Source organism: Mesoflavibacter sp. CH_XMU1404-2 (genome assembly GCF_037029465.1).
In the GTDB taxonomy this organism is placed as follows: domain Bacteria; phylum Bacteroidota; class Bacteroidia; order Flavobacteriales; family Flavobacteriaceae; genus Mesoflavibacter.
Genome location: NZ_JAYMEM010000030.1, coordinates 1 through 57,671, shown reverse-complemented (window position 1 = coordinate 57,671; position 57,671 = coordinate 1). Strand labels below are relative to the sequence as shown.

Here is a 57,671-nt window from a genome sequence, read left to right as displayed (position 1 = left end):
CTAAACGCGGTAAAATACACAGAGGTACTTTTGGTGTTAGACGACCAAGAATAAAAAAACGTGTAAGACCAGAAACTAAAATTAATATAGACAAAAAAGCAAAAGCTTAAACTTTAAATTTTTCGCCTAATTTTTTACCTATGATATAAGCTCCAAAAACTGCTAGCAATAGTATTGTGATATTAAAAAAGACGTACAAGCCGTATAAAAATATATTGTCTTGAGAGTTAAAACAGAAAGAATCTGTTAGGCAAACTTCTACTTTGTCTTCATATAAAAATGGTAATAAATAACTAATTGCTAGTAATATAATAACCGCCCAAAATAAGTATGTTACATTCTTACTTTTTGCTGGTTTGCCTGTTGGTTTAAAAACGTTTCGTTCCTGTTCTGTACGCTTGTTATCTTGTAAAGACCAAGTGATTTTCTTCTGAGAGTTTTCCATCAAATTGATAGTTATCGTAATTAAACTTCTTTAAATCATCTATAGTTTTTGCATTTGTATCTATGATATATCTTGCCATTAAACCACGTGCTTCTTTGGCATAAAATGAAATTATTTTAAGCTTACCATTCTTAAATTCTTTAAACGTAATATCTATAACTGGCACTTTTAATGCCTTTTTATCTATTGCTTTAAAATACTCGTTTGAAGCTAGGTTGATAAACAACTCGTCATCTTCTAACTCTTCATTTAAAGCGTTTACGATATCTTTTTTCCAGAATTCGTATAAATCATTTTTGCTTCCTACTTTTAATTTAGTCCCCATTTCTAAACGATAAGGTTGCATTAAATCTAAAGGTTTTAAAACTCCGTAAAGTCCAGATAAGATTCTAATGGTATTTTGTGCTAAATCTATCTTGTCTTTTGATATTGTATAAGCATCTAATCCTTTATACACATCTCCATTAAAGGCATACATTGCTGGTCTAGCGTTATCTTCTGTAAATGGTACTGTAAACTCTTGATTACGTTGGTAATTTAAATCTGCTAGCTTATCACTAATGCTCATTAGTTTTGATAATGACTTTGGGCTTTTTGTTTTTAGTGCTTTATTTAACTTTAAAGATTGCTCTAAAAATTGTGGCTGAGTGGTTTTATTTGTTGGCAATTGGGTTTCAAAATCTAATGACTTTGCTGGTGATAATACTAGTTTCATAAATCTATCTTTTTCTGATACTAAATTACAAATTGTTACTGCGTTATAAAAGCTGAATAGATAGTAATTTTAAATAGGTCTATTCGGTTTTATTATTGGGTTTGAGTAAGCGCGTTAGCGATAGTAACGACATCCTTTTTTTGCTGCTTTTACTTTGAGGTTAAGCTTTAATCATTTGCAAAAAAAGATATAGTGAATAGCGCGACCCTTGTGGTAACGCCCTAATTATTATCTATGTGTTTAGAGTAACCTTTCCATTTTTCTATACAATCTTGCATGTCTTGTGGTATTGGCGTGTCAAAACTCATAAATTCGTTTTTTGTTGGATGCATAAATCCTAAGGTTTTGGCATGTAAGGCTTGACGTGGTAATACTTTAAAACAGTTCTCTACAAATTGTTTGTATTTGGTAAAGGTTGTGCCTTTTAAGATTAGGTTTCCGCCGTAACGCTCGTCATTAAATAATGTGTGACCTATGTGCTTCATATGCACACGTATTTGGTGTGTACGTCCTGTTTCTAACTTGCAACTTACCAATGTTACATAACCTAAACGTTCTATTACTTTGTAATGCGTTACTGCTGGTTTTCCTTTATCGGCTTCGTCATCTAAGAATACGGTATTTTGTAATCGGTTTTTTGGATGTCTACCAATATTACCTTCTATTGTACCTTGGTCTTCTTCTACATTCCCCCAAACAATTGCCACATACTCACGCTCGCTAGTTTTGGCTTTAAATTGAGCAGTAAGATGCGCCATAGCATGTTCGGTTTTTGCAACCACTAACAATCCTGATGTATCTTTATCTATACGATGAACTAATCCTGGTCTTTCACTTGAATTGTTTGGTAAATTATCAAAATGAAAAATTAGTGCGTTAATTAATGTTCCGGAATAATTACCATGTCCTGGATGTACAACCATGCCTGCTGGTTTGTTAACGACTAATAATTGATCGTCTTCATAAACGATGTCTAATGGAATATCTTCTGCAACCAATAAGTTTTCATGTGGCGGATGTTGAAATAATACGCGTACCTGATCATTTGGTTTTACCTTGTAATTGGATTTTACTGGTGTACCATTTACAAAGATGCTTCCGTTTTTTGCGGCGTCTTGAATCTTGTTTCGGGTAGCGTTTTCTACCTTATTCATTAACCATTTATCGATACGTAAAGGCGATTGTCCTTTGTCTGCGGTAAACGAATAATGCTCGTAAAGATCGTCGTTATCTTCTTCTGGTAATTCTGGTGTATAGTCGTCCATAATTAATTACTTGTTGAACGATTACCATTACCTAAAACTAAATCTATTGAAGCTGTTTTTGGCAATTTTGTTCCTGGTTCTAAAACGTCTCCTTTATAACGCATACCTAAAACCATATCTTTAGCAATATTGTCTATGTAAGTCTTTTTTCCTACTTTAAAACCTAAAGCCTCTAATGTTGGTTTTGCTTGTCTAAATGTACGTTGTCTTAAATCTGGCACTGCTACTTTACGATACCCAGAAGGATTTAAGGTAATGTAAATTTTACGGTTTTCTTTAACTTGAGCATTTGGTTTTGGGTCTTGTTCTATAACTGCAAATTTTGGGTAGTTTGGATTAAAATTAGCAGAGTCTTGAATTTGCATTACCAAATTATTTTGTTCTAACTCCATCTTAGCTACCTCAATAGATTTTCCTGTTAAGTCAGGTACAGTCTCAAATGTACCGTGATTTGTGGTTACGTTTAACCATTTAAGCAACAAAAAAACAATTACTACAACTGCTATAATAGCAATTATAATTTGCTTTAAAAATTCTTTACTTTTTATAAAACCAATAAAACTCATTTAGTAAAATTTATGTAGACAAATATATAAAAACAAAAAGGTTTTCCTTCGGATTAAAATAAATGATATTTTTACACAACGAATATTTTTTAGGATTATTGAAAACCTTAGAGTATTTCGATATAATTTAAACTAAATGAAAAAAAATATAGCCATTATTATGGGCGGATATTCTAGCGAATATCAAATCTCATTAAAAAGCGGAAACGTAGTTTACAACACGCTTGATAAAGAAAAGTTTAATGCGTATCGCATTCATATTTTTAAAGATAAATGGGTTTATGTAGACGAAGACGATAGTGAATACCCAATTGATAAAAACGACTTTTCTTTCACTAAAGACAATACAAAAATCACGTTTGATTGTGTTTTTAACGCTATACATGGTAGTCCCGGAGAAGATGGCTTTATGCAAGGTTATTTTAACTTACTAGACATTAAGCACACTAGTTGCAGTATGTACCAAGCTGCGATAACTTTTAATAAACGTGATTGTTTAAGTATTTTAAAACCTTACGGAATTTTAACTGCAGAAAGCTATTTTTTAAATACTGGCGACACTATTAATGAAGACGAAATTATTAGTAAAGTTGGCTTACCTTGTTTTGTAAAGGCTAACAAAGCAGGTAGTAGCTTTGGAATTACCAAAGTGCATAAAAAAGAAGATTTACAGCACGCAATTGAAGTTGCTTTTAAAGAAGATGACGAAATTATTATCGAATCTTTTTTAGATGGAACCGAAGTATCGGTTGGTGTTATTACCTATAAAGGAGACACCAAAGTCTTACCAATAACAGAAATTGTTAGCGAAAATGACTTTTTTGATTACGAAGCTAAATACTTAGGTAAATCTCAAGAAATTACACCTGCTAGAATTACAAAAGAACAAGAAGAAATTGTTACGAAAACCGCTAAGAAGGTTTATGAGGTTTTAAAAATGAAAGGTTTTTCTAGAAGCGAATTTATATTTAAAAACAATCAACCTCATCTATTAGAAGTTAATACGGTACCTGGATTAACTAATGAAAGTATTTTACCACAACAAGCTGCTGCTGCAGGAATTAGTTTACAAGAGTTGTTTACTAATGCTATTGAAGAAGCTTTACTTTAAATTGAAACAGGAAATATAGAAACACGAATCACGAATATGAGAAGGCATAATTTTAAGAATTTACAGATTTGGCAAGAAAGCATTAATCTTATAACTGATAATTATAACTTCACAGCTACACTTCCTAAAGATGAAAAGTTCGGATTAATTAGTCAATTAAATAGAAGTTGTGTTTCTATTGCCTCAAATATAGCAGAAGGCACAAGTAAACGAAGTAATAAACATTTCATTAAATATCTTGAAGACAGTTTAGGCTCTGCTTACGAATGGGAAACACAAATAATTATTTGTAAAAATCTTAATTTTATCTCTGAAGAAAAATTTGATGATTTTGAAAATAGAATTAAAAAAATTCAACAAAAAATATCCAACTTTATTGATAAACTAGATAATTGATTATCTTGTTTCCTGTATCAAATAATCTTGATTCAAAAAAATATGAGACGCGCACTTTTTCCTGGGTCGTTTGATCCAATAACCAATGGACATTACGATATTATCAAACGCGGTATTAAATTGTTTGATGAGGTTGTAGTAGCTATTGGCGTAAATTCGACCAAAAATTATATGTTTTCTTTAGAGGAACGAAAACAATTTATTGAAGACGCTTTTAAAGACGAACCTAAAATAAAAGTGGTTACCTATAAGGGTTTGACTGTCGATTTTTGCAAAGAGATTGATGCCGATTTTATCTTACGTGGTTTACGTAACCCTGCCGATTTTGAATTTGAAAAAGCAATTGCCCATACCAATCGTAAACTTTCTACGATAGAAACGGTATTCTTGCTAACAGCTGCACGTACAAGCTACATTTCATCTTCTATTGTAAGAGATGTTATTAAAAACAATGGTGATTACACTAAGTTAGTACCCAAAAGTGTACGAGTAAAATAAACAAAAAAGCTGAAGTTTACACTTCAGCTTTTTCGTTTAAAACTTATACTCTGATAAAGGTTTAGGAAATTTTTCAGGGTCTTCTGCTAAATGATATCTTGGATCATCTATAGCTTCGATTATAACTTCTCTAAACTTTGGACTTGCCTTATACATCAACACTTTACAATCTTCACTAAGGTGTTTTAGTTTAATTTGCTTTCCTTCTGCTTCATACTTTTCAACTAAATTAAAAATAGCTTCTAATGCAGAATGGTCGCTAATCCTTGACTCTACAAAGTCAATTTCAACTTTTTCGGGGTCGTTTTTTATATCAAATTTTTCATTGAAAGCAGAAATACTTCCAAAGAATAATGGTCCCCAAATTTCGTAAACTTTAGTTCCGTCTGTTTTCATTCTTTTTCTGGCTCTAATTCGCTTTGCGTTTTCCCAAGCAAAAGCTAAAGCAGAAATTATTACACCTATAAATACCGCTACTGCTAAGTCTACAAATACGGTAACTAAAGATACTGTGATTAAAACAAATGCATCAGATTTTGGTATTTTCTTTAATATTCTAAAACTTGACCACGCAAAGGTTTCGATAACCATCATAAACATTACACCTACTAATGCTGCTATTGGCACCATTTCTATTAATTTATCAGCAAAAAGCACGAAGGATAATAGTGTTACTGCCATCATGATGCCTGATAATCTACCTCTACCACCTGAATTGATATTAATTACAGTTTGACCAATCATACCACATCCACCAGTAGCTCCAAATAAACCTGACACAATATTACCTGCGCCTTGTGCTATACATTCTTTATTTCCGTTTCCTCTAGTTTCTGTTAATTCGTCAACCAAATTCATCGTCATTAAAGTTTCAATTAATCCAACAGATGCTGCTAAAAATGCAGGCAATGCAATAAATTTTAATGTATCAAGATTGAATGGTAATTTTTCCCACAATTCCATATTTGGAGTAGGAAATTCACCTTTTAATCCACTTCCTCCACCTTCAACAATATAAGATCCAACAGTTGGCACGTCTATGCTAAAACCAATAACAATTAAACTAGTTATAATTATTGCTGTAAGTGCAGCTGGCAACTTTTTAGTTAGTTTTGGTAGCAACCAAATTATTCCCATTGTTAACAAAACTAAAGCTATCATAGTAAATAGCTCTGTTCCTTCCATAAAAGTACTAACATATTGTTTTACACCTTCATCAGAAATTTTTACGCTTTTATGACTAAACATTTTTACTTGCGCTATAAAAATGACAATAGAAAGTCCGTTTACAAATCCCATCATTACTGAATGTGGTATTAGCCTAACAAATTTTCCTAATTTAAAAATACCTGCTAATATTTGGATTAATCCCATTAAAACCACACAAGCCATTAGATAGAAAAAACCCATATTTTCTATAGGCGTATCCATTAGCATTCCTTTTGTGTGACCTTCTGCAATCATAGACACAAAAATAACTGCAACAGCACCTGCTGCTCCAGATATCAATCCTGGTCTACCTCCAAAAACAGCTGTAATCAAACCAATTATAAATGCTCCAGACAATGCCATTAAAGGATCTATCTGAGCTACAAAAGCAAATGCAACTACTTCTGGTATCATAGCTAAAGAAACTGTAATACCTGCTAACACATCATCTTTAGCATTAGGAACTATTTTTCTTATAAACTCTGTCATTATCTTAGGATTTTAAGCTTGCAAAAGTACATCTAATTACAAAAAACACAAGCCTATATACTATATTTGTGACAATTAGATGTAAACAATCGCTTTTATGAAAAAACTTTTTCTTCTTTTTACGGTTATTTTTATTTGTATGTCTTGCGAAGACAAAACACCAAATTTCACCACTGTTTTTGAAACTTCTAACGGAACTAAAACTCCTACTTACAATGAAGTTATTGAGTTTTACAAACAATTAGCAGATAGCTATTCAAGTATTCACATCCAAGCAATTGGTGAAACAGATAGCGGAGAACCTTTACATCTTGTTACGTTAAACCCTGATAGTAATTTCAATTTTGAAAGTATAAGAAACGACAAACGTATTTTATTAATCAATAATGGTATTCATCCTGGTGAATCTGATGGTATTGATGCCACTATGCTTTTATTTAGAGATTTGGTACAAGGTAAAATGAAAATGCCTAAAAATGTGGTTTTGGCAACGATACCTGTTTACAATATTGGCGGTAGCTTAAACCGAAATAGCACCACAAGAACCAACCAAAACGGACCTGAAGAATATGGTTTTAGAGGTAATGCGCGTAACTTTGATTTAAACAGAGATTTTATAAAAGCCGATAGCAAAAATGCTAAAGCATTTGCAAAAGTTTTTCATTTAGTAAAACCAGATGTTTTTATTGATAATCACGTAAGTAATGGTGCAGATTATCAATATACGCTTACACATTTGTTTACCCAACACGATAAACTTAGTGGCGATTTAGGTGAATATTTACACAACACTCTTCAACCTAAATTAGAGCAACAACTAGCCGACAAAAATTGGGATATTACTCCATACGTTAATGTCTTTAATAGTGTGCCAGAAAAAGGGTTTTCTCAATTTATGGATTACCCAAGATACTCAACAGGCTATACAACCCTTTTTAACACGTTGGGTATGATGGTAGAAACACACATGCTTAAACCTTATAAAAAGCGTGTTGAAGGAACTTACGAGCTAATGAAAACAATGATTAACATTGTAAATAAAGAATCAAAAAACATAAAAAAACTGAGAAAAGAGGCTTTTAATAGAACTTACACTAACAATTTATATCCTTTAGATTGGGCGATAGACACAACAAAACAAACTACTTTAAAATTTAAAGGTTATGAAGGCGAAATAATTACAAGCGATATTACTGGTTTACAACGTCTAAAATACGACCGTAACCAACCATTTACCAAAGATGTAGTTTACAAGAATTATTTTAAACCAACAACTAAAGTAAAAATCCCTAAAGCATATATCATCCCTAAAGGATGGTGGCCAATTTTAGAACGTCTAAAAATGAATAATATTGAAATGAAGCCACTAGAAAATGATAGTATTATTACTGTTGAAAGTTATAAGATTAAAAAATTTGAAACACGAAAATCGCCGTACGAAGGACATTATCAACATTACAACACAACCGTTACATCTAGCATAAAAGATATCACTTTTAAAAAAGGAGATCTTTTAGTTGATACAAATCAATATGGAATGAGGTATTTAATTGAAACCTTAGAACCTTCTGCTCCAGATTCATTTTTTAATTGGAACTTTTTTGATACCATTCTTCAGCAAAAAGAAGGTTTTTCTCCTTATGTTTGGGAAGATAAAGCACTAGATTTTTTAAACCAAAACCCAGAAATTAAAAAAGAATTTGACTCCATTAAATCTACAAACAAAAGCTTTGCTACTAATTGGTACGAGCAACTAGACTGGATACATAAACAGAGTCCTAATTATGAAAAAGCGCATTTGCAATACCCTATTTATAGAGTTTTAAAATAATAATTTGATATTAGCATAAGAGTTTTCTAAAGCCTCTTGTGCTTGCTTTTCATTTAACCATTCTACTTTTGTGATACCTTCATTTAATTGCGGATAAAGCTTTCCATTAAAATCTGATGTCATTTTATACCAATGGGTTATTTTAAGCTTGTGTTTTCCGTTACGCTTGTATATATGATAGGTTATAGGAAGTTTTTCAACTATTTCTAAATTTTTAACACCAGTTTCTTCTTCAACTTCTCTAATTGCAGTGTCTTCTATAGATTCTTTTTTTTCGGCTTTTCCTTTAGGTAAATCCCATTTATCATTTCTGTAAATAAATAAAATTTCACCTTTATCATTATATACTTTTCCGCCACCTGCAATTACATTAGGAAGTTTCTTTTTAAAAGCTTTTAATAACTTATCTTCTGCGTGTCCAATAAGTCTAACCGAATTAATCTTTTTCTTACCCAAAGTTTTTATCACAACATTTATGTCTGCATCTTTAAGTAAAAAATTTTTAAAATCTGTCTCTTTCTCTACCGTGGTTGTTAAGTAAATTGGCTTATTGTTTACAAATATGCACTGCATGGTTTAAGTTTTGCTTTTGTATTGTAAAAATATAAAACTAAAGGAATTCTAAATTTTATTTTAAAGTTATTTTTAATTCAAAAAATTTAATATGTAATTTTGCCTCATGATAATTGACAAACACATTGCTAGACAAACTGCAAAAGCATTATTACAAGTTAATGCTATTAAACTTCAACCAAAAGAGCCTTTTACATGGGCATCTGGATGGAAGTCTCCAATTTATTGCGACAACAGAGTAGTTCTTTCTTTTCCACCAATAAGAAATTACATTAGGGAAGAAATGGCTAAATTTTTAGAGTCTCACTATGGCAAACCAGACGTTATTGCTGGTGTTGCTACAGGCGCAATTGGTATTGGTATGCTGGTTGCAGAATATTTAGGCGTTCCGTTTATTTATGTTAGACCAGAAGCTAAATCACACGGAAGACAAAACCAAATTGAAGGCTATGTAGAAAGCGGTCAAAATGTAGTCGTCATAGAAGATTTAATTAGTACCGGTAAAAGCAGTTTAAATGCAGTAAAAGCTTTAAAAGAAGCTAATTTAACTGTTAAAGGTATGATTGCTATTTTTTCTTATGGATTTAAAATTTCTGAAGAAAACTTTGAAAAAGAACACCTTACATTACACACTTTAAGCAACTACGACCATTTATTACAAGAAGCAGCAGCTACAAATTATATTTCTGAAAATGAAATAGAAACTTTAAGTAAATGGAATGCCAATCCTAGCGATTGGAACGTTAATTGATAAGTAAAAAATAGATTAACACACAAAACAAACCATGAAATTAGAATCTCCAAAAGTTACCGTAAATAAATCTACACAAGACACATTTGACTTTTTAAGCGATGTAAAAAACTTTGAAACACTTATGCCAGAAAACATAAGTAAATTTGAAGTTTTAGATAACGATAAGTTTTTATTCGCTTTAAAAGGTATGCCAGAAATAGTCTTGAAGAAAAAAGAAACCACACCACCAAATCAAATTGTTTTAGGTGCTGCTGGCGGAAAAATAGACTTTTCTTTAACAGGAAATATTTCTGAAATAGACGCAACCACAAGCGAAGTACAATTAGTGTTTGAAGGCGAATTTAATGCCATGATGGCAATGATGATTAAAGGTCCTATTGGTAAATTTATAGAGACTTTAGCAACCAATATGCCTAGTGCTATTAATACAGTAGCTTAATAGTTTTTAAATCAAACGTTTCTAAAACATCGTCTTCTAATAAAACTTTAAGAAGACCTTCGTTAGAAACACCTTTTATAAAACCAGAGAATAAGCCTTCTGCATTTTCGAATGTTGAAGGCTTATCTTTTCTAAACAGAAAAGACTCATAAGTTGTTTTAATAGTTTCAAATTGATTGCTTTCAACTAAATCAAAAAGTATTTTTAATTCATTTAAAATAGACTGAAGTAATTCATCTAAATCATAAGACGCACCTGTAATATTTAAAATTGAAGATGCTTGTGGCAAACCAGAAAAATCGACTTGGTTTACATTTAAACCAATTCCTACAACAGATCCTGCAACTTTATTCTGCTTGATAACATTTTCAATTAAAATACCACAAATCTTTTTGTTTGCTGACAAAATGTCGTTAGGCCATTTAACACTTAATTTTGGCAGATTCATTTTTTTTAATGCGTTGATTACAGCCAAACTAGAAACCATACTAATAACAAATTGTTGTTCTAATTTTAAATTCTCAAAACGTTTAAACACACTAAAAGTAAGGTTTTTAGCATCTTGAGACGACCAAACTGTCCCCATTTGACCTCGACCTTTGGTTTGGTGTTTTGCAACAACTACAGTAAAATCTTCAACGTATGTATCTAAGCAAAGACTACGAAGAAACAAATTTGTAGAATCGATGGCATTAAGTTTGATTATACGCATATTAAATAGTTATCTTCGTATTATAAAATCTTATGATTTTTTTAAAGTATAAAGAACTTAAAAATAATAACTTTGCACAAATTAAATCTTATTAATGGCGAAAAAAGAATCTAACGCAGATCTACTTATAACCTCAATTATAGGCGGAATTGAAGATGTAAAAGGAAAAGAAATTAACATTCTCGATCTTAGAGAAATAGAAAACACTGTTTGTGATTACTTTGTTATCTGTGAAGGTACATCAAATACACAAGTTAACGCCATCGTTAATTCTATACAAAAAAAAGTAAGCAAAACATTACAAGACAAACCTTGGCATATAGAAGGCGAAGACAATGCAGAATGGGTTTTAATGGACTATGTTAACGTAGTTGTACACGTGTTTCAAAAACACATTAGAGAATTTTATGATATCGAAAGTCTTTGGGGAGATGCCAAAGTAACAGCTATAAAAACAAATTATTAATAACAATACATGACAAACAATAAAAATAAAAAAACAATACCACCAAAAAAACCTAAGTTTAATCCCTATTGGATTTATGCTGGTTTATTTTTATTCTTCATTGGTTTAAACTTTTTTGGAAGCGATGCTTTAAGCGGAGAAAATAAAACATCACCAGCTCAATTTTTTCAATACTTAAAAGATGGAGACGTAGAAAAAGTAGATATTGTTAACCGAAGAGAAGCAAAAGTTTACTTAACTAAAGAAGCAGAAGAAAAAGAAGTACACAAAAAGTCTATACCAACTGCATTATTTGGAGATTCTAATAACATACCAAATTACACTTTCGAATTTGGTGATCTTCAAAATTTTGAAAATCAGTTAAAAGAAATAAAAGCAAACAACAACATTTCTACATCTGTTGAATATAAAACCGAAACTAACCCTTGGGGCGAATTATTATTTAGCTTACTTCCTTTTATTTTACTAATTGGATTTTGGATTTTCATCATGAGACGTATGTCTTCTGGTGGTGGTGGCGGAGCTGGCGGACAGATCTTCAACATAGGAAAATCTAAAGCAAAATTATTTGACGAGAAAACCGATGTAAAAACTTCATTTAAAGATGTTGCTGGTTTAGAAGGTGCAAAAGAAGAAGTTCAAGAGATTGTAGACTTCCTTAAAAACCCTGAAAAATACACGTCTTTAGGTGGTAAAATTCCTAAAGGAGCTTTATTAGTTGGCCCTCCAGGAACAGGTAAAACTTTATTAGCAAAAGCAGTCGCAGGAGAAGCGCAAGTACCTTTCTTCTCTCTTTCTGGTTCTGACTTTGTTGAAATGTTTGTTGGTGTTGGTGCGTCTCGTGTACGTGACTTATTTAAACAAGCCAAAGAAAAATCTCCATCAATTATTTTTATTGATGAGATTGACGCTATTGGTCGTGCAAGAGGTAAAAACGCCATGTCTGGAAGTAATGATGAGCGTGAAAACACATTAAACCAATTACTGACAGAAATGGATGGTTTTGGTACAAATACAAACGTAATTGTACTTGCTGCAACCAACCGTGCAGATATCTTAGATAAAGCTTTAATGCGTGCTGGACGTTTTGACAGACAAATCTTTGTAGATCTTCCAGACGTTAGAGAACGTAAAGAAATATTTGAAGTTCACTTAAGACCTCTTAAAAAAGCAGAAGGTTTAGACCTTGACTTTTTATCTAAACAAACACCTGGTTTTTCTGGAGCAGATATTGCTAATGTTTGTAATGAAGCTGCTTTAATTGCTGCAAGAAACAATAAAAAAGCGGTAGACAAACAAGACTTTTTAGATGCTGTTGATAGGATTATTGGTGGTTTAGAAAAGAAAAATAAAATTGTTACTCCAGAAGAAAAACGCGCCATTGCCTTTCATGAAGCTGGTCATGCAACTGTAAGCTGGATGTTAGAACACGCTGCTCCATTAGTAAAAGTTACAATTGTACCACGTGGTAGATCTTTAGGTGCTGCTTGGTACTTACCAGAAGAGCGTTTAATTGTTAGACCAGAACAAATGCTAGACGAAATGTGTGCTGCGTTAGGTGGTCGTGCTGCAGAGAAAGTTATTTTTGATAAAATCTCTACAGGTGCTTTAAGTGACTTAGAAAAAGTTACAAAACAAGCTAGAGCAATGGTTACAGTTTACGGTTTAAGTGATAAAGTAGGAAACTTAACTTATTACGATTCGTCTGGTCAAAACGAATATGGTTTCTCTAAACCATACAGTGAGCAAACAGCAGAATTGATTGATAAAGAAATTTCAAATATTATTGAAAAGCAATACGCAAGAGCTATACAACTTCTTGAAGAAAATAAAGATAAGTTAACAGAACTTGCAGAAGTATTACTTGAAAAAGAAGTTATTTTCAAAGATAATTTAGAGAAAATATTCGGTGAGAGAAACTTTAAAAAAGAAGTTCACCTTACAGATCAAAAATCTGACGAAGAAGAATAAACAGCACTTATTTGCTGCTTTTAAGAACAAAAATCTTAGATTATCTCTTTAGATAGTCTAAGATTTTTTATATTTGATATAGTTCAAAATTAAAATTGATTATAGCAAAAGTAAATGAGTCTTTTTAGAAAGTTATTTAGTTCTAAATCTGAAAAGAAAAAAGAAGATGTAAAGTCTAATGAGCGAGGCAAATACATGCCAAAAGTTGAGCTACCTATTGATGAAAGTTTTACGATTAACTTCAAAAAAAATGGTGGTAAATTTTTGTATTGCGATTCGTTAGACGAAGTATACGATAATCTCAACAATATTATACTAGAAAATAACTGGGAAGATCATAAAGTTTTCTTTTATGACAAAAACCTACAAGATAAATTTAAAAGCTCTCAACTAAATGTCGGAGAAAAATTATCTGAGTGTACTTATTTTTTAACAACTTGTGAAAATTTAATTGCAAACGATGGATCGCTTTTAGTAAGCTCTAATCAATTGGCAGAAAAAAAGTTAAACGAATTCCCTAATAACCTTATCGTGTTTGCTACGACTAGTCAAATAGTCCCAACCATTAGTGAAGGATTAAGAGAGATTAAAAGTAAGAATCCTAACAAACTTCCTACAAACATTACTACCATAAAACATTTTAAGCTTCAAGAGGAAAATGACTTTTTATCTTACGGAAGCAGTACAAAAAACTTATATTTGCTGCTGTTAGAAGATTTATAGTTTTATGAGCGAAACATTAACCAGAGGTCTTTCTGGAATTTTATATATAACCCTACTCATACTCTCGTTGTTTAACGAACATGCGTTTGTTATTCTTTTTTACGTATTTGGTATGATTTGTATGGTTGAGTTTTGCAAGCTTATTCAGCTTAAAAGCTATTATCCTTACATCATTTTTACAATTATGTACTTCATCTTTGGATATTGGCAGTTTGTAATGAATTCGCATTTAGGTTTATCTGAAGCAACACAAATTCTTCAAGTTATAACAATTTTTGTACAGCTTCTTCTTATAAAAGACTTATTTTCAGAAAAGAAAATACCTTTATTTAGTTCTAAAAGATATATAATTACTACCTTTTATTTGGCTAGTGGATTTGTGTTTTTGGTATTAATAGGAAGACATGGGCAAAATTTCAATCCAGCACTAGTTTTAGGTTCTTTTATCTTGGTTTGGGTAAATGATACATTTGCTTATTTAGTTGGAAAGAACTTCGGTAAGCAAAAGCTTTTCCCTAGTATTTCACCTAAAAAAACAGTAGAAGGATTTTTAGGCGGTTTGTTTTTTGCGACCATTGCTAGTTATTTTATATTTACTTTTACAGACAATCATTTAACATTTTCTAATTGGTTAATTTTAAGTATTATTATAAGTGTTATTGGTACTATTGGAGATTTAATTGAATCTAAAATAAAACGTCAAGCTAATGTTAAAGATAGCGGTGTGATTATGCCTGGTCATGGTGGATTATTAGATCGTTTTGATAGTATTATTTTTGCAGCTCCTTTTATTTATTTGTTTTTAAGAATTGTAAACTATGTTTCATAAAGAAGGTTTTAAAATTATAGCAATTACATTTTTGTTTATTGCAGTTTCAGCAGTTGTGGTAGACACTTTTGTTATGGCGTTATGGCTTAAATACGTGTTATTTTTTGCCTTATTCATTTTCTTATTTCTAATACTTCAATTTTTTAGAAACCCAAAAAGAAACACCATTCTTAACGACAATACCGTTGTATCACCTGTAGACGGTAAAGTTGTTGTTATAGAAGAAGTTTTTGAACCTGAATATTTCAAAGAAAAAAGACTTCAGGTAAGTGTATTTATGTCTCCGATAAATGTACACGTAACAAGGTACCCAATAAGCGGAAAGGTAAACTTTAGCAAGTACCATCCTGGTAAATATTTAGTAGCTTGGCATCCAAAAGCTAGTACCGAAAACGAGCGCACAACTGTAGTTGTAGAAAACCCTATTTATGGTGAAGTTTTATACAGACAAATAGCTGGTGCATTAGCAAAACGTATTGTTAATTATGCTGTTGAAGGTGATGCTGCTGTGCAAGGTACAGACTCTGGATTTATAAAATTTGGGTCAAGAGTAGATTTATTTTTACCTTTGGACACTAATATTAAGGTAGAATTAAACCAAAAAGTAAAAGGCGGCGAAAGCATTATTGCCGAAATTTAAGATGACTTCCGAAGAACTCGAAAAAGCTTTTCAAGAGGCTGTAGCACAAATCAACAGGCACAAGGAACCTTTTCCTGCAGATTTCTTGTTGCGTCTATATGCTTATTATAAAAGAGCTACAAATGACTACGGAAGACCTAGTAGCAAAAAGCAAATAATTAATGCTTTTAAGACTAATGCGTTGTTTCAAACAAAGAATATTTCTGCAGATGAAGCAAAAGAAAGATATATCGAATTAGTCAATAATTACTTTTTATACAGAAAGTAACTTACCATGAATTTTCTTGTAGAAAACTTACTTTTTCCGAGTTTTTTAAGCGGAATCATTTTTATAATTACAGGTTTTGTAATGTTCAAATTTCCGCCTAAAAACATCAATATGCTTTATGGATACAGAACAACTCGTTCTATGAAAAATCAAGAACAATGGGATTTTTCACAAAAATATTCAGCTAAACTTTTAATATTTTGCGGTGTATTTTTAATCTTGATAAGCAACATTTCATTATTAATTACAATAAACAATAAAGCCAAACTTTTTATCAGCTTGGCTTTAATATTTGGCTCTGTAATCTTTTTACTTTTTAAGACTGAAAACGAGCTTAAAAAACGTTTTCATTAATTTTTTAAAACAAACTCTAGAGGTTTACCGGTTGCTCCGTTAGGAAAAGTAATTCCTAATAAAGCAGAAATTGTTGGTGCTATATCTGGAATAGTCGTATGTGTTGTTGTGCTTCCCTTTGTAATACCATTTCCGTAAAAAATTAAAGGCACGTGCGTATCATAATTTAAAGGAGAACCGTGTGTTGAACCTGTTTTGCTATACTGAATTACTGCTGGATCTAAAACAAATAATACATCACCAGATCGTTTTTGATTATATCCGTTTTGTAATAAATTTTCAATGCCTTTTGTAAACTGAGTTGTGCTCATTGTTGAAGCGGTATATGCTTTATACACTTGATCAAAAGTAATGATTTGATTTACTATTGCTTCTTGTACATCATCTAAATCTAAACCTAATTGTTGTATTTTTTCTCTATCTAAAAATATTTGCTGGTTACTAATATTCTTTAAGAAAGATGATACTTTGTGAGTTTCAATTGTAATATTACCTACTTGTTCTTCAAAAGCAGCACCATCAAAATAACCTGCTGGTATTTTTACACTTTCTAAATATGCAGGCACATTTACTGCACCATGATCTGCTGTTAAAAACACAGTGTAATTACCCTTGCCTACTTTCGCGTCAAGCGTATTTAACAGTTTTTCAATTTCTTTATCTAATCGTATGTAAACATCTTCAATTTCTTTACTATTTACACCAAAATTGTGACCAATATAATCTGTACTAGAATAACTTACAGTCAATACATCTGTGTAGTTATCTTTCCCTAATTGTTCGCCATCTAAAGCAGCGATAGAAAAGTCTGTAACAAGACTATTTCCGTAAGGCGTCGTTTTTAAAATATTATAACCATCATTTGTTTTGCTTAATGCTTTTAAATCATAAGGAAATGTTGCTGTGTCTTTTCCTCTAAATCCGCCTTCAAAATCGTTTAAATCACTTCCACTTTCTGTGTAAGTATTAATATCGTAGAAGGTATCCCAGTCTTTTAAATATTTCTCAGCTGGATTAGTTGCGTTAAAATCTTTAACCCATTGTGGTAAAGTTTCAAAATAATAGGTACTTGATATAAAATGACCTTCATTTTTACCATGAAACCAATACGCAGCATTAGCACTATGTCCTGCTGGCAAAATTGCACCACGATCTTTTATAGATATTCCGATAGTTTTTCCATTCATTTGTGTGAATAATCTATTCTCGTCTGCAAAAGTTGTAGTTTTCATTCTGTGAGGAGACATTTGTCCTGCTTTATCCATTGTTCCAACAGATTGCACAGTTGTATCTCCTGCACAATACACAAAACTATCACTAAACTTGTCGTACCAGTTATTAGCTATAATTCCATGATTTTTTGGTGTTGTACCTGTGTAAACTGAAGCATGTCCTGGTCCTGTATAAGTTGGCACATAATTAAAATGATTGTTCTTGCAGTTAAAACCTTTGTTTATAAGTCTTAAAAATCCGCCATTTCCGTATTTGTTTTCAAATCTTGTTAGGTATTCGTACCTCATCTGATCAACTACAATTCCTACAACCAATTTTGTTTTTCCTGTAGGGTGAATAGTAGTTTCTGTTGAAGTTGAAACAATCTCTTTTTGAGATTGACACGCAAATAATAAAAATATTACGCAAATTGAAAGTAATGGTCTCATGTGATTTAATAAATTTAGACTGCAAAAATACAGTTTTTAAGACATCTAATTTGAAATTAAGGTTAATAAGCTGTTAGAATTTTATATTTTAGCAGTAACAAAAATTGATATGATATACCTTCATTATTTAGGCACTTACTTTTTGATGATTGCTGAAATGTTTAGAAAACCAACCAAATGGTCGGTGATGAAGCAATTAATCTTAAAAGAAATAGACGATTTAATTATTGGCTCTTTAGGTATCGTAGCTTTTATTTCGTTTTTTGTTGGTGGTGTTGTTACTATACAAACAGCTTTAAACATAGATAATCCTTTAATCCCTAAAAACTTAGTTGGATTTGCTACAAGACAATCTATAATTTTAGAGTTTGCACCAACTTTTATGTCAATAATTATGGCTGGTAAAGTTGGATCTTTTATTACTTCTAGTATAGGGACCATGCGTGTTACAGAGCAAATAGACGCATTAGAGGTTATGGGTATTAACAGCTTAAACTACTTAGTTTTTCCTAAGTTTGTTTCATTAATGTTATATCCTTTTGTGATTTCTATTTCTATGTTTTTAGGTATCCTTGGCGGACTTGCAGCTTGTGTTTATGGTGGTTATGCAAGTATGGGAGATTATATAGAAGGTATACAGTTAGATTTTACGCCATTCCATATGGCTTATGCTTTTATTAAAACATTAATTTTTGCTTTTATATTAGCTACAATTCCATCGTATCATGGTTATTACATGAAAGGTGGCGCTTTAGAAGTTGGTAAAGCTAGTACAACATCATTTGTATGGACTAGTGTTGTAATTATCGTATTAAACTATTTATTAACTCAACTACTTTTAAGCTGATGATAGAGGTTAAAAATTTACATAAATCGTTTGGTGATGCACATATTTTAAAAGGAATAAGTACCACTTTTGAAAAAGGAAAAACAAACCTTATCATTGGTCAAAGTGGATCTGGAAAAACTGTCTTTTTAAAATGTTTGCTTGGTCTTTTCAATTATGAACAAGGAAGTATTGCCTATGATGGAAAAATATTTTCTCAATTAAGTGAAGACGAAAAACGAGATATTAGAGCACAAATAGGAATGGTATTTCAAGGAAGTGCTTTGTTTGATTCTATGACTATTGAGGAGAACGTAATGTTTCCTTTAAAAATGTTTACCAAACAAAGTAAAAGCGAAATGCAAGATCGTGTAGACTTTGTTTTAAAGCGAGTTAATCTAGCTGAAGCCCATAAAAAAATGCCAAGCGAAGCTTCTGGAGGAATGCAAAAACGTGTAGCTATTGCACGTGCAATTGTAAATAAACCTAAGTATTTATTTTGTGATGAGCCAAACTCTGGATTAGACCCTAAAACAGCAATTGTAATTGATGATTTAGTAAAAGAAATTACAGAAGAATACCAAATAACAACTGTAATCAACTCGCATGACATGAACTCGGTAATGCAAATTGGCGAAAAGATTGTTTTCCTTAAAAATGGTTACAAAGAATGGGAAGGTTCTCGTTATGACATTTTTAAAACAGACAATGAAGCTGTAACCGATTTTGTTTACTCTTCTGAACTATTTAAAAAAGTACGTCAAATGTATTTAGAAGAACGTGGTTAATTTACTTTTTTAACCACTAAAGTATCTACTTTTAATTTTAACTTTAACCACTTATACAGTTTTGCCTTTTCCTTTTCAGCTTGACTATTATTAACTAGAGAGTCATTCCATTTTACTTCAAAAACAGATAAAGTATCCAGCTTTTTAAAGTTGCTTTTTATGACTTTAGAATAGGCTATTTCATCTATATTTTCATAGTTAATATGAATTTCTTCAGTAAGAGATTTAAAAGGAATTTGATCTTTTTCCAACACAGATAATTCTCTTACTTTATTTTCTAAAATACTTATCTTTTGTTGCTGAGTTAAAAGGTCTAGAGAGTCACGCGTACGTAATTCTTCCATATATTCTAAGTTATTAACTTGTCTATTTTCGGTCTGATTAATTAACAACTCAGTATTGTTTAAATAAGGATAATCTTTTAAGCGTTTTTCTAAAAAAAGTATTGTTTCATCAGAAATAATATCAGAACCAAAAGTTGTTAATTCTATATTAGAAACTCCTGATGGATTGTAATTAGGCACTGCGTACTTTTTTATATAATTTGGATTAGGCAACAATGGTTCAACAATTTCTTTTTCTATAAACTGTTTGGCATTAATTTCAAATTGACTTTCTTTTAAAACACTTAAAAAAGTAAACACTGCAGGAATCATAACAATAATTGCAACTAAAGACGCTACTCTTGCAATACGTTTTCTCTTTGCAGAATTTGCATATTTAAGCATTGGAAAACGTAAAATTTTAAGCACTAAAAATGTTGCTAATGCTATAAAAATAGTATTTATAGTAAACAAATACATGGCTTGACCAAAGTACTTCCAGTTAGCTTTTGCTAAACCATATCCAGCTGTACATAATGGTGGCATTAAAGCAGTTGCAATTGCAACACCAAATATTACAGATGCAATTGTCCCTCGTTTAGTACGCGCAATAATTAAAGCTAAACCACCAAAAAAGGCAATTAGCACGTCACGAATATCTGGCTGTACACGACCTAAAAGCTCAGACGTATCTTCACTTAAAGGAAAAAATCTAAAAAATAAAAATGCTGTTAATAAACTTAGCACAATCATAATTGCTAAGTTGATTAATGATCGTTTTAACGTATCAATATCATTAATAGCTATAGATAAACCTACGCCTAAAATCGGACCCATTAATGGTGAAATTAACATGGCTCCAATGACTACAGCTGTACTATTTGCATTTAAACCAATTGAAGCCACAAAAATAGAACACACCAAAATCCATGCAGTTGCACCTTTAAAAGGAATATCATTTTTGATTGCCTCTATTGTAGCATCTCTGTCAGTATCTTCTCTAAAGTCTAAAAGTTCTTGCAAAAAGTGCTTTATACTTTTAAATAAACCTTCTGCATCTTTTTTTACAGCTTCTTTTTTTTGCTCTACAGCTTCTTTTTGTTTGTCTTCGTCAGAGAAGTTAAACTTGTTTTCGTTAGGATTATTGGTTGTATTCATTCAGAAATTAATAATTATCCGTAGTGCTCACCAAATTGGTCTTTCACTTTTTGAAGCACTTTTTTTATGTCTTGTTCTTTTGTTTTAGGAAAGATAAGCAAAACTTCGTCTTTATCAACAATTATGTAATCGTTTAATCCGTCAACAATTACAACTTTTTCTTTTGCTGTTCTAATCATATTTCCTGAAGCGTCTTCAACTAAAGTTTTTGCATTAACAACCGCATTATTAGCATTGTCTTTGTCTAACTTATCATATAAGCTTCCCCATGTACCAAGGTCATTCCAATCAAAAGTTGCAGGAATGACATACACGTTTTTAGAAGATTCCATGATAGCATAATCTACCGAAATGTTTTCCGCTTTAGCGTAATTTTCTTCAATAAATTCAGCTTCAGCAGCTGTGTTATAAGTTTCTATTCCTTTGTTAAAATGCTCAAATAATTCAGGTTGATTCTTTTTAAAGGCGTTAATTACAGAAGTTGCGCTCCACATAAAAATCCCAGCATTCCACAAAAAGTTTCCTTGAGATAAAAACTGTTTAGCTGTCTCATAATCTGGCTTTTCTCTAAATTGAATCACCTCGCTAATATTTTCTGCGGAAGCATTACCACACTCAATATAACCGTATCCAGTATTTGGGAAGGTTGGTTTGATTCCTAAAGTCATTAACGCATCGTTTTGCTCACAAAACTGAAATGCTTGCTGTACATTTTGACTAAACGCATCTTCATCTTCAATCCAATGATCACTAGGCGCAACAATCATAACTGCATCTGGATTTTCCTTTTGAATTTTTAACGAAGCATATAAAATACACGGTGCAGTGTTGCGCATTGCTGGCTCTAAAACTACTTGTCTTTGTTTAACTTGTGGCAATTGTTGCAGGACCAAATCGTTATATTTTTCATTGGTTAATATGAAAATATTTTCGGTTGGAATTAACTTATTTAATCGCTGAAATGTCTTTTGTAGTAACGTATCACCTGTTCCCAACATATCATGAAATTGTTTAGGAAATTGCTCAGTACTTACTGGCCAAAATCTAGATCCTACGCCACCAGCCATTAAAATGGCATAATAATTTTTATTTTGCATTTTGTTAATTTTCTATAGTTGTTACCTCTGCATTTGCATTAAACAAGTAAATTTTACCTGTTAAAACTTCCACACACTCATAACGTGTACGGCGTTTCTTTAGCTTTTTAAAAATTCTACCGTTGTAAATTTTAAAAGTGCTTTGTAAAGGTATTTCAAATATAAAGGTTTTATCGGTATTAGCGTCAAATTGCTTTAATGCATAGGCTAATTGCACATCTGTATCGCTAGACGCTTTCGGGTTTTTAAAATGTTTAGCTAAAATCGGTAATATTTCAGAAGGAAACACATCTGGATTTAAAAATGGTAACATTAAATATTGAAAAGTACGCTTCCACTCTACTCCATGTGGTTTTATAAACTTTCCGAAGTTTTTATAGGCTTCAAGATGGGCGATTTCGTGAATTAAAGTAATCAAAAACCGATACTTATTTAAACTTCCATTTACTGTAATTTGATGTTTACCATTTGGCAATTTACGATAATCACCATGACGTGTTTTACGTTCTTTTTTTACTAAAACTGTTAGATTATCCTGATCTAAAAGCTGTAATACTTTTGCTACTGAAGCTTCTGGAATATAATGAGAAATGGTATGTTGCATCAAGGCAAAAATAAGAGAAAGTTTTAATAATTTAAACAGAAAACCAACGATTAAATTTTAAACCTTTTTATCAATTATAAGTCCTAGTAAAAAAACTTATGAGGAATTTATATTTATTTATAGTTTTAGTTTGCTTGTCTTGTTCTAAAGATGAAAATTTTCAACCTGCATCAACTCCAACCGAAGAAAAAGATGTTAGAGTTGGAGATATCTCTGTTAATTATGTAAATCCTGAAATTTCTCCTAGCGGAAACTTTATGCTATGGATAGAAATAGACACTACTAATGGCGTAACCTGCAAAGTTTGGCACTGTGGAATAGATCCTGATACAGGAGAATTAATCCCTGAAAACGGTAAAGGTTTTAGTCCTTTTGACTCTAATATTTATGCACGACCTGCAGATTGGGGAATTGATAACCAAGGTCTATTTTATGTAGGAGCAACACATCAAGGACAATTAAAAATGGTTAGACCTACTTCTCCAACTTCAGGAGTTGTTACGAATGTTAATGTACCGATTAATAACAGAAGACGAGTGTTTTATCCTTCGCAATTACCTAATAGCAACCAATCTTTTGTTTTATATATAGAAAACGATGTGGTTAATGGCTTTTCATCGTCAACGCCAGGTAATAACAACTTTCAATTAAGACTTTTAGATTTAAATAACCCTTCAAATGATTATTTAATTGAAGAACAGCCAGCTAATTATCCACTAACAGCTCCAATGGATATTATTGTTCCGAGATGGTTAAAAGGAAGCTCTTATTTTACCTATGGTTACAAAGACCAAAACAATAAAGCGCAAGCCAAACAATTTAATGCATTTACACTTAATGTATCACCAGTTCCTGTGACAAATGATAGCTTTAATAAAATTGATGGTAATACAACGATTAACCCAAATAATGAATTCCAATATTTTTTAAGCGGAATAGATGCTTCAAACACAGCATATGTATACAAACGAAATGAGTTTAATGAAACATTTACACAACATGAAATAATCACTCCGCAATCTGAAAATTTATCAAATCCAGCATTTAATCAATCTCACGAACCATTTTTGTTCAATAATCAACTATTTTCTACTTTTCAATTAAACGATGATGGTGGTAGTTTTATGGAAACAGCTTTTAATCAACCTGGTGAAATTTGGTTAACCACTATAGACGCAGCTCAAAATAAAATGTGGTTATTAAGTGATTTTGATAATACTTTAAATGTTTCTGAACCTGAACCTTATATTGGAAACAATAAAGCTTGGGTATATTATTCTGCTGCAAAAATTGAAGCAGGTATTGTGCCTACTAAAAGACAATTTCAATTAAGAAAATGTGAAGTTCACATTGATTAAAGCTTAGACTGTTGTGCAGTTTCGCCCCATTCTGCAATAGAAATAATTAAAGGAATTAAAGTTTCACCTAGTTCTGTTAAAGAGTATTCTACTTTTAAAGGTGGTTTGGTCGTGTAAACCTTTCGTTTTACTATACCGTCATCCTCCAAAGTTTTTAATTGTAAACTCAAAGTTCTTTCTGTAACAGCAGGCATTTCTTTTCGTATTTCACTATATCGCTTAGGCTTGTCTTTTAAATGATAAATTATTACTGTTTTCCATTTACCACCAATTACACCCATTGTTAGACTAGCGCAACAAGGGTATTCTTTACCATTAAATATATGTTTTCCTTTTGTATACATTGTATTAAAATACTACTATCTATTTTGACCGTTATTGCAAAGATAAAAAACTATACTTATTTTTGCTACTATAAAAATTATAGTATAAAATTAAAATATTGAAAATGAGTTTTATTACCTCAATGCAACAACGTTATACAACTAAAAAGTATGACCCAACTAAAAAAATTGATAGTCAAAAAATTGAAGAACTTAAGCAAATTTTACAACTAAGCCCTTCTTCTATTAATAGCCAACCATGGAAGTTCACTTTTGTTTCTGATCAAAAAACAAAAGAAAAATTATCTGAAGTATCTTGGGTAAACAATGAAAAAGTTATCAATTGTGATACTTTAATTGTTTTGAGTAGAGTTGATAATATTGATGCTTTTGAAAATAGAATTAAAGAAGAATTACCAGAAGGTGCTGTTACTTATTTTAATCAATTTATAAAAACAAAGCCAGAACACGCAGTAAAAGGTTGGTTTGACAGACAAGTATATTTAGCTTTAGGTGTCTTACTAAGCGCTTGCGCCGAAATGGGTATAGACTCTACACCAATGGAAGGTATTATTCCAGAAGAGTATGATAAAATTTTAGGTTTAGATGAATATGCAACATTAGTTGCTGTAGCAATTGGTTACAGAGATGAAGATGACTTTAACCAACCAAGTAAAAAACCCAAATCAAGAATATCTATTGAAAAAATAATAGAAACAGTATAAACTAAAAACGCTTTCAATAATTGAAAGCGTTTTTTATTTAAAATGAAATATTTTTACATTCTTTCAGGTACATTTATACCTAATAAGCTAAATGCATTTTTGATAGTTTTTGCTACTAAATTTGATAATTGAACTCTAAATACAATTTCTTGTTTTGTATCTGCTCCTAAAATAGAAACGTTTTGATAAAAGCTATTAAAGGCTTTTACTAAATCGTAGGTATAGTTTGCAATTAAAGCTGGACTGTGTTGTGCAGCAGCTTGTTGAATTATTTCTGGAAACAATTGTAATTGCTTTATTAATTCGCGTTCTTTTTCATGTAAAGACACTTCATTAGTATCTAATTTCACTGAAGTATCTACATCAGATTTACGAAGTATAGACTGAATTCTTGCGTAAGTATATTGAATAAACGGACCTGTATTTCCTTGGAAATCTATAGATTCTTTAGGATCAAAAAGAATTCGTTTTTTAGGATCTACTTTTAATATGTAATACTTTAATGCGCCAAGTCCAATGGTCTTATAAAGTTCTTGCTTTTCTTCTTCGGTATAACCGTCTAACTTCCCTAATTCTTCCGAAATAGACTGAGCAGTTGTTGCCATATCTGCAATTAAATCGTCTGCATCTACAACAGTACCTTCACGACTTTTCATTTTTCCAGATGGCAAATCTACCATTCCGTAACTTAAGTGATATAGGTTTTTAGCCCAATCAAATCCTAATTTTTTAAGAATTAAAAACAGAACCTGAAAATGATAATCCTGTTCATTACCAACGGTATAAACCATACCACCAACATCAGGAAAATCTTTTATACGCTGTATAGCTGTACCAATATCTTGAGTCATATAAACTGCTGTACCATCTGCACGAAGTACGATTTTTTCGTCTAAACCATCTTCAGTTAAATCGCACCAAACAGAGCCATCTTCTCTTTTATAAAACACACCAGATTTTAGTCCTTCGCTAACAAATTCTTTTCCTAAAAGATAGGTCTGACTTTCATAATATAATTTATCAAAGTCTACACCAAGATTTTTGTAGGTTACATCAAAACCTTCGTAAACCCAACCATTCATTTTACTCCAAAGTGCTACAACATCTGCATCTCCTGCTTCCCATTTTTTTAGCATTTCTTGAGCTTCAACTAAAATTGGCGCTTCTTTTTTTGCTTCGTCTTCAGTTTTACCTGCTGCTTTTAAAGTTTCAATTTCTTTTTTATACTCTTGATCAAACTTGACGTAATAATTCCCGACTAACTTATCTCCTTTTAAGCCTGTAGTTTCTGGTGTTTCATTGTTTCCAAACTTTTGCCAAGCTAACATACTTTTACAAATATGTATTCCTCTATCATTAATAATTTGGGTTTTGTATACTTTTTTACCAGAAGCTTTTAAAATTTCAGCCACACTATACCCTAACAGATTGTTACGTATATGACCTAAATGCAACGGTTTATTGGTGTTAGGCGAAGAATACTCTACCATTACGGCATCGTTTTCCGCGAAAGCATTATTAAAACCATAATTAGTTTCATCCTTTATAACATTAAAAAAGTCTACAAAATAAGATGCACTAATCTCTAAATTTAAAAAGCCTTTTACAACGTTAAAGCCTTCAACTTCATTTACATTTTCAACTAAATAGTTACCTATAGTTTCTCCAATTTGCACTGGATTACCTTTAACTACGCGCAACATAGAGAATACAACAACAGTAATATCTCCAGGAAATTCTTTACGTGTTGCTTGAAATTCTACAGTTTCTAAATCGGCATTAAAATTACTTTTTACTGCACTTTTTATTTGCGTTGTTAAAATGTCTTGAAGATTCATATATACTGAAAAAAATTAAAGCGCAAAGATAGTATTTTTAAGGTTTTAATTGAATTTAACAAAATTTAATTTTACTCAAACCTATCCACAAAAGACTATTTTTTTAGGTCAAAAAAACGAAGTTAACCGTTGGTCTAATTTTTTGGTATTACCTCTTAAAAATTATGTATAACGACTATAATTATTGATTTTTATAGCCATGAAGGAAAAAATCCCTCTACTTTTCTTCATTTTAATTAAACCAAGTTAAGTGTAAGGTTTAAAATAATGGTTTATCGCTTCCGTTATTTTAATATCACTGTGTAAATGAAATGAAGGGACTATTTGTCTTATTTTTTATGCTTTTTGTTGGGTCTGTTGGTTTTTCTCAAAATGAAGAACTAGATAGCTTGACTATTCAATTAGCTTACCAAAACCCTGATACATCAAAGGTTAATACGTCTATTAGTATTATTAAACTTTTGTTTCAAAATAGGGATTTTAGTAAAGCCAATAAATTTATACAACAAAGTGAAAAACTAGCTAACGACCTTAATTACAAAGAAGGTTTGGCTAAAATTGTTTATTACAAAGCTAAAATTTACCAAGAAGAAGGCAGAACAAGTAAAGCGATTAGCACTCTTAAAAATGCCCGTTTATTATTTTCTGAAGTTAAAGACACATTATCTGTTGCAAAAGTAAACAGCAGTTTAGGCGTTTTAGAAATTGAAAACGGCAACTACAAAGAAGGTTTATCTTATGCTCTTTCTTCTATCAATGAACTTGAAAAAAGGAACCGTTTTGACGACTTATCTTCTATTTACAAAAGCTTAGCTAACGCCTACAAAACTTCGGGTAATTTAGACAAAGCCATAACTTACAATCTAAAGCGTCTTAATGCAGACAACCAAAGCAACAATACCAAAAGATTAGTTGAAACCAATAAAGATTTAGGCGATATTTATTCAACTAAAAAGAACTACACACAAGCCATAAGCTATTACGAAAGTGCTTTGGGTTACGCAAATTCAACCGACACTAAATTAAGAGCAAGTATTTTACCATATTTAGGTGATGCCTACTTAAAAAAAGACGACTACAAAACGTCTGCTAGATATTTAGTCGAAGCTATTAAGTTAAATAGAGAAGTAGATAACAAGAAGGAAATGGCTATTGCTTTAAATGCTTTAGGCGAATTAAACCTTGTTCAAAACAGACTACAAACCGCAGAAGAACAGTTACTTGAAGCTGCTAACATTGGTAAAATTGCTAATGATGATGTTGCATTAATGGAAAATTATAGGTTAATGAAAACCTTAGATTCTATTAAAGGAAATTTTGAAAGTGCATTTGTTTGGCAAAGCGAATACCATAAACTAAAAGAAAAATTAGATAGTCAACAAACTAAAGTCACTCCTCTAATTACAGAAGAAGTTGACCAAGAAGCAAACCAAGATACTACATTAATCCCTGATACTACAAACAGTATTAATTCTGTAAGCAAAGATAAGTTTGACAAGTTCAAACTTATCTTTTATGCTTTACTAGCTGCATTTGCTGTTGTACTTACCTTTTTTGTTTTGTTTTTAATGAAACGTAACAACAAACTAAAGTACACAAGAGAACTTGAAGCAAAAAACAAAAAGATAGAACTTCAAAATGAAGCTATTTTAGAGCAAAGTAAACACTTAGAAAACATTAATAAAGTTAAAGACAAGCTATTCTCTATCGTTTCTCACGATTTAAAAGACTCTTTAACTTCAACAAAAGGGTTTATAGATTTACTGAAAGATGGACAATTAAGTCAAGACGAGTTTCATAGTTTATTACCAGAATTGAGTGAAAATGCTAATAATGCTTCACTATTATTATTCAACTTACTAAACTGGTCAAAATCTCAAATGCAATCTTTAGAGCCAAAACCAAGCTTATTTGACATTCAAGATGTATTTGCAGATAAAGTAAAACTTATTGAAAGAAAGCTTGAGGCTAAAGACATTCAACTAATAGATAATACGCTTAGAGATTTTATTTATGCCGACAGAAGCATGGTGGAAATTGTAATACAAAACCTTTTAGCAAATGCTGTAAAGTTTTGTAATAGAGGTGATAGCATTTCTATTTCTAATCAAATTAGCAACGGAAAAGCTATTATAAGCGTTGCAGATACCGGTGTTGGTATTAAAAAAGAAGATATTAATAAAATATTTGGCAACAACACCTTTACTACACGTGGTACTAATAAAGAAAAAGGAACAGGTTTAGGACTAACGATTTGTAAAGAGTTAGTCGAATTAAACAAAGGATCTATTTGGGTAGAAAGTACGGTTAATGTGGGAAGCACATTTTATGTAGAATTACCTAAAAACAAAGTTGAAGATCCTGGTGAGACATGAACTACACCTTCGGTAGAAATACCTCAGCCATCATACACCTCGCGCTTCCGCCACCACAAGTCTCTATAGTCTCTAAACTACTTGATAGGATTGGGCAATGTGCTTCAATCTTTTTAATTTGTTCTGGCGTTAAACTGTCATGTGCAGATTGACTCATTACTAGATATAACTTATCATTATTACCTCTAACTTGCAACATATTTCCTGCAAATTCATGCATTTGAGCTTCGGTAATTTTTATGATTTGCTTTCCGTCTGCTTCTAGATGCTTAACCACATTTTTACGCTCTTTTTTATCGTCTATTGTATCTAAACAGATAACGGCAAATGTTTCTGCAATACACATCATTACGTTAGTATGATATATTGGTAAACGTTTACCATCTACGGTTTGATTAGCAGTAAACACTATTGGTGTAAATTCAAAATCTTCACAGAACTCTATAAACAAATCTTCATCTGCTCTTGGAGAAAGTGCACAATAGGCTTTTCTGTTTACACGGTCTAACAACAAGCTTCCTGTACCTTCTAAAAAGATATCTTCTTCTTCAGCTTCAGTATAATCAATAAAATTATTGATTTTAAAACCTTCTCTTTCTAAACGTAAAAAAACTTCTTCTCTTCTTTCTCTTCTTCTATTTTCAGCAAACATTGGATACAATGCAACATCTCCGTTTTGATGAAAACTTACCCAATTATTAGGAAAAATAGAATCTGGTGTATCTAATTCCACATCATCATTTTCGACAATTACATTAACACCTACATTTTTTAATTTTTCTACAAACGCATCAAACTCTTCTTGTGCTTTGTCATTAACCTCTGCATTTTTTAAATCTATTTCTTCTTGAAAATAGTTATTTACTGCTGTTTGCTCATTCATCCTAAAATTTACTGGACGAATCATTAAAATGGTGTTAGTTGTTTGTTTCATATTAAGAGAAAATGATTTTAAATTGAGCGCAAAATTATGATTTTTAAAAGATATTAATTGCCGTTTTAACTATTTATTTCCACTTAATATTACAACCCATTGATGGCAACTGATTTTCTACTGGTGCCTCATTATTTAAGGTTGCGTTGATGGCAGCTGTTAAATCTTCGCCTGTTAAAGGTTTGTCGTTTCCAGGTCTACTTTCGTCCAAACGTCCATGATAAGTAGATTTTAAATCTTTATCAAATACGTAAAAATCTGGTGTACAAGCTGCATCGTAAGCTTTGGCTATATCTTGCGTTGGATCGTATAAATAAGGAAATGGATATTTATTTTCGGCAGCAACTTCTTTCATTTTATCAGGAGCATCTTGCGGGTAATTTTCTACATCATTACTACTAATAGCAATAAATGAAACACCTTGACTTTTATATTGATTAGCTAGTTCAACAAGCTTACTATTTACATGAATAACAAACGGACAATGATTACAAATAAACATAATTACTGTTGCTTTTTCGCCTTTTAATTGCTGTAAATTAAAGGTTTTACCAGTAACTGAATCTTCTAATGAAAACTCTGGCGCAATTGTATTTAAAGGAAATGGATTTGAAGGTGTTAATGCCATAATATGTTAATTTTTTAGATTTTTATTAGTCTTTTATTTTGAACTTTGAATTAATTTATTTTAATTAGTTGAAGATTAATGTTTTCCCTAACATTCTAACTGATTAATAGCAAATATGAAATTCTCCCTCATTCTATTGCTTTTTATGACATTTACTGTTGTAAAAGCACAAGACACATCTGAAACTGCTCAATTTTTAAACGTTACTAGATATAGACTAAAACCACTAGAATTGGGTTTACATAAAGATATTAATTCTGATAAAGTCTACCTAAAAATTTACAAAAACATAAAAGGAAGCATCGTTGAAGATTATAAGTTTTTTAAGCCTAAAAAAAACGAAATCCTATTCTTTTACGGAGTAAATAATGAGACTAAAAAAACAGAAATGTTTTTTAAAATTCACACTAATTTAAAAGGTGCTTACAAGGAAAAAGAGTTTGAAAAACTAATGAAAATTGTAGAAATACTACAATACAACATTTTTTACAAGGACAATTTTTCTAGTGCAGATGCTTACGCTGCTTTAGAGCGTACTTAATTTTTTTAAGGTGTCGAGTTAGACACTTGCAACAATTTTCCGTTATAATATTTTTGTCCATTTAAAGAAAAGTCGGCTATATATTCTGCCATTTCTTTAGCAGTTGTTGGTGCAATATAACCAGGAAATGCTTCTTCTAACATTTCGGTTTGTACAGCTCCTAAAGCCAAGACATTAAAACTTGGTCCTGTTTCTTTATACTCTTCAGCTAACAATTCGGTTAAAGTAATAACAGCTCCTTTACTAGAACTGTAAGCAGCTAAACCAGGAAACTTCATACTTCCTTGTACTCCACCCATAGAACTTACTGTGACCACATGACTTTCTTTAGTCATAAAAGGAATAACGACTCTTGTCATTTCAGCTACACCAAAAACGTTGGTTTTATACACGTATTCAAAATCTGATATAGATGTTTCTGCAAACGGTTTATTTAATAAAGCACCAGCGTTATTAACCAGTACATCTACTTGTTGCCAATTAGCTTTTATAAAATCTTCAACTTTATTATAATCTTCTTCATTACTTAAATCAAACGAAAACGAAGTGACATTTTCCAAATTAAGATCAATAACAGGTTGTTCATTTCTAGATAACGCTAATACATTAAAACCTTTTTGGGCAAGGATTTGAACTAATTCAAAACCAATACCGCGACTTGTTCCTGTTATTATTATGTTTTTCATCTTAATTTTATTTGGATTATAAAGTTAAAAAACCTGCTTCAAATAAGATGAAACAGGTTTTATTTTATTTAGTTTCCGCTTTCGCGAAACGTTTATACTAACATTGTTACAGGATTTTCTATGTATCCTTTTAATGTTTGAAGGAATTGTGCTCCTGTAGCACCATCAACTGTTCTGTGATCACACGCTAAAGTTAATTTCATCGTGTTACCTGGTACAATTTGACCATTTTTAACAACTGGTTTTTGCACGATTGCTCCAACAGATAAAATTGCCGAGTTAGGCTGATTAATAATAGAAGTAAAACTTTCTATTCCAAACATACCTAAGTTAGAAATAGTGAATGTACTTCCTTCCATTTCATCTAAAGCTAATTTTTTGTTTCTTGCTCTACCTGCAAAATCTTTTACTGCTGCACCAATTTGTGGTAATGATTGCTCGTTAGCAAACTTAACAACTGGTACTAATAAACCATCTTCTACAGCTACTGCAACACCAATATGTACGTGGTTGTTTAATTTCATCTTATCGTCAAACCACTGCGAGTTAACTTGTGGATGTTGCTTTAATGCCAATGCACAAGCTTTAACAACCATATCATTAAATGAAATTTTTGTATCTGGTAAAGAGTTGTATTGTGTACGGAAAGCAATTGCATTGTCCATATCAAACTCTACATTTAAGTAATAATGTGGCGCAGAAAACTTAGATTTAGCCAAGTTTTTAGCAATTGCTTTACGCATTTGGCTGTTTGGCACTTCATCAAAATCTTCTTGACCTGATGGAACAAACTTACCTACTTGAGCAGATTGTGCAGCTGGTGTAAAGTTTTCTATATCACGCTTTACAATACGTCCGTTTTCTCCAGAACCTTTAACTTGAGACAAGTTAATTCCTTTTTCGTCTGCCATTTTCTTAGCTAATGGAGATACGAATATACGTCCGCCAGAAGCTGTTTGAGTTGGCTGAGCAACAGGTTTAGATTCTGTTTTAGTGTCTTGTTTTGGCGTTTCTTTTTTAGGCTCTGGTTTAGACTCTTTTTTAGGAGCTTCGTCCTTTTTAGTCGAAGCATCTCCGCCTGCTTTAAAGTTTTTAGCAACACCTGAAACATCTGTTCCTTCTGGTCCTAAAATAGCTAACAAAGCATCTACTTTTGCAGATTGTCCTTCTTCTAAACCTATGTGTAATAATGTCCCTGATTGAAATGATTCAAACTCCATTGTCGCTTTATCAGTTTCAATTTCTGCTAAGATATCTCCTTCTTCAACTGCATCACCAACTTTTTTAAGCCATGTAGCTACAGTCCCTTCCTCCATTGTATCACTTAATCGAGGCATTGTAACAACTGTAACCCCTTCTGGTAATTCTTCTGAACTACTTTCAGTTGAATCATTATTAGAAGTTTCATCTTCTGAAGTGTCTTCTTTATCATCAGTTTGTTCTTCTGACTGTGCTTCTTCTTTAGTTGAAGATTTTCCGTCTAACAAATCTGATATATCTTCTCCTTCTTCTCCTATGATTGCTAAAAGCTCGTCTACTTTAGTCGTTTCTCCTTCTTGAACACCAATGTGTAATAATGTTCCTTCGTGGAAAGACTCAAACTCCATTGTTGCTTTATCGGTTTCAATTTCTGCTAAAATATCACCTTCTTCAACTTTATCGCCTACTTTTTTTAACCAAGTTGCGACAGTTCCTTCTTCCATGGTGTCACTCAAACGAGGCATGTTTATTACTTCTGCCATAGCTTATAATTTGTGTTGTATAAATGGATAATCTTCTTGCTCGTAAACAGAATCGTACATTACATTCTTTTCTGGGAATGGCGACTCTTCTGCAAATTTCTCGCATTCTGAAACTAATTTTTTAACGCGTTTGTCAATTTGCTTAATTTCTTCTTCTGTAGCATATTTTTCTTCTAAAATAATATCTTTTACTTGCGTAATCGGATCTATTTTTTTGTATTCTTCTACTTCTTCTTTTGTACGATAGTGTTGTGCATCTGACATAGAGTGACCTCTGTATCGGTAAGTTTTAACCTCTAAAAATGTTGGCCCACCACCTTTTCTTGCACGTTGAATAGCTTCATCAAAAGCTTCTGCTACTTTTATCGGGTTCATTCCGTCTACTGGTCCGCATGGCATTTCGTAACCTAAACCTAGCTTCCAAATATCTGTATGGTTTGCAGTACGCTCTACAGATGTACCCATTGCATAACCATTGTTTTCACATACAAATACAACTGGTAAGTTCCATAACATCGCTAAGTTAAATGACTCATGTAACGATCCTTGACGAGCAGCACCATCACCAAAACAGCAAATTGTTACTGCATCACTACCGTGATACTTATCACCAAAAGCAATACCTGCTCCTAAAGGTATTTGTCCTCCAACAATACCATGACCACCATAAAAACGATGTTCTTTAGAGAAAATATGCATTGATCCTCCTAAACCTTGTGATGTACCAGTTGCTTTACCATAAAGCTCTGCCATTACTCTTTTAGGGTCTACACCCATTCCTATTGGTTGTACGTGATTACGATAAGCAGTAATCATTTTATCTTTGGTTAAATCCATTGCATGCAAAGCGCCTGCTAATACTGCTTCTTGACCGTTATAAAGATGTAAAAATCCTCTAACTTTTTGTTGAATATAAACTGCTGCTAGTTTATCTTCAAATTTTCTCCAAAACAGCATGTCTTCATACCATTTTAAATACGTTTCTTTAGTTATTTTTTGCATTGGTGACGTTTATAATTTTACCGATTAACAAAAGTAACACTTTAGTTAGTAATGAAAAAACTGAAAATAGTAAAAATTAACGAAAACGTTATAGCACGCTTTTGTCAAAACCTAGTGGTAAAAGGTTAGCTAATGACTTAGATCTTACTACTTTTCCTGATTCTCCCATAAAATAAATTTCTATCGGATGATTTTGTTTGTTTTCATATTCTGAAATAGCTTGCCTACAAGCACCACATGGTGGAATTGGTGTTATAGTTGTATGAATTTTTGAGCCTGCTGAAATAGCCATTCTTATAATTTTTTGATCAGGGTATTGGGCTCCAGCAAAATAAATTGCAGTACGTTCTGCACACAAACCAGAAGGATAAGAAGCGTTTTCTTGATTGCTACCTGTTATTATTTCTTTGTTTTCTAATAACAAAGCAGCGCCTACATTAAATTTAGAATATGGTGCATAAGCTTTTTCTCTGGCACTTATTGCTTGTTCCATTAAATCTTGAACTTCTTTGGGTGTATCATTTAAATGATCATAAACCTGCAAAGTTGTTTCTATTTTCACTTCTTTCATATTACTAAAGATACTAAACAATTACAGACAAAAAACTATTGCTTTCGCAATAGTTTCTTTTTAACGTCTTTTTAATATTTTCTAATATTCATCGTATTCTCCAGCTCCAAGATTAAAGGTTAAAGAAAACCTTAATGTTCCTTCTAAAGGACTTGGCACTTTTGATGATGAAAATAAGTACGACATATCTAAGTTTAACACGTTATATTTAAATCCTGCTCCTAAAGCAAAAAACTTACGTGCACCTTTAGTTTCGTGCTCATTAAAATATCCTGCTCTTAGTGAGAATGCATCTTGATAGACATATTCTGCTCCTAAAGCGTAGGTAAATTCTTGCAACTCTTCTTTAAATCCTCCTGGTGCATCACCAAAAGATTGAAAAATCCCTGATAAAAATGGCACATCGTTATCTTGACCATCTATAATATAATTAGGATTATCATCAATAACTACATCTGTACCAGCATCATATTCTCCGTTATCATTAACATCTGTATATTCAAACCTACTACCTCTTACAGGTGGTGTAGGAACTAAAAGTTTAGTAAACTCGGCTGTAACACCTAACTTGTTATACTCATCAAAAATAAAATCAAAACCACCTCCTAATCTTAAATTAGTTGGTTGAAAATTTTCTATTCCAGCTTCATCATACTTAAATTTAGGACCGATATTTTGGATAGCAAACCCACCACGCCAACGACCATTGAAATCACTGTAGGCTTGTTCTTCACTTTGATAATAACCTGTTATATCGGCACTAAATGTGCTTGCCACAGTATTATCATTATTGCCTGTATCAATTTTTAAATCTGATCTTAAATAACGTAAACCAACACCCATTCCAAATTGATCACTTAGTCTAATAGAATAAGATGCATCAATGGTAAACTCATTTGGTTTTATAACTCCTGTACTATTTCCTGAGTTATCTGTAGATTCAATTTCACCTAAAGAGAAGTATCTAAAACCTACTCCAAAAGCACTATTTTCATTAAATCTATTGTAATACGTTAAAGAGGCTAAACCAATATCATTAACTAATTTACTCAAATAAGGTGTATAACTTAATGAAACTCCGGATTGGTTTTCTGAGAACACATTTTTTGATGCATTCCAAAATTGAGAATATGCGTCTGGTGATGTAGCCACACCCATATCTCCTAATCCTGCAGCTCTGGCATCTGTTGCTATTAAAGCAAAAGGGATTCCTGTTGTAATCACTCTTGTATCTTGATCAGGTGTAATTATTACTACATTGTCTTGTGCTAGCCCTAAAGAAGACACTAGTAAGATTAGCACCATTAAAAATTTATTTTTCATATATCTAATTTGTTAGCAAATATAATTTATTATTATAGTATTACAAGTTTCTCTATTTTCTCTGTAGTTTTATTTGTTGAAGGTGAGTGTACTTTTAGTTTATAAATATAAGTTCCTTTTCCTATTTTTTGACCAAAATCGTCACGTCCGTCCCAAATAATATCTCTTGATGTTCCTGCAATAGAACCACCACAACAAGAACCTCCATTTGCTCCAGTTGTTCCATTTAGTGTTCTAACCAACTTACCTGAGATTGTAAATATTTGAACTGAAATATTTAACACTTCTGAACTGTTATGACTAAACCAAAACTCGGTATAATTAACAAAAGGGTTTGGGTAATTTAATACATTTGTTAGCAATAGGTTTTCATTTTCTTGGTGAACTACAAATTGAATTTCAGTAGTTGATGAATTATTATATACATCCCATGCCTTTAGTGATAAGGTGTGTAAGCCTGGCTCTAAATTTCTTAATGGATAAGTTAATGATCCTTTAGTATAATTGTCTACATCTGCAGTGTAGTAATCATTTAACACAAATGGGTTAACCTCATCACCATCTAAAATTGCTACTATATCATGCCCGATACCACTTGCTGTATTAATACCGTTTTCATCTTCTAATTTTGCTAAGATCATTGGAGACTCATTAGTTATTCCTCCTGACACAAAGGTTTCATCATTCATATATAACTGAATTCTTGGCGGTAAATTATCTTCTTCTGCATCTGGATTTATACCTCCAATTTGTATTGTATTTATACTAGCGCCTGTTTTGTCTTCTAAAGAATCTTCTTTTACAGCATAAAAACTAACTTTACCATACCCTACAGGTATACCTATATCTTTGGGAACGATAAAATCAAACTCAAATTGCCCATTGGTTACAGAAGCTTGACCTCTAAACACTAATGCTCCTAAAGTTGTAAAATCTAAATAAATAGTCCCGTTATTATTTGTTGTATTATCGTTAGCTAAGGTTTGTCTTTCAATTTCTTTATCATAGATTGTTGCTGTTAAAGTACCATTGTAGTCTGTTAACACATTTCCATTAACATCTGTTACCTCTCCAGAAAGCTTAGCATAACTTAACGCTTGTAGAACATCTGTGTTTTGACCTACTGGAACATCATTTATTTTTGTTAGTCTTATATTAGGCTGAGGAAATGCTAACTTTAATGCAGGATCACCGATAAAAAACGCTAGACTTTTTTGAGATGATGTAAATGATGGATCATTTTTTGCTAATCTTAAAGCTTCTGCAGCACTAGGATATTCATGATCGTCATAAGTATCTTGATCACTAAAAGAAAATAAATATTCTTTTAATATTTCATTAAAATCTCTTCCTACAGTTACAAATATTTGTCTAGTAGTGGTTATTAAACCTATTGCTCCTGCATCTTTATTCCAATAAATTAATTCTCCTGCAGTTTCCCTTAAAGGGTTATCAAATCTTGTAAATTCACAAGTTACGGTAATAAACAGATTTAATTTACACTCGTTATTTAATGCTTGTACGTCTGGTTTTTGCATGATACGCTCTTTTGCTAAACCATCTTCTCCTCCATGTCCAAAATAATCTACAACTAAAGCTCCTTTTTCTATTGCATTTGCTATCGCTACATTTACTTCTGGATATCTATCTCCTCCAGCAGAAGCCACTTGTTGATAAGCATCTGAATGTATTTTAGTGACATTTATAAAAGGCTTATTTGCTGTTACTTCATCTGCAATTTGATCTGTCGTTGCTTGTAGCGTTCCTTCCCACGCTTCATCTACATCATCAGATATTACCACAAAATTATTTCTCCAACTTCCTAAAGCGTCTTTTGAGTAATAAATCGCTACTTTATCTACCATATCCTTAGCTAGTTGTGGTGAGTCTGCAACAATACGACCAACAGCAACATCTAATTTATTAGCACTATTGTAAGCGTCTAAGTTTCCTTCACCTAAATCTAAATACCCATAAAAGTCGTCTGATATAAACGAGTTTGTTAAGTTAAAACTACTGTAGGCATTCCAGGTTGGAAAATTATAAGCATTTGATGAAATTCTTCCTTTGTAATCAAAAGATGAATCTCCAAAAAGGCATAAATACTTTACTTTATTTTCTGGAGAGCTAGCATTATCGTAAACGTATTTTACAAAATTTCTAATAGCAACTATATCTGGATTACCAGTTGCAAATTCATTGTAAATAGATCCTAATGTTACTACTTTTACATTAAGTCCGTATTTATCTCTGTTAATTTGTGCCAATCTTTGTGCTTGCCCTAAATGCGAACCAGTAGTAAGCATTAAATAATCTATATCTTGAAAATTTCCGTTGTTATCTAAAAAAATAGTTCCTTTAAGGTTTTGATTACCTACAAAAGTGTTTTGAGGTACTATAGGTGAATAGTAGTTTTGAGATGTTACTGCTACAAATTTATTTTCCGAGCCCAAATTTGTGTTAAAAGTAATGGTTGCATTTCCTTCATTTGATATAGAAGACACGTTGTATAAGTCTGTAATATTCCAAATCTCTTGTACTTGACTTGCATTTGACAAACTGTAAGAAGCAACACCTGAACCCTGAAAAGCTAAACGGTTAAAAAACTTAAACTGATTACCAGAAAATGACAAATCTCTAACAGCTTCAACAGACACATAATCAAGGTATGCGTTAGCACTTGGATTACCTTGATTGTTATAAGTTAATCCAACATTTACAGTGCTTGAACTTACAGTAACATTTTGATTTAAGCTTCCTCCTGATGCATAAACTCCATCTCCAGGGTTTGAACTTGAGTGCGTAATAGTTCCTACTTGACTACCATTAACTGTAACTGCAAATGTTGTATTATTAGAAGCAGCAGCTGCTGTATGCACTTTAACTCTAACAGGCTCTGAAGGCACTAGATTAGGAAAATCAAAACTAAAACTTTGTGAATTTTCTACATTAAACTCTTCTCCAAACCACCTTCTTCCAACAAAAACAAGGTTTCTTTCATCTACTTCATGAAATTTATAATCATGAAACGTGTTAAATGTTGCACTAACACTTCCTGTTGGTTGGTTATAATTTTGAATTCGTTTTCCGTTACCAGAACTTACATTGACATAATAAATAGTTTTATCTGAATACGGATTAATATTTGTGTTGATACTTACATTGTCTACATCTGCCGAAGGTCCTTGCGCATAAAACAATATATAATCAGAATCGTTAAACACACCATCTTCTTCACCCACAAACTTAATTGCATTTTCAACTGGATCAAAAGGAAAGTTAGCAATATTGTTATAAGGCATCATCATTCCTCCATAGCCAAAAATTTTGATATTTCTTGGATCTACATTATTGACATTTATACCTAACTGACTTAAAAAAGACTTGTTTAAAATATGAACTCCAGATTTATCTACTTCAAATCTATACCAACTTCCATTTGCTAAAACTGAATTTGTTACCACTTGAGCATTAGAAGCCCTAAAAGAATTAGTACTATTTGTGTAATTAATAGTAAAAGCTTTTACTCTTTTAATGCTATTTCCTTCTTTAACAAATGGCTTCAGTTTAAAAACCGCATAACTATCTTTTCTTCCTTTTGCATTTTTTAAAGAATATTGTAAAGTTGAAGGAATTGAAGATAACTTTAAACCTTTTAAATCCTCTCTAGCTACTTGTTGATAAGAAATATTAGTTAAGCTAACACTACTTTCATTAATAGGAATTGAAGTCTTCCATTGTTCTGAATAAATAACACCATTATCTATATCAAAATCAAAATGTTCTTGTGGCGTAAAAGAAGGCACTACCACCGAAAAACCATCGGCTTTAAGTGTTTTATATGAATTCCAATTTAAACTCACATTTTTCTGTTGAGAAAAAAGCGGAAAAACACAAAGTACAGCAAGTACAAATAAAATCTTTTTCATTGCAATAGTAACGTCTAATTTTATATGATATTATTCAAATCTTAATAATTTCATAAAACAGATTCAAAATTACAATAATAAAATTGATTTACACACGTTATACTGACTGAAAACAACGATAAAAAACACACAAAACATCGTTGTAAAGTAAATAAATAGGATGAAATGCAATATTTTTTTTATTCAAAAATGCTAAAATCTCTTGCAGTGTTGGGTATAATTCTTATATTGCGTCCTCTTAAAAACATTTTTATTCTAAACGCATGAATATGAAAAAAGTAATTTTATCAAGGTTATGTCTAGTTTTAGCAGTATCATTAACCTTGGTAGGTTGTAAAAGATCTGGTGGTGGCTCAAATACTTCAAGAGCTACAGGATGGGACATTAACTCAAAAGATGGTGGTTTTCAGTACAATACTAAATTTAAGGAACAAGAAACTGCTCCTGGATTAGTTTTTATTGAAGGTGGAACTTTTACAATGGGTAGAGTTCAAGACGATGTAATGCATGACTGGAACAATACTCCAACGCAGCAGCACGTTCAATCTTTCTACATGGATGAAACTGAGGTTACAAACAAAATGTACTTAGAGTACTTAGATTGGATTAAAAGAACTTATCCGCCAGAAGAAGATAACTTTAGAGCAATTTACAACGGTGTTTTACCAGACACATTAGTTTGGAGAAACCGTTTAGGATACAATGAGGTTATGACAGAAAACTACTTACGTCACCCAGGTTATGGAGAATATCCTGTTGTTGGTGTAAGCTGGATTCAAGCTGTAGAATTTGCTAACTGGAGAACAGACCGTGTTAACGAATTACAACTTCAACAAAACGGATACTTAAAACAAGGTAGCGAATTAGAAGCAACTGCAGACGCTAACTTTAGCACAGATACATATATTAACAGTCCAACTCAAACTTACGGAGGAAACGAAGATGTTTTAAGAGGTGGAAAATTAAAAGCTCAAACAAATGCAGCAGGAGAAGAAATTAATGTTTATGCGTCTAGAGAAACAGGATTAATTTCTCCTAAATACAGACTTCCTACTGAAGCTGAATGGGAATATGCAGCATTAGGCTTATCTGAAGTAAGAAGTTATAATGTATACAGAGGTCGTAAAAAATATCCTTGGGATGGTCAATATACAAGATCAGGAAAACGTAAGATTAGAGGTGATCAATTAGCTAACTTTAAACAAGGTAAAGGTGACTATGGTGGTATTGCTGGATGGTCTGATGATGGTGCAGATATTACTGCTCAAGTAAAATCTTATGATCCTAACGACTACGGTTTATATGATATGGCAGGTAACGTTGCAGAATGGGTTGCTGATGTTTACAGACCTATTGTTGATGACGAGTTTAATGACTTTAACTACTACAGAGGTAACGTTTATACTAAAAATGTAATTACTGAAGAAGGTACTGTAAAAGTTGTAACTACAGATGAGATTGTTTTTGATACACTTCCGAACGGAGATGTAATTGCTAGAGATCTTCCAGGTGAAATAGCAACTCAACCAGTTGACGAAAACGAAACTTATTTACGTACTAACTTTGACAGAAGTGATAACAGAAACTTTAGAGATGGAGATATCCAATCTTCTCGTTACTACACAGACTTTAATGACGAAGAAGGAGAATCTGAAACAGATGAGTTTACAAGAAAAATGTACAACTCTCCTAAACACAACATTGAAGTAGATTCTTCAGGAAACTTTATTAGAGAATATGACAAATCAGACAGACGTACTTCTTTAATTAACGATGAAGTAAGAGTTTACAAAGGAGGATCTTGGAAAGACAGAGAGTATTGGTTAGACCCAGCACAAAGACGTTACTATCCTCAAAATATGGCAACAGATTACATCGGGTTTAGATGTGCTATGTCAAGAGTTGGATCTAAATCAAAAGGTCAACGTAAAACTAAAAACTAATTCAATAAATATTTGAATAAATTAAAAGTCCTAACAAATTTGTTAGGACTTTTTTTATACTTTTATTTTATGACAATAGAACAATTACACAAAATATTTTTAAGTAGTTCTGGCATCTGCTCAGACTCAAGAAAAATCTTTCAAAACTGCCTGTTTATTGCCTTAAGTGGCGACAATTTTAATGGTAATACATTTGCCAAACAAGCATTAGAAAAAGGTGCTAAATATGCTTTAATTGACCAAAAGGAATACAAAATAAACGATCAAACCATATTAGTAAATAATAGCCTTGAAAGTTTACAAAAATTAGCCAATTATCATCGTAAGTATTTAGGATTAAAAATTATTTCTCTAACTGGAAGTAACGGAAAAACAACAACCAAAGAATTAATCAATACTGTACTCTCTAAAAAATATAAAACAGTAGCTACGGTTGGTAACCTAAATAATCATATAGGCGTACCGCTTACACTACTTTCTATGAATAAAGATACCGAAATAGGTATAGTAGAAATGGGTGCAAATCATCAAAAAGAAATTCAGTTTTTATGCAATATAGCAGAACCTGATTATGGCTACATTACAAACTTTGGAAAAGCTCACTTAGAAGGTTTTGGAGGAATTGAAGGAATCATAAAAGGTAAAAGTGAACTTTATGATTATTTAATTGAAAATGATAAAGACATATTTATGAATGCTGATGATACAATTCAGCAACAAAAATTAAAAGAGTACAAAAAGACCGTATGCTTCTCTTCATCTAAGGACAAATGTGACTATCAAATAGAATTTAAAGAAGTAAACCCATTTGTTGTTTTCACTTTTGATAATACACGAATTGAATCAAAATTAATAGGCACATATAACTTTACTAATCTTTGTGCTGCAACAACAATTGGCAAACATTTTAACGTCTCTACAGATGACATTAAATCTGCAATTGAAAGCTACATACCATCCAATAATAGATCACAAATAATAGACAAAGGAAACAACAAAATTATAATGGATGCGTACAACGCAAATCCTTCTAGTATGGAAGTTGCATTAGACAACTTAAACAAACTTTCTGACAACCGTAAAATTGCTATATTAGGTGATATGTTTGAATTAGGTAATGATGCACCATCAGAACATCAAAATATAGCTGACTTGGTTACAAAACTAAATCTTGATAAAATTTATCTTATCGGAGAAAACTTTAATAAAATATATAGTAAAAACGATAAAATCGAAATATTTTCTTCTTTTGAAAATTTCAAATTAAACTTTAAAGAAATTAGCAACTCAACTATCCTAATAAAAGGATCTAGAGGAATGGCTCTAGAAAGAGTTTTAGAATTATTATAAAATAAAAAAGGTCTTCAAAAGAAGACCTTTTTTTGTGGGCGCGAAGGGATTCGAACCCCTGACCCCTTGGGTGTAAACCAAGTGCTCTGAACCAACTGAGCTACGCGCCCTTCGTAATTGGATTGCAAATATAGACTAGTTTTTGAATATGCAAAAACTTTTTTGAAAAAATTTTTAAAAAATTTCTGCAACAACAAAAGTACTTCCTCCAATATAAATCACATCATCATCACTTGCTCTGCTTCTCGCTTCATCAACAGCTTCTTTTACAGACAGATATGATTCCCCAACAAAACCTTCACCCAAAAATTGATCTCTTAAAATATTTTGATCCAAACCTCTTGGAACATCAGGTTTGCAAAAATAAAATGTGGCTTTTTTAGGTAAAAGACTAAAAATTTGACTTAAATCTTTATCATTAACTACTCCAAAAACAATATGAAGATTATTAAATTGTTCTTTTTGTAATTGTGTCATAGTTATACTCAACCCTTCTTTATTATGTGCTGTATCACAAATAATCTTAGGTTTTGTATGTAATATTTGCCAACGTCCTTTTAATCCAGTATTCTTTACTACATTTAAAAGTCCGTTTTTTATATTTAAATCTGAAATTTTATATTTTTTCTGCTGAAGAATTTTAATTGTCTTTAAAACACCTTTAATATTTATCTTCTGATAATCTCCAAGCAAATCAGTTGAATACTTCGCTTTAATTATTTGATCTGCAAAATATATTTTTGAGTTATTTTTATTAGCTACTTTTTCAAAAACAGGTTTAGTTTCATTTTGGGTTTCACTAATTACTACAGGAACATTAGATTTAATGATACCTGCTTTTTCTGAGGCTATTAATGGTAACGTTTCTCCAAGAAACTGTGTGTGATCAAAACCAATATTAGTAATTAATGAAACTTCTGGAATGATAATGTTTGTTGAATCTAATCGTCCGCCTAATCCAACTTCTATTATAGCAATGTCTACTTTTTGTTTTGCAAAGTAGTCATACGCCATACCAACAATCATTTCAAAAAAAGATAATGGATTTGATTTAAAAAAAACTTTATTTCTTCTAATAAAACTAATTACAAACTGCTTACTAACTTCTACTCCGTTGATTTTAATTCGCTCTCTAAAATCTTTTAAATGAGGTGATGTATATAAACCTACTCTATAGCCTGATTCTTGTAAAACAGATGCTAACATATGACTGCTAGATCCTTTACCGTTAGTACCAGCTACATGTATAGATTTAAATTTATGTTGTGGATTATTTAAGTGATTAGCTAACAACAATGTGTTAGTCAAATCTTTTTTAAATGCTGTTTTACCTTGCTTTTGGTACATTGGAAGTTGAGTAAACATCCAATTAACAGTCTCTTGATAAGTCATGGCTTTTATTGCCCTAATTTAAAGTTAATACTCACAAAACCAACTTGACGGATTGGAGCTTTAGGATCTGCTTTCCATTTATGAGATAATGCAATTTTACGAGCTGGTTCTAATAAACATTGAGCTGTATTTTTGGTACCTTTTGCTCCTGGTTCTGCTTTAACTACATTTCCGTTTTGATCTACCTCAATTCTTACAACAACTAATCCTGCTTCATTACAATCTTGTTGATAAATTTGCTTTGTAGGTTTACCTCTCCCATTTAGTCCGTAACCAACTCCACCACTTCCAGTACCTGGGTCACCAAAATAACTTGGTGCATAAGGATCTCCATTTAATTGTCCTTTATCACCTGCTTGGTTGTCATTGCCTTCGCTTCCGCTAGATTCTCCATCAGAGTTATTAAGTCCACCCATCATAGCATCTAGCTGCGCTTTCTTTTTAGCTTCTTCTTGACGCTTTTTTTCTTCTGCAGCAGCTTTTTCTTTGGCTTTTCTTTCGGCTTCTGCTTTAGCCTTTGCTTCTGCTTCTTTCTGCTTTTTTATTGCTATTGCTTCTTCAGACTCTTGAGTAATCACTTCTTCTGAAGTTTCATTAGTAGACGCTGCAGCTTCTTCCTGAGTTTCTTCTTGTGCTTGTTCCTCTTGTGGCTGTTTGTTAATATTTAAATCTTCAGATTTTACTGGTTTATCTGGTTGAACATTACCACTTCCTACTGCAGAGTTACCGAAATTTACTGAAACACCATACTCTATTGGCGGATCCATATATTGTGGCCCGACAACAAATAGCAATAGCAATAAAATAAGCACAATTAGTGCTGTTATTTTTGCTGAATTACGTTCGTGTTTGGTGTTTAAATATTTCATCTTAAAAGTTACTTCGACTTAACTGCTAAAGTAGATTTTATCTTATTACGATTGGCAATATCCATGATATAAACCACATGTTTCATCTCTACATCTTGATCAGATCGTATAGTAATACTTGGCGAATCTGACTGACCAACTTTTGCTAAAACTTCTGCTTCTAAATTATCTTTAGACACTTTTTTCATGTCTACATAATAATTCACATCCTTATCTACGCTTACAGAAACATTTTTTGTTTGCGTAGTTTTACTTGAAGATTTTGGCAATAGTAAATCTATAGCTTCGGCAGAAACTAATGTAGACGCAATCATGAAAAAGATAAGCAATAAGAATACAATGTCGGTCATTGACGACATGTTAAACTCTGGTGTTACTTTATTTCTTCCTCTTAATCGCATATTAACTAGGTTCGTTTAATAAGTCTAAAAATTCAAGTGAATTAGCTTCCATTTGATACACCACTTTGTCTGTTTTAACCACTAAATGGTTATATGCTATGTAAGCAACAATACCTACTATTAAACCTGCTACAGTAGTTGTCATTGCGGTATATAAACCGTCTGCTAACGTTTTAATATCTATAGATCCGCCAGAATTAGCTATTTCAAATATTGATAAAATCATTCCTATTACCGTACCAAGAAATCCAATCATTGGTGCTGCACCAGATATAGTTGCTAACACGCTTACGTTTTTTTCTAGATTATAAATTTCTAATCTACCTGCGTTTTCTATTGCTGTATTGATATCTTCTAAAGGTTTACCTATTCTTGAAACTCCTTTACTAATTAATCTTGATACTGGTGAATTAACTGTTGAACACAGGTTTTGAGCTGAATCAATTTTCCCGTTACTAACATAATCTTTAATTTGATTCATAAAATTAGCATCTATTTTAGAAGCCTCTTTTATGGTCAAAATACGTTCAAAGTATATGTATAAAGTAAAGATTAGCATCAAAATTAAAACCGCTATAATAACCATACCTGCTGTACCACCAGAGGTAATTAGTTCTATTATAGATAAAGTTTTTTCAACTGATTCTCCATCTTGTAAAACTTCAGAAGCTTCTTGAGCAGTGTCTTGTATTATTGTACTTAACATAAGTATTTATTGTGTTTTGTGAATGAAAACGTAAAAACAATCTATAAATTGCTCTGTCTTTAAAACTAATCTTTTTTAACCTATAAGTAAAAATCTCATGAGCATAAAAGTTGCAGCTCCAGAAATAAAACCAAGTGCTGCTAACCATGTTATTTTTTTAAGGTACCAAAAGAAAGATATTTTTTCCATTCCCATAGCAACTACACCTGAAGCAGAACCTATAATTAACATACTTCCTCCTGTTCCTGCAGAAAATGCAATAAAATGCCATAACGGATGATCTATTTCTTGACTAAACATACCTAAACTTGCAGCAACTAAAGGAACATTATCTATGATAGCAGAACCAACTCCTAACAACATAACTACAATATCTGTATTAGGAATTGTGGTATTTAAATCTTCAGCAAAGTGAAATAACATTCCTAAACTTTCTAATGCAGCAACTGCCATTAAAATACCAAAGAAAAACAATACACTTGGCATTTCTATCTGGGATAATGATTTATGTACGGGGCTATGATGACCAACAGAATCTTTATTATCTGATAAAGATGTAATCCTGAATTGTTTTGTACTAAAGATTTCTGCAAAAGTACATACCACACCTAAAGATAGCATCATACCTACATACGGAGGTAAATGCGTTATTGTTTTAAAAGCTGGCACAAACAAAATCATTCCTAAACCTAGATATAACATTATTGAACTGTATGTTGTATCATGTATTTCATCTGGACTCACTTCTACATCACCATCTAAATTACCTTTAAAAGGTTTCATAAACGAAGCAATAAATACAGGAATAACCATACAAACCAATGATGGAATCACTAAAAATTCAACCAACTTACCAGCAGATACTTTATTAGCAATCCATAGCATTGTTGTTGTAACATCACCAATTGGAGACCAAGCACCACCAGCGTTAGCAGCTATAATAATTAATCCTGCAAACCACATACGGGTTTCTTTATTATTAACAATTTTTTGAAGAATTGTAATTAAAACTATCGTTGCTGTTAAATTGTCTATAATTGCTGATAATATGAAAGCTAAAAATGCAAAGATCCATAACAGTCTCTTTTTATTTTTCGTCTTTATGTAGGATTTAAATGTTGAAAAACCATCAAAATAATCTATAATTTCAACAATGGTCATTGCACCTAAAAGAAAAAATAAAATTTCTGCTGTTTTACCTAAGTGATGAAGAAGGGTTTCTTCCATCAAATGCATTTTACCTTCATGCTCTAATGCTCCAAATGACTCTAGTAATTTGTGTTGACCTGAATCAAACCAATATTTAAAATCATCAATCCCAAAAGCTATGATTGCCCAACAAATCGCCATCATAGATACTGCAGGAATTAGTTTATCTATTTTTAAACTATGTTCTAATGTGATGGCTAGATAACCAAGTGCAAATACTATTACTATTAATAATTCCATTTTTTATGTTTAAGTTGTAATTTATACTAATTGTTTTAATGCAATTTCAAAAGCTGTCTTACTTATTTCTGTCTTTAAAGGACTTTTTTCGTAAACGTTTTGAATTGCATTTCTTATTATTTCTGAAGTATCATTAAAAATAGCTTCATCTGTCATTTGAACTTTACGCTCCATAAAATAAGCAAACACACGTGCCATACCACAGTTTGAAATAAAGTCTGGTATTAAGCTTACACGCTCATCGGTTTGCTCCATAATTGGTCCAAAGAAAATTTCTTTATCTGCAAACGGTACATTTGCACCACAAGAAATGACTTCTAAACCTGTGCTTATCATTTTGTCAATTTGATCTTGAGTAATTAAACGTGATGCTGCACATGGTGCAAATATTTCGGTTTCAAGTGACCAAACACGTTCATTCATTTCTTCAAAAGGAATCATGTTTTCTGCTAATAAGGTGTTTCCGTTTTTGTTTAAGAAGAATTCTTTAATTTCTTCAAAAGTAAATCCATTTTCGTTAATTACTCCTCCAGAAATATCTATAATTCCTACTACTTTTGCTCCCATTTGTGCTAAATAGTAAGCTGCTGCAGAACCTACGTTACCAAAACCTTGGATAACGGCACGTTTTCCTTTTACATTTCCACCATAAATATCATAATAATGCTTCACTGCTTCAGCAACACCGTAACCAGTAATCATATCTGCTACAGTATATTTTTTTGAAACGTCTGGTGAATAGTTTACATTTTCTAAAACCTTAATTACACCTTGACGTAACTGACCGATACGGTTAATTTTGTCTGCTTCAGTTGGTTGAAAATGTCCGTTAAAAACACCTTCTTGCGGATGCCAAACACCTGAATCTTCTGTTATTGGGATTACTTCGTGTATTTCATCTACATTTAGATCTCCACCAGTACCATAATAACTTTTCAATAATGGAGAAACAGCTTTATACCAACGTTCTAAAACACCACGTTTTCTTGGGTCTTTTGGATCAAAATTAATTCCTGATTTTGCACCACCAATTGCTGGTCCTGAAACAGTAAATTTAACTTCCATTGTTTTTGCTAAAGATAAAACCTCGTTCATATCTAGTCCTTTGCGCATACGTGTACCACCACCAGCAGCACCGCCACGTAAAGAATTTATAACAGTCCAACCTTCTGCATCAGTTTCAGAATCTTTCCAATTAAAGACAATCTCTGGTGCCTTATTTTCGTAAATTTTTAGTAAATCTTTCATCTAGTTTATTAAAGTGAATTCAACTTAAAGTTATATTTATTGTTAAGCAACAAAACGTTAAAGCTGATTCATATCTTGAAGTATATTGTTAATTAGTTTAACAAATATAAAAAACAAAAAATGGCTTTAAAAAGTAAAGCCATTTTTATTATTATAAATTATTGTTAAGTTTTTAATTTAGAGTTATTAAACCGAAAGCATGATATAGGTTTCCGTAGGCATAAATTGCAAACGTACTACCATTTATTTGCTTTGTAAAAGTTGGCGCGTAATCTATAATTAAATCTTCTCCTCCAACTTTACTATCCCAAAATGGTTGTATAGTTTGTTCTCCTGTATCATCAATTTTACTTAAAATAACTGTTCTTGCTTCAATTTTTCTATTGCCAAGAACAATCTTTTTATCTTTTAAAACGTACTCTTTTTCGGTAGTTAGCAGATTAAGATTTCCATTTTTTAAGAAAGGAAAAAATGACGCTATTCTTTTACTTTCATTTTTAAAAGTATCCGAATATTTTAAATAGGTTTGATAGATAACATCACCATTTAAATTCATTTTTACTACAACTCCTGGACCAATGTTGTAAGTGTAATTATACTCAAAACTTGCTCCTTCTTTTAATTTGCTTTCTGTTTTATAACATTCGCCAATTAAATAAATTTCTTTATTGTTAATCAAAACATCTTTAACCTCTAAATGTAAAAATCCTTTACCTAATACTTTTTTTAGAATTTGTTCTGACCAACCTTGATTGCTAACTAATTTTCCGTTTGTTATATCATAAAGAAAGAAGCTTTTATCTTTTTTCCCACCAACAGAAACACCTGGTTTTACATTATCTGTTGCAAATCCTATTAGATAATTTGTATTGTCTAAAGTAATTACTTTAATGTCTGAAATATAAAACTCTGAAGCTGAAACTTGCTGTGCTTTTAATTCTGAACCAGAGATTGTAATTACAGAAGTAATTGGATCTTTCTTAAAAATATCGGTGTGTTTTACAATCTGTATTGTTTTATCATTGGTTACGTAAAACTGCTCTTGGTAAGCTCTTTCGCTTTCAAAATTTAAAGTAAAATCATTTTGTGATAATTGATTAAGCTCTTGATCAAACAGTAGTGTTTTTATTTTTTCGTTTTGTTTTTTCTCAAAAACATCATTTACTAAAACAGCTATTGTGTTTTTATCTTGAGAAATTTCCACATCAAAAAAACCTGAATTATTTACTTTTTCTATTGGCAAAGTAAATAGCTGTTTTTCTTCAGAAATTGAAAAACTATTATTATCAAAAACCTGCACGTAAAGCACATTTTCTCTTTCTTTTTTTAAAGCAATATTTGAGAAAAAGTAAAGTTTGTCTTTTCCTTCTACTACCTTAATTAAAGTTGCGTCCATGTGTTGACGCTTTGGCAACTTAAAGTTTATTTCTTTTAAAACTTGATCTGTGTAATCATGTTTTGTGATATAAACAATTTTTGGTGCGTAAACATGAAGACCTGATTTTTCTATACTATAGATAGTAAAATCTTGAGTTGTAGGAAAAACAATATTTGGGTTTTGAAATCCGTTTCTTTCATGTTTTGCCCAATCTGTCCACGCAAAACTTGCGGTTTGAGCTATTACTTTATTACTAAGTATTGAAACAAAAGCACAAGCTAAAATTAAAATTGACTTATTTATTTTCAAAATGTGCGTTGTATTCGTTTACAATTTTTAAAATACCTAAAACTCTGTATCCCTTTTCTTTACTTTTAATTTTTTTAGCTAATTCTGGGTAATCACTTACATATTTACTCATTACATTTTTAAAGCTAAACAATACCTTTGGCGAAGCAAACCTTAAGTAATCATCACCATCTTTTACTGCTAAAACTTCTGTTTGAATTTTAGTACCATCAAAATCTAAAATAATCTCTTTATTTCCGTCTTTTTTTAGTGTCATTTCTGCACCTTTATCATCTTCTACTCTAATGTAGTATTCAAAAAGACTTATTTTTCCTTCTACTGTTCTTAATAAAAATACTTTGGTATTCCCGCTTAAACCTTCGTATGGATGTGTTTCATAATAATCTTCTCCGATTTTATAAGCTTTTAAGTCTTTTGGATCATAAACTACTGGTTTATCATCTAAAGTTTTAAAGAATTTCACTTTACGTTGACTTTTAATTTTTAAGAATCTTTTTAAATAGCCTTCAATTTTTTCTCCGCTATTTGTAATTACATATCCTGGTAATTTTTCAGATTTATCTTCCCAGTTATCATCAAAATCTTGTGCAAAAGTTAATCCTGAAAATAAAATAGCAAATGCTAGTAATAATTTTTTCATTTTTTAAATATTTATTAATTAATTTAATTGTTGAAAAGTCACTTTTCAAAAGTCACGCCAAACATTCAAATGTAAGTAAACCGTTGGTATTGAAGTGTTAAATTTTAAAAATATTACCAGAAGAATGATCTTTATTAGCGCCTGTTACAGATGCTAAACAATTATTTTCATCTCTCAGTTTTAAAACACCTAAAAAACCAAAGATTAATGCTTCCTTAAACTCAATTATCTCTTTAGATGGGATGACTATTTTATTATTGGTTAAAGCTTTAATTCTTTCAACTAAAAAGTCATTATAAGTTCCGCCACCAGTTAGCAAAACAGATACATTTACTTTTTGACTGATTACTTTTGCTATTTGTTGTGCAACATGCTCGACCATAATACGTAAAATATCTTTAATTGTTAAATCATATTTATCGATTAAAGGAAATATCTGCTCCTCCACCCATTCTAATCCTAAAGATTTTGGATATGATTTTTTATAGAAATTTAAAGCGTTTAATTGCTCTAATAATTGTTGATTTATTTTTCCTTGTGAAGCTAAATATCCTTTATCATCAAAACCCAATCCTAATTGTTGCACATACTTATTAAGCACAATATTAACTGGACAAATATCGAAAGCTATACGTTGATTTTTAATTTTAGTCGAAACGTTTGCAAATCCACCAAGATTGATACAATAATCATATTCCGAAAATAAAAGCTCGTCACCAATGGGCACTAATGGTGCGCCTTGACCACCAAATTCTACATCTTGCACCCTAAAATCGCAAACTACATTTTGATTTATTTTTTTGGCTAATTCTGGTAAATTACCAATTTGATAAGTCAATTTTTGCTCTGGTTGATGCAATGCAGTATGACCATGAGAACAAACTGCATCAATATTTTTTATGTTATTTTTTTTAACAAAAGTAGTGATGACATCGGCTAAATAATTAGTGTAATCTAAATCTATTTGTTGCAAATCTTTTTTAGATTTTTGAGTTAAGCTTTTTAATTTACTTAGCCATTCTTCAGTGTAATGAACTGTAGTTGCTTTTAAAATTTGAAATTGCCAAGTTTCATTTTTAGTGAAATTGATTTCAGCTAAATCAATTCCGTCTAAAGACGTACCAGACATAACACCAATTATGTGATAACTTTCTTTTAACATATCATGTAAAAATAACTATAACGATTGAAAAAATGCTAATAAAAAGTTATCTTTGAGGACATTTTTTATTGAATTAACAATTTTATATACCACTATGGATTTTAATCTTACAGAAGAACATTTAATGATTCGCGACGCAGCTCGTGATTTTGCAAGAACAGAATTATTACCTGGCGTTATAGAACGTGACGAAAAACAAGAATTCCCTCAAGATTTAGTTAGAAAAATGGGAGAACTTGGATTTATGGGAATTATGGTAGACCCAAAATACGGTGGAAGTGGTATGGATGCGATTTCTTACGTATTAATTATGGAAGAATTATCTAAGATAGACGCGTCTGCTTCTGTAATGGTTTCTGTAAACAACTCATTAGTTTGTTACGGTCTTGAAGCTTTTGGAACAGAAGAGCAAAAACAAAAATATTTAACAAAATTAGCTACTGGTGAGCAAATTGGTGCATTTTGTTTAAGTGAACCAGAAGCTGGTAGTGATGCAACATCGCAAACAACGACTGCAATAGACAAAGGTGACCATTATGCAATTAATGGAACAAAAAACTGGATTACCAACGGTGGTAGATCTGATGTTTATTTAGTAATTGCACAAACAGACAGAGAAAAAGGACACAGAGGAATCAATGCTTTTATCGTTGAAAAAGGTATGGAAGGTTTTGATATTGGTCCTAAAGAAGATAAATTAGGAATTAGAGGAAGTGATACACACACGCTTCAATTTAACGATGTTAAAGTACCAAAAGAAAACAGAATTGGTGAAGATGGATTTGGTTTTAAATTCGCAATGAAAACACTTTCTGGCGGACGTATTGGTATTGCTGCACAAGCTTTAGGTATTGCTTCTGGTGCTTACGAGTTAGCATTAAAATATAGCAAAGAGCGTAAAGCTTTTGGTACTGAAATTTGTAACCACCAAGCTATTGCTTTTAAACTTGCAGATATGTATACAGAAATTGAAGCTGCACGTATGTTAGTAATGAAAGCGGCTTGGGATAAAGACCAAGGTAACAATTACGATATGTCTAGCGCTATGGCAAAATTATACGCTAGTAAAGTTGCTATGGAACAAACTGTTGAAGCTGTACAAATACACGGTGGAAATGGTTTTGTAAAAGAATACCATGTAGAGCGTTTAATGCGTGATGCAAAAATCACTCAGATTTATGAAGGAACTTCTGAAATCCAAAAGATTGTAATTTCTAGAGGTGTTATTAAAGGGTAACATTTCAATTATATAAAATTGAAAAGGCTTCGCATATACTGTTGAAGCCTTTTTTTATGAGTTTAATTCGTCTAAAACCAACCTTATTTCACCATAACTATATTTATCATCTAGTTGATGTTTTAAATCTGAAAGTGTATCAAATGTATGTTTTGGTATTAACCCTTTTAACTCTTGATAATGTGCTTTTGGCATCAAGTCTGAAATTTTGATTTCACCAGACTTAATAAATTTAGCCAAATGACCAAAAATTGTATTTTCATTTAATTCTCTAATGTGAGCAATTTCTTCTATGCTTTTACCATCTTTAAAAAGTGCTAAAGACTCTTTTTGTGTGTCGCCTTTTTTATGTTTAGGCTTTTTTTCTTCTACAAACTCAAATTGATTTGCATCTGAAGTGTCAATATCGTTGTCTTCACAATATTCTCTAATTACAGTTAAAATATCGTTTCCATACTTTTCAACTCGCACTTTACCAAAACCATTGACTTGTAATAATTCTTTTTTAGTCGTTGGTAAGGTTTCACACATTTCGTAAAGTGCTTTTTGTGTGAATATTTGATAATGAATTAAATCGTGTTCTTGAGCAAGTGTATTTCTTAACTCTCTTAACAGTTCAAATAACTCGATATTTGTTGTACCGTCAATTACAGTTTTTCTTAGCTTTTTTGGTTTGTCTTTAGTTAAAAAGACCGATTTAGCTCTTAATCCTAAAAACTTATTGACTTCAAAACCTTCTTTCAACTCAGAAAAATAAAGTTTTTTAGTCGCTATAAGTTCTTCAATCATATCTAATTGTTTACTAATATCTTTATCTAATGCTTTATTATCTGTGCTAAAACTAAAGTTTTGATACACTTCTATAATTTTGCTGTTAGTTTCTTCAGTAAAATATTTAATAGCTTTTTTAAAACGCTCTTGTATAACTTGATCATTTTCTGGTAAATTATCTTGAGCTAATTCTTTTAGTTGATTTTTAAATGAATTAGCTACTTTCAATAAGTTTGTAGCACAATTCTTTATACTGGTTAAAGGTTGCTCTAGGTTACCTTCAATACTTCCTCTGTTTTTATAATAAATATCTAAAACTCTATTTACAGGATATATAAATTGAAAAAAATCGAAAGCTTCTGAAATTAATTGAAGCTGAAATATAGATTTTGATTGCTCTAATTCGGCAGTATCTGGTTGGTTTTCTTCAGCTTGTTTAGTAAAGTTTAAAACATTGGTATCACTTATAATTTGTTTGGAATCAATTTTACTTTTAAGAACTAAACCTTCTAAAGATTTACATCTACTTAAAGCAACATAGGTTTGTCCATGAGCAAAAGCACCTTCTGCATCAATAACAGCTTTTTCAAAGGTTAATCCTTGACTTTTATGAATTGTAATTGACCAAGCTAAGCGTAAAGGCATCTGCGTGTAGCTGCCAATTTTGTCTTCGGTAATAGCGTCTGTTTCTTTATCTACTTTGTAAGTTATGTTTTCCCAAGTTTCAGGTTTAGTAATAATTGTAAAATTATCGTCTGGACATTTTACAACAACTTCGTCTCTATCCAAATGAATTACTTTTCCTATTTTCCCATTGAAATAGCGTTTTTCTGGTGAGCTATCGTTTTTGATAAACATTACTTGCGCGCCAACTTTTAACACTAATTTATCCTCATTCGGATAGGAAAACTCTGGAAATTTACCTTCAACTTTAGCTGAATAACTTACTGTTTTGCTTGAAAGTTTATCTAATTCTGATTTATTGACTTGATCAGCTTTATTATTATGAGTGGTTAAAAATATATAGCCTTCATTTTCTGAAGGTGAAAAATTAGAATCAAAACGCTTATTAAGTACTTCTATTGATTGCTGAGATAGATTATTAGATCTAATTTCATTTAGAATATTAATAAACTTAGGATTATCTTGTCTGTATATGTGTTTTAATTCAACCGTTATAGGGTTACAATATTGATACGCATGGCTACTAAAAAAATAAGCATTATTGTAAAATGGTTTGAGAAGTTCCCATTCATTATCTCTAACGACAGGTGATAACTGTTGCAAATCGCCTATCATAAGAACTTGAACACCACCAAAAACTTGATTTCTGTCTTTATAACGTCTAAGCGTATTATCAATAGCATCTAATAAGTCAGCTCTAACCATACTAATTTCATCAATCACTAATAAGTCTAACGATTTAATGATATTAATTTTTGTTTTACTGAACTTATTTTTAAACCCATTACTAGCAGAAAGTGTATCATCAGGAAGTATGGGTCCAAATGGCAATTGAAAGAATGAATGAATAGTAACGCCTTTAGCATTAATTGCTGCTACACCCGTAGGTGCAACAATAACCATTCTTTTAAGAGAACTTAATTTCAGCCTATGGAGAAAGGTTGTCTTTCCTGTTCCAGCTTTACCTGTTAAAAAAATATTTCGTTTGCTTTTGTTTACAAAATCCCAAGCTAATTCTAACTCTTTATTTATTTCCATCTCACCCAAAAATAAAAGAAATAAACATATTAAAAAGAATTATTTAAAAACAAAAGGGCAAAAAAAAATCCCCAACAAATAAATGTTGAGGATTTAAAAAAGGCGACGACCTACTCTCCCACAATGTAGTACCATCGGCGCTAATGGGCTTAACTTCTCTGTTCGGAATGGTAAGAGGTGAGCCCCATCGCTATAATCACCTTAAATCTTTCGGTGTGCGTAGATTACTCTACCTGACCGTATATAGTGACATATTGAAAAATAATTCATGAAAATTTGTTTGTACTCTTAAAAAAAACAGGCGTACAATAAGCCTATGGGTTATTAGTACTACTCGGCTATGACATTACTGCCTTTACACCTATAGCCTATCAACGTGGTCATCTCCCACGACCCTTTAAAGAAATC

54 protein-coding genes, 1 tRNA gene and 2 rRNA genes (1 of these 57 running past the window's edge) are annotated in these 57,671 nt (G+C 31.6%); 23 read left to right on the top strand and 34 right to left on the bottom strand.

Annotated elements, in window-relative coordinates:
• Positions 1-110 carry the 3' portion of a 30S ribosomal protein THX gene (locus tag WA327_RS13910; protein ID WP_336070722.1) on the top strand. 22 nt of this gene lie to the left of the window's left edge, so the window shows 110 of its 132 coding nt (coding positions 23-132); its start codon lies off the left edge, out of view; the stop codon is at positions 108-110.
• Here WA327_RS13910 and WA327_RS13905 read toward each other — a convergent pair.
• The 4 genes from WA327_RS13905 to WA327_RS13890 all read right to left on the bottom strand — a co-directional run bounded on the left by WA327_RS13905 (position 107) and on the right by WA327_RS13890 (position 2,991).
• Complete coding sequence (locus WA327_RS13905; protein WP_336070720.1) at positions 107-445, bottom strand: hypothetical protein; 339 nt, start codon at positions 443-445, stop codon at positions 107-109. The two genes, WA327_RS13910 and WA327_RS13905, sit on opposite strands and share 4 nt — an antisense overlap.
• Positions 402-1,160 carry a peroxide stress protein YaaA gene (gene yaaA / locus WA327_RS13900; RefSeq protein ID WP_336070718.1) on the bottom strand — a complete coding sequence of 253 codons (759 nt, stop codon included), beginning with the start codon at positions 1,158-1,160 and terminating at the stop codon, positions 402-404. The genes WA327_RS13905 and yaaA overlap by 44 nt, the downstream gene beginning before the upstream one ends.
• Positions 1,161-1,381: 221 nt before the next feature.
• The gene (locus WA327_RS13895; RefSeq protein WP_336070717.1) at positions 1,382-2,425 is read right to left on the bottom strand and encodes an RluA family pseudouridine synthase; all 1,044 of its coding nucleotides are present in this window, start codon (positions 2,423-2,425) and stop codon (positions 1,382-1,384) included.
• 2 nt (positions 2,426-2,427) lie between these two features.
• Positions 2,428-2,991, bottom strand: coding sequence for a PASTA domain-containing protein (locus WA327_RS13890; protein ID WP_336070715.1), 564 nt, complete (start codon positions 2,989-2,991; stop codon positions 2,428-2,430).
• Positions 2,992-3,127: 136 nt separating this feature from the next.
• Between WA327_RS13890 and WA327_RS13885 the strand changes: the two genes are divergently transcribed.
• Genes WA327_RS13885 through coaD form a run of 3 tightly spaced genes read left to right on the top strand, consistent with a single transcriptional unit; the run spans position 3,128 to position 4,996 of the window.
• Positions 3,128-4,102, top strand: a complete 975-nt coding sequence (locus WA327_RS13885) for a D-alanine--D-alanine ligase (RefSeq protein ID WP_336070713.1) — start codon at positions 3,128-3,130, stop codon at positions 4,100-4,102.
• A gap of 36 nt (positions 4,103-4,138) precedes the next feature.
• Positions 4,139-4,498 carry a four helix bundle protein gene (locus WA327_RS13880; protein WP_336070711.1) on the top strand — a complete coding sequence of 120 codons (360 nt, stop codon included), beginning with the start codon at positions 4,139-4,141 and terminating at the stop codon, positions 4,496-4,498.
• Between the two features lie 42 nt (positions 4,499-4,540).
• Positions 4,541-4,996 carry a pantetheine-phosphate adenylyltransferase gene (coaD, locus tag WA327_RS13875; protein WP_336070709.1) on the top strand — a complete coding sequence of 152 codons (456 nt, stop codon included), beginning with the start codon at positions 4,541-4,543 and terminating at the stop codon, positions 4,994-4,996.
• A 36-nt stretch (positions 4,997-5,032) separates the two neighbouring features.
• Here coaD and WA327_RS13870 read toward each other — a convergent pair whose 3' ends face one another.
• A complete protein-coding gene (locus tag WA327_RS13870) occupies positions 5,033-6,694 on the bottom strand; it encodes a SulP family inorganic anion transporter (protein ID WP_336070707.1) in 1,662 nt (553 codons plus the stop codon).
• A 97-nt stretch (positions 6,695-6,791) separates the two neighbouring features.
• Between WA327_RS13870 and WA327_RS13865 the strand changes: the two genes are divergently transcribed.
• Positions 6,792-8,525: a M14 family metallopeptidase gene (locus WA327_RS13865; protein WP_336070705.1), complete on the top strand. Its 1,734-nt coding sequence runs from the start codon at positions 6,792-6,794 to the stop codon at positions 8,523-8,525.
• Here the strand turns inward: WA327_RS13865 and WA327_RS13860 are convergent.
• Positions 8,517-9,098: an NUDIX domain-containing protein gene (locus WA327_RS13860; RefSeq protein WP_336070703.1), complete on the bottom strand. Its 582-nt coding sequence runs from the start codon at positions 9,096-9,098 to the stop codon at positions 8,517-8,519. The genes WA327_RS13865 and WA327_RS13860 overlap by 9 nt on opposite strands.
• A 106-nt stretch (positions 9,099-9,204) precedes the next feature.
• On the opposite strand from WA327_RS13860, the gene pyrE reads away from it, so the two are divergent.
• On the top strand, positions 9,205-9,849 hold the full coding sequence (gene pyrE / locus WA327_RS13855; RefSeq protein ID WP_336070701.1) for an orotate phosphoribosyltransferase: 645 nt from the start codon (positions 9,205-9,207) through the stop codon (positions 9,847-9,849).
• A gap of 34 nt (positions 9,850-9,883) precedes the next feature.
• Positions 9,884-10,291, top strand: a complete 408-nt coding sequence (locus WA327_RS13850) for an SRPBCC family protein (RefSeq protein WP_336070699.1) — start codon at positions 9,884-9,886, stop codon at positions 10,289-10,291.
• On the opposite strand, the gene WA327_RS13845 is transcribed toward WA327_RS13850, so the two are convergent.
• A complete protein-coding gene (locus WA327_RS13845; RefSeq protein WP_336070698.1) occupies positions 10,275-11,003 on the bottom strand; it encodes a biotin--[acetyl-CoA-carboxylase] ligase in 729 nt (242 codons plus the stop codon). The genes WA327_RS13850 and WA327_RS13845 overlap by 17 nt on opposite strands.
• Positions 11,004-11,097: 94 nt before the next feature.
• Between WA327_RS13845 and rsfS the strand changes: the two genes are divergently transcribed.
• From rsfS to WA327_RS13810, 7 genes are all read left to right on the top strand, one after another.
• The gene (rsfS, locus tag WA327_RS13840; RefSeq protein WP_336070697.1) at positions 11,098-11,469 is read left to right on the top strand and encodes a ribosome silencing factor; all 372 of its coding nucleotides are present in this window, start codon (positions 11,098-11,100) and stop codon (positions 11,467-11,469) included.
• A gap of 9 nt (positions 11,470-11,478) precedes the next feature.
• Positions 11,479-13,440 (top strand): ATP-dependent zinc metalloprotease FtsH, encoded by a 1,962-nt coding sequence (gene ftsH / locus WA327_RS13835; RefSeq protein ID WP_336070695.1) that lies wholly within the window; start codon positions 11,479-11,481, stop codon positions 13,438-13,440.
• A gap of 114 nt (positions 13,441-13,554) precedes the next feature.
• On the top strand, positions 13,555-14,163 hold the full coding sequence (locus WA327_RS13830) for an LUD domain-containing protein (RefSeq protein WP_336070693.1): 609 nt from the start codon (positions 13,555-13,557) through the stop codon (positions 14,161-14,163).
• 4 nt (positions 14,164-14,167) lie between these two features.
• The gene (locus WA327_RS13825; protein WP_336070691.1) at positions 14,168-14,992 is read left to right on the top strand and encodes a phosphatidate cytidylyltransferase; all 825 of its coding nucleotides are present in this window, start codon (positions 14,168-14,170) and stop codon (positions 14,990-14,992) included.
• Positions 14,982-15,632, top strand: coding sequence for a phosphatidylserine decarboxylase family protein (locus WA327_RS13820; protein ID WP_336070689.1), 651 nt, complete (start codon positions 14,982-14,984; stop codon positions 15,630-15,632). Before WA327_RS13825 ends, WA327_RS13820 begins: the two co-directional genes overlap by 11 nt.
• A 1-nt stretch (position 15,633) precedes the next feature.
• Complete coding sequence (locus WA327_RS13815; RefSeq protein WP_336070687.1) at positions 15,634-15,900, top strand: acyl-CoA-binding protein; 267 nt, start codon at positions 15,634-15,636, stop codon at positions 15,898-15,900.
• Positions 15,901-15,906: 6 nt separating this feature from the next.
• Positions 15,907-16,254, top strand: a complete 348-nt coding sequence (locus tag WA327_RS13810) for an SdpI family protein (RefSeq protein ID WP_336070685.1) — start codon at positions 15,907-15,909, stop codon at positions 16,252-16,254.
• Here WA327_RS13810 and pafA read toward each other — a convergent pair.
• Entirely contained in the window at positions 16,251-17,915 is a 1,665-nt protein-coding gene (gene pafA / locus WA327_RS13805) for an alkaline phosphatase PafA (RefSeq protein WP_336070683.1), read from the bottom strand. The genes WA327_RS13810 and pafA overlap by 4 nt on opposite strands.
• Before the next feature lie 109 nt (positions 17,916-18,024).
• Here pafA and WA327_RS13800 point away from each other — a divergent pair, with 109 nt between their 5' ends.
• A complete protein-coding gene (locus WA327_RS13800) occupies positions 18,025-18,762 on the top strand; it encodes an ABC transporter permease (RefSeq protein ID WP_336070682.1) in 738 nt (245 codons plus the stop codon).
• A complete protein-coding gene (locus WA327_RS13795; RefSeq protein ID WP_336070680.1) occupies positions 18,762-19,529 on the top strand; it encodes an ATP-binding cassette domain-containing protein in 768 nt (255 codons plus the stop codon). The genes WA327_RS13800 and WA327_RS13795 overlap by 1 nt, the downstream gene beginning before the upstream one ends.
• Here WA327_RS13795 and WA327_RS13790 read toward each other — a convergent pair.
• From WA327_RS13790 to WA327_RS13780, 3 genes are read right to left on the bottom strand one after another with little or no spacing between them, the layout of a single operon-like run.
• Positions 19,526-21,010: a DUF389 domain-containing protein gene (locus tag WA327_RS13790; protein WP_336070678.1), complete on the bottom strand. Its 1,485-nt coding sequence runs from the start codon at positions 21,008-21,010 to the stop codon at positions 19,526-19,528. The genes WA327_RS13795 and WA327_RS13790 overlap by 4 nt on opposite strands.
• Before the next feature lie 14 nt (positions 21,011-21,024).
• Positions 21,025-22,107 (bottom strand): mannose-1-phosphate guanylyltransferase, encoded by a 1,083-nt coding sequence (locus tag WA327_RS13785; protein ID WP_336070677.1) that lies wholly within the window; start codon positions 22,105-22,107, stop codon positions 21,025-21,027.
• 4 nt (positions 22,108-22,111) lie between these two features.
• Positions 22,112-22,711 (bottom strand): SprT-like domain-containing protein, encoded by a 600-nt coding sequence (locus tag WA327_RS13780; RefSeq protein ID WP_336070675.1) that lies wholly within the window; start codon positions 22,709-22,711, stop codon positions 22,112-22,114.
• A 98-nt stretch (positions 22,712-22,809) separates the two neighbouring features.
• On the opposite strand from WA327_RS13780, the gene WA327_RS13775 reads away from it, so the two are divergent.
• Entirely contained in the window at positions 22,810-24,069 is a 1,260-nt protein-coding gene (locus tag WA327_RS13775) for a hypothetical protein (RefSeq protein WP_336070673.1), read from the top strand.
• Here the strand turns inward: WA327_RS13775 and WA327_RS13770 are convergent.
• Positions 24,066-24,413: a helix-turn-helix domain-containing protein gene (locus WA327_RS13770; protein WP_336070672.1), complete on the bottom strand. Its 348-nt coding sequence runs from the start codon at positions 24,411-24,413 to the stop codon at positions 24,066-24,068. The genes WA327_RS13775 and WA327_RS13770 overlap by 4 nt on opposite strands.
• 104 nt (positions 24,414-24,517) lie before the next feature.
• Between WA327_RS13770 and WA327_RS13765 the strand changes: the two genes are divergently transcribed.
• Entirely contained in the window at positions 24,518-25,117 is a 600-nt protein-coding gene (locus tag WA327_RS13765; RefSeq protein WP_336070670.1) for a nitroreductase family protein, read from the top strand.
• A gap of 53 nt (positions 25,118-25,170) precedes the next feature.
• On the opposite strand, the gene argS is transcribed toward WA327_RS13765, so the two are convergent.
• Positions 25,171-26,955 (bottom strand): arginine--tRNA ligase, encoded by a 1,785-nt coding sequence (argS, locus tag WA327_RS13760; RefSeq protein WP_336070668.1) that lies wholly within the window; start codon positions 26,953-26,955, stop codon positions 25,171-25,173.
• A 311-nt stretch (positions 26,956-27,266) separates the two neighbouring features.
• Between argS and WA327_RS13755 the strand changes: the two genes are divergently transcribed.
• Positions 27,267-29,330, top strand: coding sequence for an ATP-binding protein (locus tag WA327_RS13755; RefSeq protein ID WP_336070665.1), 2,064 nt, complete (start codon positions 27,267-27,269; stop codon positions 29,328-29,330).
• Between the two features lies 1 nt (position 29,331).
• Here WA327_RS13755 and ctlX read toward each other — a convergent pair whose 3' ends face one another.
• On the bottom strand, positions 29,332-30,264 hold the full coding sequence (gene ctlX / locus WA327_RS13750) for a citrulline utilization hydrolase CtlX (protein WP_336070664.1): 933 nt from the start codon (positions 30,262-30,264) through the stop codon (positions 29,332-29,334).
• A gap of 73 nt (positions 30,265-30,337) precedes the next feature.
• A complete protein-coding gene (locus WA327_RS13745) occupies positions 30,338-30,892 on the bottom strand; it encodes a thioredoxin family protein (RefSeq protein ID WP_336070662.1) in 555 nt (184 codons plus the stop codon).
• A gap of 115 nt (positions 30,893-31,007) precedes the next feature.
• Here WA327_RS13745 and WA327_RS13740 point away from each other — a divergent pair, with 115 nt between their 5' ends.
• Positions 31,008-31,433 (top strand): hypothetical protein, encoded by a 426-nt coding sequence (locus WA327_RS13740; RefSeq protein ID WP_336070660.1) that lies wholly within the window; start codon positions 31,008-31,010, stop codon positions 31,431-31,433.
• A 5-nt stretch (positions 31,434-31,438) separates the two neighbouring features.
• Here WA327_RS13740 and WA327_RS13735 read toward each other — a convergent pair whose 3' ends face one another.
• The 6 genes from WA327_RS13735 to porU form a co-directional block, all read right to left on the bottom strand.
• On the bottom strand, positions 31,439-32,119 hold the full coding sequence (locus WA327_RS13735) for an SDR family oxidoreductase (protein WP_336070658.1): 681 nt from the start codon (positions 32,117-32,119) through the stop codon (positions 31,439-31,441).
• Positions 32,120-32,211: 92 nt separating this feature from the next.
• Positions 32,212-33,861 (bottom strand): pyruvate dehydrogenase complex dihydrolipoamide acetyltransferase, encoded by a 1,650-nt coding sequence (locus tag WA327_RS13730; protein WP_336070655.1) that lies wholly within the window; start codon positions 33,859-33,861, stop codon positions 32,212-32,214.
• A gap of 3 nt (positions 33,862-33,864) precedes the next feature.
• Complete coding sequence (gene pdhA / locus WA327_RS13725; RefSeq protein WP_336070653.1) at positions 33,865-34,863, bottom strand: pyruvate dehydrogenase (acetyl-transferring) E1 component subunit alpha; 999 nt, start codon at positions 34,861-34,863, stop codon at positions 33,865-33,867.
• Positions 34,864-34,951: 88 nt separating this feature from the next.
• On the bottom strand, positions 34,952-35,434 hold the full coding sequence (gene cdd, locus WA327_RS13720; protein WP_336070651.1) for a cytidine deaminase: 483 nt from the start codon (positions 35,432-35,434) through the stop codon (positions 34,952-34,954).
• An 81-nt stretch (positions 35,435-35,515) separates the two neighbouring features.
• A complete protein-coding gene (porV, locus tag WA327_RS13715; protein WP_336070649.1) occupies positions 35,516-36,757 on the bottom strand; it encodes a type IX secretion system outer membrane channel protein PorV in 1,242 nt (413 codons plus the stop codon).
• 32 nt (positions 36,758-36,789) lie between these two features.
• Positions 36,790-40,686: a type IX secretion system sortase PorU gene (gene porU, locus WA327_RS13710; RefSeq protein WP_336070647.1), complete on the bottom strand. Its 3,897-nt coding sequence runs from the start codon at positions 40,684-40,686 to the stop codon at positions 36,790-36,792.
• 263 nt (positions 40,687-40,949) lie between these two features.
• Here porU and gldJ point away from each other — a divergent pair, with 263 nt between their 5' ends.
• Together gldJ and murF are read left to right on the top strand one after the other, a co-directional pair.
• Positions 40,950-42,629 carry a gliding motility lipoprotein GldJ gene (gldJ, locus tag WA327_RS13705; protein WP_336070645.1) on the top strand — a complete coding sequence of 560 codons (1,680 nt, stop codon included), beginning with the start codon at positions 40,950-40,952 and terminating at the stop codon, positions 42,627-42,629.
• 69 nt (positions 42,630-42,698) lie between these two features.
• Positions 42,699-43,979, top strand: coding sequence for a UDP-N-acetylmuramoyl-tripeptide--D-alanyl-D-alanine ligase (gene murF / locus WA327_RS13700; RefSeq protein ID WP_336070643.1), 1,281 nt, complete (start codon positions 42,699-42,701; stop codon positions 43,977-43,979).
• A gap of 35 nt (positions 43,980-44,014) precedes the next feature.
• On the opposite strand, the gene WA327_RS13695 is transcribed toward murF, so the two are convergent.
• The 10 genes from WA327_RS13695 to WA327_RS13650 form a co-directional block, all read right to left on the bottom strand.
• Positions 44,015-44,089 (bottom strand) — tRNA-Val (locus WA327_RS13695).
• Positions 44,090-44,153: 64 nt separating this feature from the next.
• Positions 44,154-45,371 carry a folylpolyglutamate synthase/dihydrofolate synthase family protein gene (locus WA327_RS13690; RefSeq protein ID WP_336070642.1) on the bottom strand — a complete coding sequence of 406 codons (1,218 nt, stop codon included), beginning with the start codon at positions 45,369-45,371 and terminating at the stop codon, positions 44,154-44,156.
• Positions 45,372-45,376: 5 nt separating this feature from the next.
• Positions 45,377-46,240, bottom strand: coding sequence for an energy transducer TonB (locus WA327_RS13685; RefSeq protein WP_336070640.1), 864 nt, complete (start codon positions 46,238-46,240; stop codon positions 45,377-45,379).
• Positions 46,241-46,248: 8 nt separating this feature from the next.
• Entirely contained in the window at positions 46,249-46,641 is a 393-nt protein-coding gene (locus WA327_RS13680) for a biopolymer transporter ExbD (protein ID WP_027880332.1), read from the bottom strand.
• Between the two features lies 1 nt (position 46,642).
• Positions 46,643-47,347 carry a MotA/TolQ/ExbB proton channel family protein gene (locus WA327_RS13675; RefSeq protein WP_304145643.1) on the bottom strand — a complete coding sequence of 235 codons (705 nt, stop codon included), beginning with the start codon at positions 47,345-47,347 and terminating at the stop codon, positions 46,643-46,645.
• Between the two features lie 75 nt (positions 47,348-47,422).
• Positions 47,423-48,796, bottom strand: coding sequence for a sodium:proton antiporter NhaD (gene nhaD, locus WA327_RS13670; RefSeq protein WP_336070636.1), 1,374 nt, complete (start codon positions 48,794-48,796; stop codon positions 47,423-47,425).
• Positions 48,797-48,817: 21 nt separating this feature from the next.
• A complete protein-coding gene (locus WA327_RS13665) occupies positions 48,818-50,044 on the bottom strand; it encodes a Glu/Leu/Phe/Val dehydrogenase dimerization domain-containing protein (RefSeq protein ID WP_336070633.1) in 1,227 nt (408 codons plus the stop codon).
• A gap of 172 nt (positions 50,045-50,216) precedes the next feature.
• Positions 50,217-51,731 (bottom strand): hypothetical protein, encoded by a 1,515-nt coding sequence (locus tag WA327_RS13660; protein ID WP_336070632.1) that lies wholly within the window; start codon positions 51,729-51,731, stop codon positions 50,217-50,219.
• Positions 51,718-52,371: a hypothetical protein gene (locus tag WA327_RS13655; protein WP_336070630.1), complete on the bottom strand. Its 654-nt coding sequence runs from the start codon at positions 52,369-52,371 to the stop codon at positions 51,718-51,720. Before WA327_RS13655 ends, WA327_RS13660 begins: the two co-directional genes overlap by 14 nt.
• A 97-nt stretch (positions 52,372-52,468) precedes the next feature.
• The gene (locus WA327_RS13650) at positions 52,469-53,533 is read right to left on the bottom strand and encodes an anhydro-N-acetylmuramic acid kinase (RefSeq protein ID WP_336070628.1); all 1,065 of its coding nucleotides are present in this window, start codon (positions 53,531-53,533) and stop codon (positions 52,469-52,471) included.
• Between the two features lie 94 nt (positions 53,534-53,627).
• Here WA327_RS13650 and WA327_RS13645 point away from each other — a divergent pair, with 94 nt between their 5' ends.
• Positions 53,628-54,770: an acyl-CoA dehydrogenase gene (locus WA327_RS13645; protein ID WP_336070863.1), complete on the top strand. Its 1,143-nt coding sequence runs from the start codon at positions 53,628-53,630 to the stop codon at positions 54,768-54,770.
• A 54-nt stretch (positions 54,771-54,824) separates the two neighbouring features.
• Here WA327_RS13645 and WA327_RS13640 read toward each other — a convergent pair whose 3' ends face one another.
• The 3 genes from WA327_RS13640 to WA327_RS13630 form a co-directional block, all read right to left on the bottom strand.
• The gene (locus WA327_RS13640; RefSeq protein ID WP_336070627.1) at positions 54,825-57,263 is read right to left on the bottom strand and encodes a helix-turn-helix domain-containing protein; all 2,439 of its coding nucleotides are present in this window, start codon (positions 57,261-57,263) and stop codon (positions 54,825-54,827) included.
• Positions 57,264-57,360: 97 nt separating this feature from the next.
• Positions 57,361-57,467, bottom strand: a 5S ribosomal RNA gene (gene rrf, locus WA327_RS13635).
• 100 nt (positions 57,468-57,567) lie between these two features.
• Positions 57,568-57,671: ribosomal RNA gene (locus WA327_RS13630) — 23S ribosomal RNA — on the bottom strand; the annotation flags it as partial.

Bases quoted from the DNA above. Each gene is read 5' to 3' on its own strand.
- WA327_RS13890 (WP_336070715.1), bottom strand. From the start codon at position 2,991: ATGAGTTTTATTGGTTTTATAAAAAGTAAAGAATTTTTAAAGCAAATT.
- WA327_RS13825 (WP_336070691.1), top strand. From the start codon at position 14,168: ATGAGCGAAACATTAACCAGAGGTCTTTCTGGAATTTTATATATAACC.
- WA327_RS13730 (WP_336070655.1), bottom strand. From the start codon at position 33,861: ATGGCAGAAGTAATAAACATGCCTCGTTTGAGTGACACCATGGAAGAA.
- WA327_RS13665 (WP_336070633.1), bottom strand. From the start codon at position 50,044: ATGAAAGATTTACTAAAAATTTACGAAAATAAGGCACCAGAGATTGTC.
- WA327_RS13690 (WP_336070642.1), bottom strand. From the start codon at position 45,371: ATGACTTATCAAGAGACTGTTAATTGGATGTTTACTCAACTTCCAATG.
- WA327_RS13790 (WP_336070678.1), bottom strand. From the start codon at position 21,010: ATGAATACAACCAATAATCCTAACGAAAACAAGTTTAACTTCTCTGAC.
- WA327_RS13645 (WP_336070863.1), top strand. From the start codon at position 53,628: ATGGATTTTAATCTTACAGAAGAACATTTAATGATTCGCGACGCAGCT.
- WA327_RS13880 (WP_336070711.1), top strand. From the start codon at position 4,139: ATGAGAAGGCATAATTTTAAGAATTTACAGATTTGGCAAGAAAGCATT.
- coaD (WP_336070709.1), top strand. From the start codon at position 4,541: ATGAGACGCGCACTTTTTCCTGGGTCGTTTGATCCAATAACCAATGGA.
- WA327_RS13810 (WP_336070685.1), top strand. From the start codon at position 15,907: ATGAATTTTCTTGTAGAAAACTTACTTTTTCCGAGTTTTTTAAGCGGA.
- WA327_RS13780 (WP_336070675.1), bottom strand. From the start codon at position 22,711: ATGCAACATACCATTTCTCATTATATTCCAGAAGCTTCAGTAGCAAAA.
- WA327_RS13820 (WP_336070689.1), top strand. From the start codon at position 14,982: ATGTTTCATAAAGAAGGTTTTAAAATTATAGCAATTACATTTTTGTTT.
- WA327_RS13800 (WP_336070682.1), top strand. From the start codon at position 18,025: ATGATATACCTTCATTATTTAGGCACTTACTTTTTGATGATTGCTGAA.
- WA327_RS13870 (WP_336070707.1), bottom strand. From the start codon at position 6,694: ATGACAGAGTTTATAAGAAAAATAGTTCCTAATGCTAAAGATGATGTG.
- pyrE (WP_336070701.1), top strand. From the start codon at position 9,205: ATGATAATTGACAAACACATTGCTAGACAAACTGCAAAAGCATTATTA.
- pdhA (WP_336070653.1), bottom strand. From the start codon at position 34,863: ATGCAAAAAATAACTAAAGAAACGTATTTAAAATGGTATGAAGACATG.
- ctlX (WP_336070664.1), bottom strand. From the start codon at position 30,264: ATGAAACAAACAACTAACACCATTTTAATGATTCGTCCAGTAAATTTT.
- murF (WP_336070643.1), top strand. From the start codon at position 42,699: ATGACAATAGAACAATTACACAAAATATTTTTAAGTAGTTCTGGCATC.
- WA327_RS13765 (WP_336070670.1), top strand. From the start codon at position 24,518: ATGAGTTTTATTACCTCAATGCAACAACGTTATACAACTAAAAAGTAT.
- WA327_RS13650 (WP_336070628.1), bottom strand. From the start codon at position 53,533: ATGTTAAAAGAAAGTTATCACATAATTGGTGTTATGTCTGGTACGTCT.
- WA327_RS13640 (WP_336070627.1), bottom strand. From the start codon at position 57,263: ATGGAAATAAATAAAGAGTTAGAATTAGCTTGGGATTTTGTAAACAAA.
- WA327_RS13850 (WP_336070699.1), top strand. From the start codon at position 9,884: ATGAAATTAGAATCTCCAAAAGTTACCGTAAATAAATCTACACAAGAC.
- WA327_RS13845 (WP_336070698.1), bottom strand. From the start codon at position 11,003: ATGCGTATAATCAAACTTAATGCCATCGATTCTACAAATTTGTTTCTT.
- WA327_RS13675 (WP_304145643.1), bottom strand. From the start codon at position 47,347: ATGTTAAGTACAATAATACAAGACACTGCTCAAGAAGCTTCTGAAGTT.
- ftsH (WP_336070695.1), top strand. From the start codon at position 11,479: ATGACAAACAATAAAAATAAAAAAACAATACCACCAAAAAAACCTAAG.
- cdd (WP_336070651.1), bottom strand. From the start codon at position 35,434: ATGAAAGAAGTGAAAATAGAAACAACTTTGCAGGTTTATGATCATTTA.
- WA327_RS13830 (WP_336070693.1), top strand. From the start codon at position 13,555: ATGAGTCTTTTTAGAAAGTTATTTAGTTCTAAATCTGAAAAGAAAAAA.
- WA327_RS13745 (WP_336070662.1), bottom strand. From the start codon at position 30,892: ATGGCATTAACACCTTCAAATCCATTTCCTTTAAATACAATTGCGCCA.
- WA327_RS13865 (WP_336070705.1), top strand. From the start codon at position 6,792: ATGAAAAAACTTTTTCTTCTTTTTACGGTTATTTTTATTTGTATGTCT.
- WA327_RS13685 (WP_336070640.1), bottom strand. From the start codon at position 46,240: ATGAAATATTTAAACACCAAACACGAACGTAATTCAGCAAAAATAACA.
- porV (WP_336070649.1), bottom strand. From the start codon at position 36,757: ATGAAAAATAAATTTTTAATGGTGCTAATCTTACTAGTGTCTTCTTTA.
- gldJ (WP_336070645.1), top strand. From the start codon at position 40,950: ATGAATATGAAAAAAGTAATTTTATCAAGGTTATGTCTAGTTTTAGCA.
- WA327_RS13655 (WP_336070630.1), bottom strand. From the start codon at position 52,371: ATGAAAAAATTATTACTAGCATTTGCTATTTTATTTTCAGGATTAACT.
- WA327_RS13770 (WP_336070672.1), bottom strand. From the start codon at position 24,413: ATGTATACAAAAGGAAAACATATATTTAATGGTAAAGAATACCCTTGT.
- WA327_RS13740 (WP_336070660.1), top strand. From the start codon at position 31,008: ATGAAATTCTCCCTCATTCTATTGCTTTTTATGACATTTACTGTTGTA.
- WA327_RS13735 (WP_336070658.1), bottom strand. From the start codon at position 32,119: ATGAAAAACATAATAATAACAGGAACAAGTCGCGGTATTGGTTTTGAA.
- pafA (WP_336070683.1), bottom strand. From the start codon at position 17,915: ATGAGACCATTACTTTCAATTTGCGTAATATTTTTATTATTTGCGTGT.
- WA327_RS13905 (WP_336070720.1), bottom strand. From the start codon at position 445: ATGGAAAACTCTCAGAAGAAAATCACTTGGTCTTTACAAGATAACAAG.
- WA327_RS13895 (WP_336070717.1), bottom strand. From the start codon at position 2,425: ATGGACGACTATACACCAGAATTACCAGAAGAAGATAACGACGATCTT.
- nhaD (WP_336070636.1), bottom strand. From the start codon at position 48,796: ATGGAATTATTAATAGTAATAGTATTTGCACTTGGTTATCTAGCCATC.
- rsfS (WP_336070697.1), top strand. From the start codon at position 11,098: ATGGCGAAAAAAGAATCTAACGCAGATCTACTTATAACCTCAATTATA.
- argS (WP_336070668.1), bottom strand. From the start codon at position 26,955: ATGAATCTTCAAGACATTTTAACAACGCAAATAAAAAGTGCAGTAAAA.
- WA327_RS13860 (WP_336070703.1), bottom strand. From the start codon at position 9,098: ATGCAGTGCATATTTGTAAACAATAAGCCAATTTACTTAACAACCACG.
- WA327_RS13815 (WP_336070687.1), top strand. From the start codon at position 15,634: ATGACTTCCGAAGAACTCGAAAAAGCTTTTCAAGAGGCTGTAGCACAA.
- WA327_RS13680 (WP_027880332.1), bottom strand. From the start codon at position 46,641: ATGCGATTAAGAGGAAGAAATAAAGTAACACCAGAGTTTAACATGTCG.
- WA327_RS13755 (WP_336070665.1), top strand. From the start codon at position 27,267: ATGAAGGGACTATTTGTCTTATTTTTTATGCTTTTTGTTGGGTCTGTT.
- yaaA (WP_336070718.1), bottom strand. From the start codon at position 1,160: ATGAAACTAGTATTATCACCAGCAAAGTCATTAGATTTTGAAACCCAA.
- WA327_RS13885 (WP_336070713.1), top strand. From the start codon at position 3,128: ATGAAAAAAAATATAGCCATTATTATGGGCGGATATTCTAGCGAATAT.
- WA327_RS13795 (WP_336070680.1), top strand. From the start codon at position 18,762: ATGATAGAGGTTAAAAATTTACATAAATCGTTTGGTGATGCACATATT.
- WA327_RS13775 (WP_336070673.1), top strand. From the start codon at position 22,810: ATGAGGAATTTATATTTATTTATAGTTTTAGTTTGCTTGTCTTGTTCT.
- porU (WP_336070647.1), bottom strand. From the start codon at position 40,686: ATGAAAAAGATTTTATTTGTACTTGCTGTACTTTGTGTTTTTCCGCTT.
- WA327_RS13785 (WP_336070677.1), bottom strand. From the start codon at position 22,107: ATGCAAAATAAAAATTATTATGCCATTTTAATGGCTGGTGGCGTAGGA.